The organism is Hymenobacter persicinus (genome assembly GCF_004167665.1).
GTDB classification, from domain to species: Bacteria; Bacteroidota; Bacteroidia; order Cytophagales; family Hymenobacteraceae; genus Hymenobacter; species Hymenobacter persicinus.
In genome coordinates, this window is the sequence record NZ_SEWE01000045.1 from 1 (window position 1) to 40,653 (window position 40,653).

At 61.5% G+C, this 40,653-nt stretch carries 31 protein-coding genes; 16 read left to right on the plus strand and 15 right to left on the minus strand.

The features are described from left to right. The 4 genes from EWM57_RS17035 to EWM57_RS17050 form a co-directional block, all read left to right on the plus strand. Positions 1–971, plus strand: a 971-nt coding sequence (locus tag EWM57_RS17035) for a T9SS type B sorting domain-containing protein (RefSeq protein WP_207218342.1), incomplete at its 5' end; no start/stop codon positions are given. 100 nt (positions 972–1,071) lie between these two features. Continuing rightward, the gene (gene rlmD / locus EWM57_RS17040) at positions 1,072–2,481 is read left to right on the plus strand and encodes a 23S rRNA (uracil(1939)-C(5))-methyltransferase RlmD (protein ID WP_394345427.1); all 1,410 of its coding nucleotides are present in this window, start codon (positions 1,072–1,074) and stop codon (positions 2,479–2,481) included. A gap of 9 nt (positions 2,482–2,490) precedes the next feature. Next, positions 2,491–3,003 carry a hypothetical protein gene (locus EWM57_RS17045; RefSeq protein WP_129922361.1) on the plus strand — a complete coding sequence of 171 codons (513 nt, stop codon included), beginning with the start codon at positions 2,491–2,493 and terminating at the stop codon, positions 3,001–3,003. Positions 3,004–3,014: 11 nt separating this feature from the next. Next, entirely contained in the window at positions 3,015–3,389 is a 375-nt protein-coding gene (locus EWM57_RS17050) for a hypothetical protein (RefSeq protein ID WP_129922362.1), read from the plus strand. Positions 3,390–3,514: 125 nt separating this feature from the next. Here EWM57_RS17050 and thiL read toward each other — a convergent pair whose 3' ends face one another. Both thiL and EWM57_RS17060 read right to left on the minus strand, forming a co-directional pair. Further along, positions 3,515–4,543 (minus strand): thiamine-phosphate kinase, encoded by a 1,029-nt coding sequence (thiL, locus tag EWM57_RS17055; protein WP_129922363.1) that lies wholly within the window; start codon positions 4,541–4,543, stop codon positions 3,515–3,517. Between the two features lie 131 nt (positions 4,544–4,674). After that, a complete protein-coding gene (locus tag EWM57_RS17060) occupies positions 4,675–5,757 on the minus strand; it encodes a T9SS type A sorting domain-containing protein (RefSeq protein ID WP_129922364.1) in 1,083 nt (360 codons plus the stop codon). Between the two features lie 290 nt (positions 5,758–6,047). Between EWM57_RS17060 and EWM57_RS17065 the strand changes: the two genes are divergently transcribed. Then, a complete protein-coding gene (locus EWM57_RS17065) occupies positions 6,048–6,635 on the plus strand; it encodes a hypothetical protein (protein ID WP_129922365.1) in 588 nt (195 codons plus the stop codon). Between the two features lie 166 nt (positions 6,636–6,801). On the opposite strand, the gene EWM57_RS17070 is transcribed toward EWM57_RS17065, so the two are convergent. Both EWM57_RS17070 and EWM57_RS17075 read right to left on the minus strand, forming a co-directional pair. Further along, positions 6,802–8,547 carry a M3 family oligoendopeptidase gene (locus EWM57_RS17070; RefSeq protein WP_242510120.1) on the minus strand — a complete coding sequence of 582 codons (1,746 nt, stop codon included), beginning with the start codon at positions 8,545–8,547 and terminating at the stop codon, positions 6,802–6,804. Between the two features lie 127 nt (positions 8,548–8,674). Further along, entirely contained in the window at positions 8,675–9,781 is a 1,107-nt protein-coding gene (locus tag EWM57_RS17075) for a ferredoxin--NADP reductase (protein ID WP_129922366.1), read from the minus strand. A gap of 307 nt (positions 9,782–10,088) precedes the next feature. Here EWM57_RS17075 and EWM57_RS17080 point away from each other — a divergent pair, with 307 nt between their 5' ends. Next, on the plus strand, positions 10,089–10,778 hold the full coding sequence (locus EWM57_RS17080) for a peptidoglycan DD-metalloendopeptidase family protein (protein ID WP_129922367.1): 690 nt from the start codon (positions 10,089–10,091) through the stop codon (positions 10,776–10,778). Between the two features lie 446 nt (positions 10,779–11,224). On the opposite strand, the gene EWM57_RS17085 is transcribed toward EWM57_RS17080, so the two are convergent. Next, positions 11,225–12,439, minus strand: a complete 1,215-nt coding sequence (locus EWM57_RS17085; protein WP_129922368.1) for an ABC transporter permease — start codon at positions 12,437–12,439, stop codon at positions 11,225–11,227. 51 nt (positions 12,440–12,490) lie between these two features. Between EWM57_RS17085 and EWM57_RS17090 the strand changes: the two genes are divergently transcribed. From EWM57_RS17090 to EWM57_RS17100, 3 genes are all read left to right on the plus strand, one after another. Further along, positions 12,491–13,744 carry an exo-beta-N-acetylmuramidase NamZ family protein gene (locus tag EWM57_RS17090; protein ID WP_129922369.1) on the plus strand — a complete coding sequence of 418 codons (1,254 nt, stop codon included), beginning with the start codon at positions 12,491–12,493 and terminating at the stop codon, positions 13,742–13,744. Between the two features lie 76 nt (positions 13,745–13,820). Continuing rightward, positions 13,821–14,765, plus strand: a complete 945-nt coding sequence (gene fmt, locus EWM57_RS17095; RefSeq protein ID WP_129922370.1) for a methionyl-tRNA formyltransferase — start codon at positions 13,821–13,823, stop codon at positions 14,763–14,765. Then, on the plus strand, positions 14,762–15,247 hold the full coding sequence (locus tag EWM57_RS17100) for a dihydrofolate reductase (protein ID WP_129922371.1): 486 nt from the start codon (positions 14,762–14,764) through the stop codon (positions 15,245–15,247). Before fmt ends, EWM57_RS17100 begins: the two co-directional genes overlap by 4 nt. On the opposite strand, the gene EWM57_RS17105 is transcribed toward EWM57_RS17100, so the two are convergent. The 4 genes from EWM57_RS17105 to EWM57_RS17120 form a co-directional block, all read right to left on the minus strand. Then, entirely contained in the window at positions 15,244–16,452 is a 1,209-nt protein-coding gene (locus tag EWM57_RS17105) for an acyltransferase family protein (protein WP_129922372.1), read from the minus strand. The genes EWM57_RS17100 and EWM57_RS17105 overlap by 4 nt on opposite strands. Then, a complete protein-coding gene (locus EWM57_RS17110) occupies positions 16,453–17,430 on the minus strand; it encodes a quinone oxidoreductase family protein (protein WP_207218343.1) in 978 nt (325 codons plus the stop codon). It lies immediately after the preceding gene. 112 nt (positions 17,431–17,542) lie between these two features. Next, positions 17,543–22,729: a putative type IX secretion system sortase PorU2 gene (porU2, locus tag EWM57_RS17115; protein ID WP_129922373.1), complete on the minus strand. Its 5,187-nt coding sequence runs from the start codon at positions 22,727–22,729 to the stop codon at positions 17,543–17,545. Between the two features lie 90 nt (positions 22,730–22,819). Further along, a complete protein-coding gene (locus EWM57_RS17120) occupies positions 22,820–23,923 on the minus strand; it encodes a putative type IX sorting system protein PorV2 (protein WP_129922374.1) in 1,104 nt (367 codons plus the stop codon). A 320-nt stretch (positions 23,924–24,243) separates the two neighbouring features. Between EWM57_RS17120 and EWM57_RS17125 the strand changes: the two genes are divergently transcribed. Genes EWM57_RS17125 through EWM57_RS21950 form a run of 3 tightly spaced genes read left to right on the plus strand, consistent with a single transcriptional unit; the run spans position 24,244 to position 27,326 of the window. Beyond that, complete coding sequence (locus tag EWM57_RS17125) at positions 24,244–24,606, plus strand: PadR family transcriptional regulator (protein WP_129922375.1); 363 nt, start codon at positions 24,244–24,246, stop codon at positions 24,604–24,606. A gap of 48 nt (positions 24,607–24,654) precedes the next feature. After that, positions 24,655–25,707: a PspC domain-containing protein gene (locus tag EWM57_RS17130; protein WP_129922376.1), complete on the plus strand. Its 1,053-nt coding sequence runs from the start codon at positions 24,655–24,657 to the stop codon at positions 25,705–25,707. Further along, positions 25,620–27,326, plus strand: a complete 1,707-nt coding sequence (locus EWM57_RS21950) for a head GIN domain-containing protein (RefSeq protein WP_394345428.1) — start codon at positions 25,620–25,622, stop codon at positions 27,324–27,326. Before EWM57_RS17130 ends, EWM57_RS21950 begins: the two co-directional genes overlap by 88 nt. Before the next feature lie 235 nt (positions 27,327–27,561). On the opposite strand, the gene EWM57_RS17140 is transcribed toward EWM57_RS21950, so the two are convergent. The 3 genes from EWM57_RS17140 to mce form a co-directional block, all read right to left on the minus strand. Then, positions 27,562–28,995, minus strand: coding sequence for a CCA tRNA nucleotidyltransferase (locus tag EWM57_RS17140; RefSeq protein ID WP_129922378.1), 1,434 nt, complete (start codon positions 28,993–28,995; stop codon positions 27,562–27,564). Between the two features lie 255 nt (positions 28,996–29,250). After that, positions 29,251–29,832 carry an L-threonylcarbamoyladenylate synthase gene (locus EWM57_RS17145; protein WP_129922379.1) on the minus strand — a complete coding sequence of 194 codons (582 nt, stop codon included), beginning with the start codon at positions 29,830–29,832 and terminating at the stop codon, positions 29,251–29,253. Beyond that, a complete protein-coding gene (mce, locus tag EWM57_RS17150; RefSeq protein ID WP_129922380.1) occupies positions 29,825–30,244 on the minus strand; it encodes a methylmalonyl-CoA epimerase in 420 nt (139 codons plus the stop codon). The genes EWM57_RS17145 and mce overlap by 8 nt, the downstream gene beginning before the upstream one ends. A gap of 164 nt (positions 30,245–30,408) precedes the next feature. Here mce and EWM57_RS17155 point away from each other — a divergent pair, with 164 nt between their 5' ends. From EWM57_RS17155 to EWM57_RS17170, 4 genes are all read left to right on the plus strand, one after another. After that, positions 30,409–31,623 carry an IscS subfamily cysteine desulfurase gene (locus tag EWM57_RS17155; RefSeq protein ID WP_129922381.1) on the plus strand — a complete coding sequence of 405 codons (1,215 nt, stop codon included), beginning with the start codon at positions 30,409–30,411 and terminating at the stop codon, positions 31,621–31,623. 95 nt (positions 31,624–31,718) lie between these two features. Continuing rightward, a complete protein-coding gene (gene iscU / locus EWM57_RS17160) occupies positions 31,719–32,135 on the plus strand; it encodes a Fe-S cluster assembly scaffold IscU (protein ID WP_129922382.1) in 417 nt (138 codons plus the stop codon). An 86-nt stretch (positions 32,136–32,221) separates the two neighbouring features. Continuing rightward, positions 32,222–32,620 carry a hypothetical protein gene (locus EWM57_RS17165; protein WP_129922383.1) on the plus strand — a complete coding sequence of 133 codons (399 nt, stop codon included), beginning with the start codon at positions 32,222–32,224 and terminating at the stop codon, positions 32,618–32,620. Positions 32,621–32,709: 89 nt separating this feature from the next. Further along, positions 32,710–33,036: a HesB/IscA family protein gene (locus tag EWM57_RS17170; protein WP_129922384.1), complete on the plus strand. Its 327-nt coding sequence runs from the start codon at positions 32,710–32,712 to the stop codon at positions 33,034–33,036. A gap of 74 nt (positions 33,037–33,110) precedes the next feature. Here the strand turns inward: EWM57_RS17170 and EWM57_RS21220 are convergent, their stop codons facing one another. The 3 genes from EWM57_RS21220 to EWM57_RS17185 all read right to left on the minus strand — a co-directional run. Further along, on the minus strand, positions 33,111–33,740 hold the full coding sequence (locus EWM57_RS21220) for a T9SS type A sorting domain-containing protein (RefSeq protein ID WP_165370555.1): 630 nt from the start codon (positions 33,738–33,740) through the stop codon (positions 33,111–33,113). Between the two features lie 968 nt (positions 33,741–34,708). Beyond that, positions 34,709–36,769: a T9SS type A sorting domain-containing protein gene (locus tag EWM57_RS17180; RefSeq protein WP_129922386.1), complete on the minus strand. Its 2,061-nt coding sequence runs from the start codon at positions 36,767–36,769 to the stop codon at positions 34,709–34,711. Between the two features lie 318 nt (positions 36,770–37,087). Then, positions 37,088–40,653: choice-of-anchor D domain-containing protein (locus EWM57_RS17185; protein ID WP_129922387.1), on the minus strand; the 3,566-nt coding region annotated here is incomplete at its 5' end.

Genomic DNA, 40,653 nt, shown 5'->3' on the forward strand with positions numbered 1-40,653 from the left:
CCAACTACCAGTGGACCGTCATCGGCGGCACCATCACCAGCGTTCAGGGCACCGGCACCATCACCGTCGACCTGCCCGCCGGTTCGACCAACGCCACGGTGCAGGTCAGTGACGTGAACAGCGCCGGTTGCGGGGCCACGTTCACCGTACGGCCCGACAACGCCAGCGTGGCCCTGCAAGCCGCCTCAGTGGTGGCCGGCGACCGGAGCATCACCCTGCAGCTGAACGTGCCCAACAACGCGGGCAACGCCAGCCAGGTCCGCATTCTGCGCCGCGTAGCGGGCAGCGGCACCTTCGCCCAGGTGGGCACCGTGGCCAACACCGCCACATCCTTCACCGACTCGAACGTGGATGCCGACGCCAACGCCTACGACTACCGCCTGGAGCTGCAAAACAGCTGCGGCACGGTGCTCCAGACCCAGGACCACACCACCATCCGGACCACGGCCACGGCCACGGAAGGTCAGGAAGGCCGCGACGAGGGCAAGGTGAAGGTGAGCTGGAATGCCTACCGCGGCTTCGACGTGAAGGAATACCGCATATTCCGCACCTCCGACAACGGCACGTCCACGCTGGTCGCCACCGTATCGGGCGGCACGCTGCAGACCGAGTTTGCCAGCAGCACCGCCGGCTTCGACCAGTGCCTGCGGGTGGTGGCCGTGAGCAGCGCCAACGCCAGCGTGACCTCGGCCTCCAACGACGCCTGCGTGAGCTTCGCCAACGACCTGGTGTTCTACAACGTCATCACCCCGAACAACGACGGGCTCAACGACAAGTTTGAAATCAAGAACGTGGGGCTCTACCCTGGCAACTCGCTCACGATTCTCAACCGCTGGGGCAAGGAAGTGTACCGCGCTTCCAACTACAACAACCAGTGGGACGGCGCCGAGCAGGCCGCGGGCGTGTACTACTACCTGCTCAAGCTGCCCGGCGGCAAATCCTACAAGGGCTGGTTTGAAGTGGTGAAATAACCCCGCTACTCACCCTCCTTCTCGAAAAGGCCACCCGGATTCGGGTGGCCTTTTTTCGTTTCGGTCAAAATCCGGGCAATCCGTGCTTACCTTTGCTTGCGTGAGGAAATCAGTTAAAAACATCCCGGCGGAGCTGCTCCGCGAAGTCGAAATTACCGACATGGTGGCCGAAGGCAAGTGCCTGGTGCGCCGCGAAAACCTGGTCATCTTTGTGACCGGCGTAGCCCCCGGCGACGTGGTGGACCTGCGCGTGGTGAAGGCCAAGAAAAGCTTCCTGGAAGCCGTACCCACTAAGTTTCACAAGTTCTCCGACCTGCGCGTGGAGCCCTTCTGCCAGCACTTCGGCACCTGCGGGGGCTGCAAGTGGCAGCACCTGGGTTACGACACCCAGCTTAAGTTCAAGCAGCAGCAGGTGCAGGACAACCTGCAGCGCATCGGCAAGGTGGCCCTGCCCGCCATCGAGCCCATCCAGCACTCCCCGGCCCTGACGTATTACCGCAACAAGCTCGAGTACACGTTCAGCCACAACGGCTGGCTGACGAACGAGCAGATTCAGGCCGGGGAAAATATCGAGCGGCGGGTGCTGGGCTTCCACACCCCCAACCGCTTCGACAAGATTATCGACGTGCAGCACTGCTGGTTGCAGCCCGAGCCCTCGAACGAAATCCGGCTGGCCGTGCGCAACTACGCCCTCGAGCACAACCTGCCGTTCAACAACCTCGTCACCCAGGAAGGCTTTTTGCGCAACCTGATTATCCGCACGGCCAATACGGGGGATTTGATGGTGATTCTGCAGTGCTACTACGCCCACGACGCGCTGATTCCGCTGCTGGATTTCCTGGCTGCCAAGTTCCCGCAGATAACCTCGCTCAACTACGTGCTCAACAACAAGGGCAACGAGACCTTCCACGACCTGGATGTGGTCTGCTACCAAGGGGAGCCCTACATCCATGAGGAAATGGAAGGACTGCGCTTCCGCGTCGGGCCCAAGTCGTTTTACCAGACCAACTCCGAGGGCGCCTTTAACCTGTACAAGCTGACCCGGGAATTCGCCGGCCTCACGGGCTCTGAGCTGGTCTACGACCTCTACACCGGCGCGGGCACCATTGCCAACTTCGTGGCCCGGCAGGCCCGGCACGTGGTGGGCGTGGAGTACGTGGAGTCGGCCGTGAAAGACGCCTACCTGAACTCCGAAATCAACGGCATCCAGAACACCGAGTTCTACGCCGGCGACATGAAAGACGTGCTCAATGCCGAGTTTATCGCCAAGCACGGCCGCCCCGACGTGGTCATCTCCGACCCGCCCCGGGCCGGCATGCACCCCGACGTAGTGGCCCGCCTGCTCGAAATGCGCGCCCCGCGCATCGTCTACGTCAGCTGCAACCCCGCCACCCAAGCCCGCGACCTGGAAATGCTTGACGAGGCCTACAAAGTAACCCGTGTGCGGCCGGTGGACATGTTCCCCCACACCCACCACGTGGAGAACGTAGTGCTGCTAGAGTTGAGGTAGGCTAGGCCAATGAGTGTAGTCCGTGAGCCTGCCGCTATTTTCTCCCAACTTCTGTTTGCAGCTATCTTTGGCTTAGCTATTGGAGTCGTTACGTTATGGCGTGGGCATAAGCGAAGGGAAGATTTCTACACTCTGACAGGTGCAGTTACCAATCTTACTAACTCATTGAATGTTGAAGGCCATCTAAACCTCAACAACGAGCCGTTGCGATACTTGCAGGTTCAAGGACAATCAAGGTTCTTTCGCCTATTCATTGGGGAAGACCTTGATGGCTCCAAACCTAACTACCAGCGCATAGATGATATTAAGGTTGGTGACATCGTTACGGTGTACTATGATGAAACACTTTGGAGCAGCAGTTCTGACCTAGTTTCAAATCTTGCCTATTTTGTAGACAAGGATCAGCAACCCTACTTTATTCGAGGAAGCCTGAATAACAGAACAGGCTATTACTTTATGGGTGCCTGTGCAATTGTTGCTCTTGCTTCCATTTACCTCAAAAGAACTGGCAAAATAGCCTGACCTACTCCCCCATGGACTACGCCAACGACCCCGAACTGAACGGCAAATACCTCGGCACCATCACCAAGGACTTCGCCGCCGTGTCCGACACCATCCTGGAAGCCTCGTCGCAGGTGCGCAAGATGGACATTTCGAAATACCCGATTTTCGTGTTTGCCCGCCAGGAAGTGCCCATCGGCCGCCTGCTCGTCAACGCCGACGACGCGGGGCTGGAGTGGCACGTGTTTGCCTCCTTTTTGGAGCTGTTCGTGCAGCAGGGCATCATCGGTGCCGAGGGCATCGAGGCTTTCCAGCAGACCTACAAGGACCCCAACGAGTACTGCTGCCTGTTCGTGCTCGACGAGGAGTTCACCAACTTCGTCTTCGTACCCTACCCGGAGGATTAACGGTTGGTTTTTGGTTGTTCGTTTCTGGTTTTTGGCCTCGTTCAACTACCAAAACCGACGCCCGTCCTCTTTCGAGTGACGGGCGTCGGTCCATAAACCAAAAACGAACAACCAAAAACCAATACCTAAAAGTGCTGCCAGCCCTGAGCTTGCAGCGGCACAGCCTGCCCAGCTTTGGTGACCAGGTTTACACCGTCAGCCTTTTCGGTGATGTGGCCGATGATGGTGATGTCGGGGTGGTTCTTGATTTTGTCGTGGTCGGTGAGCGGAACGGTGAACAGCAGCTCGTAGTCTTCGCCGCCGTTGAGCATGCACATGATCGGGTCGAGGTTGAACTCGTTGGCCACTTCCAGGGTGGGGTTGGCCGCGGGCAGGTTCTCGGTAAACACCCGCGCCCCCGTGCCCGACTGCTGGCAGATATGCAGCACCTCGGAAGCCAGTCCGTCGGAGATGTCGATCATGCTGGTGGGCACTACGCCCAGGTCGCGCAGCTCGTGCACCACGTCCATGCGGGCCTCGGGGCGCAGCTGGCGCTGCAATACGTAGGGGTACTTTTCCAGCTCGGGCTGCAACTCCGGGTCGGCGGTCCAGGCGGCTTTTTCGCGCTCCAGCACCTGCAAACCCAGGAAAGCCCCGCCTAGGTCCCCGGTCACGCAGAGCAGGTCGTTGGGCTTGGCTCCGCTGCGGCGCACGGCCTGGCCCTGGGGTACCTGGCCCAGCACCGTGATGCTGATGGTGAGGCCCCCGCGGCTGGCGGTGGTGTCGCCGCCTACCAGGTCGACGTGGTAATTCTCGCAGGCCACGCGCATGCCTTCGTACAGCTCTTCAATGGCTTCCACCGAAAAGCGCGCCCCCACGGCCAGGCCCACCACAATCTGGGTCGGTACGCCGTTCATGGCTGCCACGTCCGACACGTTGACGGCCACGGCCTTGTAGCCCACGTGCTTGAGGGGGCAGAAGGTGAGGTCGAAGTGTACGCCTTCAATCAGCAGGTCGGTGCTGACGACCATATCCTGGCCGGGCTGCGGGGCCAGGATGGCCGCGTCGTCGCCGATACCGAGAATGGTGCTGGGCTGCCGCAGGGTTACGGTTTGCTGAATCCGGCGAATCAGGCCAAACTCGCCGACTTTATCTAGGGGGGTGATGTCACTCATAAGGCAAAAGTACGATGAAGCGCCGATTGGCAGCTAGGCCCCTGAGCCCAGTCCCAACCTCCGGCGCCGGTACAACAAAAAAGCCCGGTCGTCGGACCGGGCATTTTGTAAGAACTCAGCAAAGGGGCCGCTTACTTTACAACCAGCTCTTTGTAGATCTTGATCTGACCGTCGGCGCTCAGGCACTGCACGAAGTACAGACCGGGCTTCAGGGCCGAAATGTCGAGGGTGATTTTTTCGTTCATGCCGCGGGGCTGGGCCGTAATCGACTGGCCGAGGCTGTTGAGCACGATGATGTTGCCCACTTTCACGTCCTTGATTTCAACCGTAGCCGAACCGCTGGCGGGGTTAGGATAGATGCTGATGCCGGAGTTGAATTTCTCCAGGGTCTTCAGCGGCAGGTACAGGCCGTTCGGACCCGAGTAGTCGTTGTGCTCACCCAGGCGGGCGTAGCTCTGGTTGCCTACTTCCGTGTTGCCGGTCGAGCCCGGAGGGAAAGCGTAGCTGTACACGGTCCACTCGGTGGCGGGGTTCCAGTTGGTGGGGTTGTTGGTGCGGATACCGCGCGAGATGTTGTCGCGGCGCATCAGCGACTGGTTGGCCGAGGCCACGTACACGGCGGGCGTACCGTCGGCGGGGTTGGTGCCGCTCCACTGGCCGGTGCCGGTGCCGCTGGCGGGCAGGGGCTGGAAGCCAATGCTGCCGAAAATGTCAATCAGAACGGGAGTACCGACGCCGGCCGTGCCGCTCGTCCAGCGAACCAGGGCAATGGCGTCGTCGCCGTTGAAGTAAGCCATGCCGCCACCGAAGATGACGTTAGGACCCGTTACGGGGGCGTGACCGGCGCTGAGCTGGTCGGCTTTGCTGGTGATGGCCGTGATAGTGGCCTCGCCGCTGGCGAATACGAAAGCGGCCGAAGGGTTCAGCACGTTGGTGCCGGTGCGGCGCTGCAGTTTCTCTTCTTCGGTTACGGCGGCGCTGCCGTTGGAGTAGCGACGTACCGAGTAGGCGTTCAGGTTGACGGAAGCAACGGTGGGGTTGAAAATCTCAATGGCCCGCTCGCTGCCGGTGGAGTTCGACACGCCGCCGTTGTAGCTCACGCCCGACTGATGAGCTCCCTCATCGTATTCCGACAGAAACAACTCTGTGCCCTGACCATAGGAAGCAGCGGCCGTCAGCAGCAGGGCTGAAACCAGGAAGTAGCTTTTTTTCATGTTAGTAAAGGAAGTGGAGAAAAGAGGGTACCGGGCTCAAAGATACGGGATTTGCCTTGTTCGTGATGTTACCAATTCATAAAAAAACCGGGCGCCCGGCGAAGTGAACCCATTGACTATCAACTTTGAGGCTGGCGGACAAGAATTCAAATCAGGGGATATTCCTATGTTGTCCGCCGAAAGTGCGGGCTCTATCTTTGCCCGATCCGGCCCTGGGGCGCCCCGCCCGGGGCCCTCTGTGCAATTTTAATTTGCCTGAATATTTTGCCGGTTTTCGGCGTTACGTCTCCATGAAGAAGCTTCTCCCCCTGGCCCTGCTCCTGCTGCTGGCCGGCCTCGATTCCTGCAACCGCACGCCCAAAACCATCGACCCGACCTCGCCGGCGGCCGCCAAGGTGCAGCTCGACATCCTGCGCGACTCCGTGGAAGCCCGCTGGGAGCAGATGATTGCCAGCGACGACGCCAAGGTAAAAGCCACCACCCGCATCCTGCACGAACTGGAGCAGCAGCCCGGTACCGACCGCACCCAGCTCCAGGCCCTGACCCGCGCCAACGAGAAGCTGCCCCGCCGCCGCTACACCCAGCAAAGCATGGCCAGCTCGGCCGCCATCGACGCCTACGACGCGGCCCAGGACTCGGTACTCCACCTCGTGTACGGCTTGGCCCAACCCGCCACGGGCACGCCGGCGCCCCCCGTGCAGCAGCTCACCAACGACATTCAGGCCGCCGACAGCGAAGTAGTGGCCTTCCGCCTGCGCTACGACCGGGCCGCCAAGCAGTTCAACAACTACCTCAAGCTCCACCAGATTGAGCTGACCGCCTTGGGCGGCAAGTACGCCAAGCTCCAGCCCCTGCCCCTGTTCGAGCTCCAGAACTAGCCGGCGCAAGGCTTCGGCCGAATCCGCGCCGTTTTTCATCCCCGATGCAACCCCGGCGAGCCCCATTGACTCCTTTGGGTACCGTCTTGTGGTTGAGTTGGTGGATAAAAAAGGCGCCCGGAATGTTCCGGGCGCCTTTTTGCTTGTTGAGCAATGGTCGGCAGCTTTAAAGCTTGGCCATTTCCTCGCGCACGAAGTCGGCCAGGGTGCGCAGATACTCCGTGCTGAAGTCGAAGCGGATGCCGGCCGCGGCGTAGATGTCGCCGATGGGCGCGGTGTAGCCCAGGGCCAGGGCACGCTTGTAGGCGGCCAGCCCTTCGGCCGGGTTCTGGCGGAAGTTGCGCCACACGGCAATGGCGCCGAGCTGGGCCATGGCGTACTCGATGTAGTAGAAGGGCACTTCGTAGAGGTGCAGCTGCTTCTGCCAGAGGTAGGGCTTGAACTGCTCCAGACCCTGCCAGCTGACGGTGCGCTGGTTGAACTCGTCGAATACCTCAGTCCAGCGGGCGTGGCGCTCGGCTTCAGTATGCTCGGGGTTTTCGTAGATCCAGTGCTGAAACTTATCGATGGTGGCCACCCAGGGGAAGGTTTCGAGCACGCTTTCGAGGTGGGTTTTCTTGGCCCGGCGCAGCTCGTCGGCGTCGGGGAAGAACAGGTCCCACTGATCCATCGAAATCAGCTCCATGCTCATCGAGGCCAGCTCGGCCACCTCGGACGGCGGATGCTTGTCGGCCGACAGCGGCAGGGTGCGGGTCAGAAAGGAATGCACGGCGTGGCCGCCCTCGTGCAGCATCGTGATGACGTCGCGCAAGGACGAGGTGGCATTCATGAAAATGAACGGCACCCCGGTTTCGTCGAGCGGGTAGTTGTAGCCCCCGGGGGCCTTGCCCTTGCGCGACTCCAGGTCGAGGTGGCCCATGGTGCGCATGGTGCGCAGGCAGTCGCCGAGGTAGGAATCGAGGCGGCTGAACACAGTAATGGTCTTTTCCAGCAGGTCCTCGCCGGTTTCGAAGGGGCGCAGCGGGGCTTTGCCGCTCACGTCCACGTCGAGGTCCCAGGGGCGCAGCTCGGGCAGATTCAGATCCTGGCGCCGCTCCAGGTCGAGGTCGTCGATGAGGGGCACCACCGTTTCCCGAATGGCGCGGTGGAAGGCGAAACAGTCCTGGGGGGTGTAGTCAAACCGGCCCAGGGCCGCAAACATATAGTCACGGAAGTTGGGAAAGTCCGCGTTCAGGGCCATCTGGTGGCGCAGCTTCACCAGCTCGGTAAAAAGCTGGTCGAGGGGCTGGCTGTCCTGGAGGCGGCGGGCCTGAATGGCGCGGTAGGCCTCCTCACGCACGGCCCGGTCGGGGCTCTTGAGGCGGTCGGCGGCCCGGGGCAGGGTCATTTCTTCCCCGTCGAGGGTTACGGTCATGGCGCCCACGGTGGCCGCGTACTGCTGCTGCTTGGTGCTGATTTCGGTTTTGAGCGGAATATTGTCGGCCCGGTAGATTTCCAGAGCCTGGCGCACCGAGCGGGTGAAGATGCGGTAGCGCTCCGGGTCGAGGTCAGGCAGGAACTCGGAGCCAATCATCTTTTCGTTCAGGGCGTGGTCGTAGGGCGCCACGTTGGGCTCAATCTCGCTCACGAAGTACTGAAACGCCTCGGCCCGGGCCGGGTCCTGGGTGTCGCAGGTCATGCGAATGTAGCGCCAGGCGAGGTCCTCGCTAAGCACGCTTTCGAGCTCCGAGCGGTCCAGCAGCCAGCGCTCCAGCTCGGCGGCGGAGCTGATATTCCGGTCACGCAGCTCCACAAAATACGGTTCCAGCGTGGCCCAGTCGGTAACCAGAAAGGACTCGGGCAAATACCGGCGCGCCGGGCGCCGGGTATCGGTAGCCGTAGCGGCCACTGGTTCGGGGGTAGAATGCATCATAGTGGTAAAGAATACGCAAAAGCCGGCGCAAGGTCGTGAAAAAGGCCCCGGGCCGGATGGGCAGCGCACCACCCACCGGCCCGGGACGTTCCGCGGCGGGCACCCCGACGCGCATTGTTAAGCTTGGCTAGTCGATTTCGATGACCACGTCTTCCGTGAGCGGGTGGCCCACGCACACCAGCACGTAGCCCTGCTTCATCTCCGAGTCGGACAGGCCTTCGCGCTCATCGAGGTGGACCTTGCCCGAGAGGCACTTGCCGCGGCAGGCCGTGCACAGGCCGGCCTGGCAGCTGTAGGGCAGGTCGATGTCCAGGTCGAGGGCGGCTTCGAGGATGGTCTGCTTGGGGCTCACGGGTACTTTATACTCGGAGCCTTCGTACTGAATCGTGACGATGTGGCCATCGATTTTGCCGTCGTTGGCGGTAGCCAGCACGTCGCCGTGGCCGTTGGGCTGGGCCGCGGCGGCTTCGATGGTTTCGGCGGCGGCCACGAAGCTTTCCCGGCGGATGCGGGCCGCGGGCACGCCCAGCAGGTCGAGGGCGGCACGGGCTTCGGTCATCATGCCCTCGGGGCCGCAGAGGTAGTACTCGGCCTGCTCGGCCGGAAACTGGTGGCGCTGCTCGAGGATGCGCAGCAGCATGGTGCGGTTGAGGCGGCCGGTGTGGACGCTGGCGGCGGGGTTGGCGGGCTGGCTGTACACGTGCTCCACCTGCAGGCGGCCGCCGGCCTGGCTTTGCAGCTGCTGGAGCTGCTGGCGGAAGATGACGCTGTCCTCGGTGCGGTTGCCGTACACGAGCAGCACGTGGCTCTGGGGCTCCTCGCGCAGCACGGCCTTGAGAATGGACATCAGCGGGGTGATGCCGCTGCCGGCGCCCACCAGCACGATGGAGCGGGCCGACTTAGGGCTGGGCTGCAGGGTGAAGTTGCCCAGCGGGGCCATTACCTCAATCTGCTGGCCGACGCGCACCGTGTCGAGCAGGTAGTTGCTGACTAGGCCCCCGATGACGCGCTTCACGGTCACGGACAGGCGCGGGGCTTCGTGGGGCGTGCTGCTGAGGGAGTAGGCCCGCCGCTCTTTTTTGCCGCCGGGGCCGCAGGGCAGAATCAGCGTCAGGAACTGACCGGGGGCGCAGGCAATGGGCTGGCGGTCGGCTGGTTCGAGGTGAATGGTGGCGGCATCCGCCGTTTCGTGGGTGATTTCCACCACGTTAAGCGTAAGGTAAGGGCTACTCATCGAAAAGGAAACGTCGGGGGTGGGGACTGGTAAGCAAACTCAGCCGTGACTTGTTCGGCAACGGCCCTGCAAAGTACGGTAAAAGGGGCGTTTTGGCGGAGAATGCGCGGTCAGATATTCAGAACGCAAAATGCCGATTACCTTCGCTATCCAAAAATTAAGCACAGGATGATGCAATGAGGTAGAGACGCATACTTGCGTCTTGTCGTTGAACGGCAACCTGCGCAACGCCCCTAACGAAGAGACGCAACTATGCGTCTCTACCTCGTTCTGGCACCTTCCGACCTTTTTTCTTTATTACCCTTCCATGTCCCTGACCACGCTCCTGCAAAAGCACCGCGCCGACTTCGGCCCCGTGCTGCCCGTTGATTTGAACTCCACTGACGTCTGCCGCCTCGACTTCTCGGCCCAGAACCCCACCCTGGCCGAGGCTGACCTGCGCGACACGGCCGGCTTCGAGGCCCTGGTAGAGCAGCTGCTGACCGAACAGAACGCCCTGATTGGGGTGGGCGGCTACCTCGAAAACCGCGTTATCTACCGCCGCAGCCCCGGCTTGTTCGGCGACCCCGCCGTGCCGGCCCGCTCCCTGCACCTGGGCGTCGACGTGTGGCTGCGGGCCGGCACGCCGGTGCTGAGCCCGCTGCCGGCCGTGGTGCACAGCGTGCAGGACAACGCCGGCTTCGGCGACTACGGCCCTACCGTCATCCTGGAGCACGAGCTCGACGGCACCACCTTTTACACCCTCTACGGCCACCTGAGCCGCCACGAAACGGCGCTGCTGCGCCCCGGCCTGTTTCTGAACACCGGCGACCAGGTGTCGGAAGTGGGGCCGGCCCCCGAAAATGGGGACTGGCCGCCCCACCTGCATTTTCAGATTATGGCCGACCTGGAAGGCCGCGTCGGGGACTTTCCCGGGGTGGCCCTGCCCGAGGAGCGCGAAAAGTGGGCCGCCCTCTGTCCCGACCCCAACCTGATTCTGCAAAGCAAGTGGCTATAAAAGGCGGGCCCAAGGGCCCGTCGGGGCAACCAACGCCTCCCCCGGTGTCCCCGAAGCCCCATCCGGTACGCCCGAAGACCTGACCGGGACGACTGAAGCTTCAGCCAGAACGACCGAAGAGGCAACCGGCCCGACCGAAGCCCTATCCGGCCCGACCGAAGGGCTAACCGGCCCGACCGAAGCTTTAACCGGGACGACCGAAGAGGCAACCGGCAGCTAATTTCTCTGCTTCGAGCGTTCCGGATGCGGCTTCGGGTGGCGCGGACGCTGCTTCGGGTTTTCCGGCCAGCGCCTCGGGCGGGCCGGACGGTGGTTTTAACAAGCAAAGCCCCTTATCGGCGGACCGGTAAGGGGCTTTGGTGTTGAAGGGGGCTGCTGCGGGAAGGAGGCAGGTCCTTCACTTCGCTCTGTTCAGGATGACCGGCGACCGGGACGGCCGCAACGGCTTAGTCGAACTTGATGGCCGTAACCGGGCGGATGCGCGAAATCAGGTAGGTCGGAATCAGCACGGCCAGCAAGGAGGTCAGGAAGGTGGCCACGTTGAGAATGACAATCATCTGCGGGTCCCAGAAAATCGGCACCCGGTCCATGTAGTAGTTTTCGGGGTCGAGCGGGATGGGGTGAAAATAGTACTGGATGGCGCACAGGCCGATGCCGGCCAGGTTGCCAAACAGCATCCCCCGCACCGTCAGACTCAGCCCCCGGAAGAAGAACATGCTCCGAATCTGATTGTCGGTGGCCCCGATGGCCTTGAGCACCCCAATCATGTTGGTGCGCTCCAGAATCATGATAAAGATGGTGGCGACCATGTTGAAGGTGGCCACGAAGATGATCAGGATCAGAAAGATAACCACGTTGCGGTTCAGCAGCTGCAGCCAGTCGAAGAGCTGGGCGTACTGGTCCGTGACCTTATCAAGCTTGAGGTCGTAGCGCAGGTTTTCGTAGATGTGGTCCGAGGTTGGGTCGAGGCGCTTGAAGTCCTTGAGCACGACTTCCACCCCGCCCACGAGCGAGTCGGGCCAGGCGTTGAGTTCCTGCACCTGGCGGATGTCGCCGATAACGTAGGCTTCGTCGAACTCGTCGAGGCCGGTCTGGTAGATGCCCTTGACGACGAACTTGCGCACCCGGGGCGGGTTCTGAATGAAGTAGAACAGCGCGTCGTCGCCGACTTTGAGGCGGAGCTTGTCGGCAATCTTGCGGCTGAGCAGGATGTCGGTGCTGGCGGCCGAGTCGGGGAAGGAGAGAAACTTGCCCGCCACCAGGTTCTGGCGCATGGTGGAAGGGCCATTTTTCTCGTCGATGCCCTTCAGGGCCACGCCCATCACTTCCTCCCGGGTTTTGATGATGGCCGTTTTGCGGGCGAAGGGCTGGATGTTTTTCACCTGCGAAAAGCGGTGCAGCTCCTTCACCAGCCGGGGCCCGCCGATGGGCTCGACCTCCAGGGAGTTGTTGGTGTCGTACTTGCTGATGGTCAGGTGGGAGCCAAACGAGAAGATCTTGCTCTGTATCTCGTTGCGAAAGCCTTCGAGAATGGCAAATGACACAATCATGACCGCCACGCCCAGTGCAATACTGATAATGGCTATTTTTGTCACCGACGAGGTAAAAGAACCGGAGTCGGCCCCGTCAATCTTGTTGGATATGTACCGCGAGATATTCACTGCCGTAAAGCTACACGTCTGCGGTCAGTTTTCTACTTTCCATTTCTGCCAATGCCATCTTCCCTGTTTTGTGGTCTGCTGAGCCTGACGCTGGCTTTAAGTGACTGTTCCCGCGCGGCCACCCCGGCCGGCGCATCGTCTGAGGCGTCAAACGGGGGCGCGGCCCGCGCGGTTGTCACCCCGGACCTGGCCCCGCCGCGCCAGCCCACCCTGCGCATGGGCGCCGACCAGGCCGACCGGTACCTGCCCCTGCTGCTGGGTAAGCGCGTGGGCGTGGTCGTGAACCAGACCTCCTTGGTAGGCCGCACCCACCTCGTGGACACGCTGCTGGCCCAGGGTGTGCAGGTGAAGATGATTTTTGCCCCCGAGCACGGCTTCCGCGGGGAAGCCGCCGACGGGGCCACCATCAAGGACGCCCGCGATACCCGCAGCGGCCTGCCGGTCCGCTCCCTGTACGGGGCCACCAAGAAGCCCACCCCCGAGATGCTCCAGGACCTGGACGTGCTCGTGTTCGATATTCAGGACGTGGGGGCGCGCTTCTACACCTTTATCAGCACCATGCACTACGTGATGGAAGCGGCGGCCGAGCAGAACAAGGCCGTGGTGGTGCTGGACCGCCCCAACCCCAACGGCTGGTACGTGGACGGCCCGGTGCGGGAGCCGGCGCACAAGTCGTTTGTGGGCATGGACCCGCTGCCCATCGTGCACGGCCTGACCGTGGGCGAACTGGCCTTGATGCTCAACGGCGAGAAGTGGCTGGCCGGCGGCCGGCAGTGTCAGCTGACCGTGGTGCCGGTGCTGGGCTACACCCACGCCACGCGCTACGAGCTGCCCGTGCGGCCTTCGCCCAACCTGCCCAACGCCCACTCGGTGGCGCTGTATCCTACCATCTGCCTGTTTGAGGGCACCGACGTGAGCGTGGGCCGCGGCACCGACTCGCCCTTTGAGGTAGTCGGCAGCCCAACCCAGCCCAAAACCCGGCCCTACAGCTTCACGCCCCGGCCCAACCCCGGCTCCCCCACCCCGCCCCAGAACGGCAAGCTCTGCTACGGCCTGGATCTGCACCAGGTGAACCTCGACGGCACCTCCGGCCTGACCCTGCGTTACCTCATCGACTTCTACCAGCAGAGCACCGACAAGGCCCACTTCTTCGGCAAGTACTTCGAGGAGCTCAGCGGCACGCCCACCCTGCGCCAGCAGATTATTGCCGGCAAGTCGGAAGCCGACATCCGCAAGTCCTGGGAGCCGGGGCTGAGCCAGTTCAAGCAGCTGCGCAAGAAGTACCTGCTGTACCCGGAAAAGTAGCCCGGCGGTTTTTCACCCGCTCCCGGCCCGTATCGTTCCATTTTCCCGCGAAGCCCGCTTCGTGCTACCCCCTTCTATGTCTTCACTCCGAATCATTTTTATGGGCACGCCCGAGTTTGCGGTGCCTACGCTGGAAGCTCTCCTAAGCTGGTCCGGCGGCCAGGTCGTGGCCGTCATCACGGCGCCCGACAAGCCCGCGGGCCGGGGGCAGCAGCTCGCGGAGTCGGCGGTGAAAAAGGCGGCCCTGGCCCACGGCGTGCCGGTGCTGCAGCCTACCAACCTGAAGTCGCCGGAGTTTCAGGCGGAGCTCAAGTCGTACGCGGCGGATTTGCAGGTGGTGGTGGCCTTCCGGATGCTGCCCGAGGCGGTCTGGAATATGCCCCGGCTGGGTTCCATCAACGTGCACGCCTCCCTGCTGCCCCAGTACCGCGGGGCGGCCCCCATCAACTGGGCCCTGATTGAGGGGGAAAAGCAAACCGGCGTCACCTCGTTCTTTCTGCAGCACGAAATTGACACGGGCAACCTGATTTTCCAGGACGTGGTCGACATTGCCGACGAGGACGACTTCGGCGCGCTCTACGAAAAGCTCAAGGCGGCCGGCGCGGCGCTGGCCCTGCGCAGCGTGCAGGCCATTGCTGCCGGCACCGCACCCAGCATTCCGCAGGTGATGAGCGCCGAGCTCAAAGCGGCCCCCAAGATTCAGAAGGAAACCGGCCGCCTCGACGTGCAGCAGTCGGCCCAAGCCCTGGCCAACCGGGTGCGCGGCCTCGCCCCTATTCCCACGGCCTTCACCCAACTGCCTGACGGCCGCACGCTAAAGGTGTTCCGGGCCCGGCCCCTGGCCGCAAACGCCGGTGCCCCTGGCTCCTGGCACACCGACGGCAAAACTTACCTGCGCCTGCAAACCGCCGACGGCCAGCTCGACCTGCTCGACGTGCAGCTCGAAGGCAAGAAGCGCATGCCCCTGGCCGATTTTCTGCGCGGCTTTAACGTGAGCTTGCTTAACGCCCCCACCGTATGATTGCCATTGTAGTAGCCGTGGCCCAGAACGGCGTCATCGGGCGCGACAACCAGCTCATCTGGCACCTGCCCGCCGACTTGAAGCACTTCAAGCAGCTGACCACCGGCCACCCCATCGTAATGGGCCGGCGCACGTTTGAGGCTATTGGCCGGCCCTTGCCGAACCGGACCAACATCGTGGTAACCCGGCAGGCCGACTGGACGGCGCCGGGCTGCGAGGTGGCTTATTCCGTACCGGCAGCCCTGGAGCTGGCCCGCAGCTTGGGCGAGGACGTGTTCGTCATCGGGGGCGGAGAAATCTATCGGCAGGCCCTGGCCGCCACCGACACGGTGTACCTGACCGAAGTGCACCACGACTTCGAGGGCGACGCGACTTTTCCTGAACTTTCCCCGCTGGAGTGGCGGGAGGAAAACCGGGAGCGGCACGAACCTGACGACAAGCACGCCTACGCCTTCAGCTTCGTGACGCTACGCCGCCGCTAACCGGCCGGGGTCGGGCGGAAAAACCGGTCGTACAGCCACTGCGCGAGGCGGATACCGGATTTGTCGACGAGTCGGTACATAGCGTAAGAAGTCAGCGCCAGCACGGGCAGCGTGGCCAGGGCAGTGAGGGCGGCGCTGGCGTGGTAGCTTAAGTGTGGGTACAGGCGCAGAAATACGGTGCTGGCAAAGGAGCCCAGCACGGGAAAGTGCAGCAAGTACAGCGAAAACGACATTGCCCCCAGTTTCCGCAGGCCGCGGCTGCTCAAGACCCGCTGGAGCCTGGGTAAGCGCAGCACGGCCAGCAGCAGCAGCACAGCACCTACCAGGTGCCAGAACTGCTGAGCCCGCTCCACGCCCACCCACGCCGGCCGCAGCCAGTCGTAGAAAGAGCTTTCAACGGGCAGCAGGTCGGGGCTGGGATACGAGCCGGCCACCACGGCCGCCAGCAGCAACACCGTAGCCGCCCCCGGAGCCATCGGGAACTGGACGCCCCGCTGGTGACGCCGGTCGTTGAGCCAGACGCCCAGAATAAACCCCACGTAGTAGAAGTTGAGTCCCGACCCGCTCAGCAGCAGAATGGCTACGGCGTAGATAACGGGCCGGTGGCGTAGGTGCCCGAACAAAGCCAGTAAGGCAAAAACGAGAAAAGAGCCAAACAGCTCCAGAGTCAGCGTCCAGAATACTGGATTGTAGCTCGACTCGCCGCTGAGCGGAATACCCACCGCCAGGTCGTGGACTATCTGCTTCAGACCCGGCAGCGGCCCCCAAAACTCGCCGAAGCGCGCGGCGCCGGTCACGGCGGCCAGCTCCGTATTGCGGTAAGCATCCGCGGCCCAAAGCAGCAAGGCCACAACGGCCGCCACCGTGACGGGCAGCATCAAGCGCACGTAGCGGCGGCAGGCCTGAGAGTACAGCACTTCCGCGCGACCCGCTTGCCAGAAATTTTCACTGAGCACCAGCCCGCTGAGCACAAAAAACAGGCACACGGCGAAGTTGCCCCCAATCAGCAGGTTGAGTGGGGAGCGGGCCAGGACTGACTCTACGCCCGCGCCCAGGTGGGCCGTACCCGGGTTGCCGGAAAGCAGCGTGGGGTAGAAAAAACCGGCGAAATGGTGGGCTACCACCACCAGCGCGGCCAACCCGCGCAGGCCGTCGAGGTAAGTCAGCGGCCGGCCGGGCGCCGCGGGCGTCAGGGGGGCCGCCACTTAAGGGTGAAGCAGAATTTTGCCGGTGCTGCGGCGGCTTTCGAGCAAGGCGTGCGCCGCCGCGCCCTCGCGCAGCGGGAAAGTCGCCGTAATAGTGGCCCGTAGCTGCCCGTGGCGCACCAAGTCGAACAGCGCAGTAGCCCGCTGGTTTCGCTCGGCCCGGGAAGTCAGGTAGTTCCACAGGTCGCCGCCGGTCAGGCTTAGGGAGTGGTCCATCAGCTGGCGTGGGTCGACGGGCGCCGGGTCGCCGCCGGCCATGCCGAAGAACACCACCGTGCCCCGCACGCGCGTCACGGCCAGGCTCTGGGCCAGGGTGCTGCCCACCGACTCGTACACCACGTCCACGCCTTCGGCGCGGTAGGCGCGCACGGCTTCCTCCCAGTCGTCCTGATACAGTAACACCGCGTCGGCACCGGCGGCCAGGGCCTGCTCCCGCTTGGCCGCACTCGAGGTCAGCCCGATAACCTGCCCGCCGCGGGCCTTGATAAACTGGATCAGCAGCTGCCCCACGCCCCCGGCCGCCGCGTGTACCAGCACCACGGTGCCGGCCTGCACCGGGTAGCTGTCGGTGGTCAGATACTGGGCGGTCAGCCCCTGGAGCAGCAGGGCCGCGGCTTGGTCGCAGGAAATATCGTCGGGCAGCGGAATAACGTGCTCGGCCGGCACGCGCATCACTTCGGCGGTGGTGTGGGGCACGTCGGCGCAGGCAATGCGCTGGCCCACGCGCAGGTCGGGCACGTCGGCGGCCACAGCCAGAATTTCGCCGGCCGCCTCGTAGCCCAGAATGTAGGGGGGCTGGCCCGCCAGGTGATAGTTGCCGTGGCGCCGGTAGATGTCGGCGTAGTTGAGCCCGATGCTTTTCACGCGCAGCAGCACCGTACCGGGCAGCAGCTCCGGGGCGGGCACGGGGCCGTAGCGCAGCACGTCCGGGCCGCCAAAGGATTCGAAGTACAGGGCATTCATCAACTCAGCGGGCATGGGTGCAGGTAGTCAGGACACGAAAAAAGCGCGGGGCGCGGCGGCAAGTTCCGCAAAGAAAAAGAGGCAGCCGGATTTGGCTGCCTCTTTCTGACAAAGCATCGGGAAAAGCTTAGCGCAGCAGCACCAGCTTCCCCCACTCGTTCTTGAACGACTTGTCGCCGGCGGTTTTGCGGCGGTCAAATTGCTTGTTCGGGTCGTCCATCACCACCCGGTAGAGGTAAGTGCCGTTGGCCAGCCGGTCACCAAACTCGTCGGTGCCGTCCCAGGCGTAGTCGGTGATGTTGTTGCCGATGCGTACGGACCCGAGCTCTGGCATCATGATTTCCTTCACCACCTTCCCGGTCAGGGTCATGATCTGGATTTTCATGTTGCGGGGCAACTCGGCTCCCGTGAGCGTGAATACAAATCGGGCCTTGCTGGTAATCGGGTTCGGGTACGGGTAGAGGTGGGTGATGGTCGAGGCGTTGATGACCTCAAACATGATGGAGTACTTGGTGCCCACCGTGGCCTGGGTGTTGTTGGCGTCGCGGCCCTGCACTTCCAGCTTGTAGACGCCATCGGGCAGGGCGCCGTTTTTGCCGGGCTGATACTCCAGGCGGGCCGTGCCCTTGGCCGAGTCGGCGGTGAAGACGATGTTGTTGTCGCGCAGCAGATCCACCCGGGTCTGGGTGCCGTCGGGCCGGATCAGCACCACGTCGAAGGCGTTGTCCTGCTTGATTGGCCGCAGGCGGTTGCTGGCGGTCATCAGGATGGTAATCGAGGGCTGGGGCTTCACAATGTCGCCGTTGAGGATGTGCTGGCCGTCGAAAGCCACGTCGAGCACGGGCGGCAGGTTGCTGCTTTCCACCCGGAACGAGGGCAGCGTCAGCACGTTGTTGAAGTAGAACAGCTCCGGCAGGCGCGCTCCGTCCTTGTTCATGTTCAGGTCGACCTGCAGGGTGAGGTCCCCGTTCAGGTCGCGCACGTCGGCCGTGGCGTCAAACTGGAGGGCTTTGTTGGCATCCAGGTTCGGCACAATCACTTCCGTCACCTTCTCAGCGTTGGTGGTGCCGCCGGTGCTGCGCACCGTGATGCGAGCCTTCAGCGGGGTACCGAATGCCAACGGCGACACGTTCTGAAACACGACCGGCACCTTCAGGTAGCCCGTGGCAGCCTGGGCCGTCAGCGTAGCCGGGTCGTAGGCCAGGGGCGTTTTGGCTAGCACCGAGTCGGCGCGCACCACGCCCTCAGGCAGGCCCTGGTAAGTTACCATGAGTTGCTTGAGCTGGGGCGCCGTGCGGTTGAGGGTGTCGCGCAGCACCAACCGCAGCTTCAGATACGGATACTGGGTGGCCGACACGCTGGTCAGCGGCAGGGTCCGGTTCGTGACGTTGGCCTGAATTACCTGCTCTTTGCGCTGAGCATCCACGCCAACGAGCTGGAGCACGTAGCTGTCGGACGGCTCGGTGCGCACGGTGTGGTAGAGCGTTTCCCACTTCTGGGCCGGACCTATCAGCGTCGAGGTAAGCACCCCGCTGGCACTGTTCGAGCGCAGGGTGCTGGTCAGGCTGGCCACCTGCTCGGTGCGGGCGCCGGGCTGGCCAGGGTCGTAGGTGGCTTCCTGGGTCTGGCCGGCCGCGCCCCTGCGGGCCAGCAGTACGTAGGCGTCGCCGTTTTGCAGCTGGCTTACTTTCTGCGCGCCCAGGGCTGCCAACGCCGCTTTCACGGCCGGCGACATGGCCGAGAAGTTCACCCGGTTCACCGTCACCAGCGCCACGTAGGCCCCGGTTGGTACGTTGGTCAGCAACGACAGCAGTTGCTGCTGGCGCGTGGCCGAGTTCAGGCTGTCGGTGGCGGAAGTGGCAAAATGGTAGAAGCGGTTGGGAGCAACGCCGCAGGAGTCGTAGGGCCCGCCGGCGATGTTGCGCATCGACTTAAGCGTGCTGCCGTCGATAACCGACACGAGGATGTTGGGCACGCCGATGCCGCAGGAAAGCACGGAAAGCTGGTCGGCCCCGAGCTGCACGCCGTAGGTGGCATCGAAGGTGACGGCACCTTTCGTGGCGCCCTGGGTCCGCAGTCGCACGGCCAGGGTCTGGTCGTCAAACGACCATTTGCCCGACGGCGCGGCCACGTTCAGGCGCTGTAGTTCGTCGCGCTGAAACTGCCCGTGGTGGCTCTGCGACCAGCCGCCGGGGCCGCTGTTGATAACCCGGAATGAGCTGACGCTCCACTCCGTGTTTTCGCTCGGGTCCAGCTTGGTCTGAAAGCGCATGCGCCAGTACCACACCACACTGTCACGGCTGGCAATGACGGGCACCTTGGGCCGCCACTCCGCCACCACCGGGGCCGTCACGATAGTGCGCCGGATTAGGCTGCTGTTGAATGTGGGCACCGTGTCCAGCTCCACTTCGAAGGGCCGGCTGGCCCGCACCACGTTGGTCTGGCCTACTAGGCGCAGGTTATTAGAATTGACGATGGCAAACTCCGGCGGGTTGAGCAGCGTGATGCCGGGCCGCACAAACACGAAGGAAGTCGTGGCCGTGTTGTTTTGCTCGTTGAGCTCCGCCACCCGATTCTGGTAGTCGAGCGTGGTGGTGAAGGTATTGGTACCGAAGGGCGAACCGGTGTTGTCCAGCGTCAGCACGTAGGTGGTGTCGCGCAGAGCCTGGCGCAGGCCGTTGAAGGTGTAGATTTCGTCGGCCCGGGTGGTGCCGTCGAAGCTGCGCTTCACCGAGATGTCCAGCTTGTCGTAGGTGACCTTGCCGGGGTTGCGCACCTTCACCAGCAGCTGAAACTGCGGGGTAGTGGACAGAATCGGACCGGCGCCGATGGGCTTGAGTTCGAGAGCTGGCGCGCCGTAGGTAAAGTCCGGCAGCGGCGGCGAGAACAAGCGCAGGGCCGGATCAGCGTGCCAGACGGTGCACATGATGGTGGAATGGCCCAGCTCCGTATTCAACGCCGTGTTTTGCAGGCGGCGTCCTACTTCGTTCTGGATTTCAGCCACCGGCTTGCCGTACCACTGCGGGTCGTTCAACAGCAGCTCAAAGGTCTTATCTTGCAGGGCATCGATTTCCGTGGTGAAGCCAAAGCTCGACTCCGCCATAAATCCAATCAATCCTTTATCGGCTACCAGTAACCAGTCTTCAGGATAGCGAGCATTGTTAAGCGAAAACGAATTGCCTGCTGCACAGCCATTCACAAACATGACCGGGTATTTGCCCTTATTGTTGCCTCGGCTAGGATCCTGACGGATATTGCCGATATCCAACTCCAGATCAGACTGGGAGCCGTGGCCGAAATAGTTGATAATGGATAAGCCAGCATTTAGCTCGTTCGAGATGTTGATGCTGGCCGGCAATCCAGGATCCGTTTTAGAATACGTCTTCACGACCGTACCCGCAAACAGCGGGCTTTCGATTCGACGCTTATACTTATTCAGGTAATAGCCGAACTCCGTTACTTCATTAGCCGTTTGGTTGCCCAACAGATGTAGTGCGTTCTTACGCCAGGCCATGTCCGGGCCGTCGGGCCGACTGATTACTTCTTCATGCTCCTTGAGCTTGTTTAGGTAGTTGAGGACCTCCAATGAGGTTTGCGCCGAAATCCGACCCGTAGCCATCCGGCCCGCGTAGTTGCTGTTCTGCCAGTCAGCCGTAAAGAAGATGTCCCCTCCTCCACGGGTGCTGGTGGGTACCAGGTCTCGTACGGTGGGGGAATAAATAGCCTCGTTCTTTCTGAAGTATCCACCAAGACCATACTCCCCGGTTATCAACCCTTTACCAAGCAGCAACAGCGACTTAGGACGAGTATTGGTAAGCATGTACTGCGCAAACTGGCGAATGGCTAAGGCTGATTTCTCGCCGTAGTGAAACTGGTCGTAGAGCTGCCCGACAGTTGTTACAAGTGTGTCGTAACGTCCGCCGGCCGTCGAGGCCCGATAAGCAGCATATTCGCGTACCGGGTTTTGGCTGCCGCCAGCAGGCTTCATCAGCGCCTGATGACTTACAATCAGAAAGTTGTAAGCTGCCGGGGAAATAGTCCGGAACTGGACCCGCTGAATTGACAGAGGTGACAGAGGCCGCGCCACGTCGGCCAATAACAGCTTGCGAGCCGGGCTGCCTGGAGTAGCACTGGGAAAAACGTAGCTACGCTTGGTGCCTGTGCCGGCCAAACCTTCAATACGCTGCAGATTGTAAGGATCGGTAATATCGAAGCCCCGCACCGTGGTCGGAATGCTGTCGAGCGTGTAGTAGGCAGGCGCAGAGCCCAGCGTAGAGTCGTTGCTGAAGCTGAAGCTACGGCGCCCGGCAAACCACCGGGCCGTCTGTGTAAAGGTAACTTTCAGGTAGGAGAAACTAACCCAGTCTAGGGGTACTGTAGGATTGGCACCAGTGTTCATCTCAATGCGTACCTGTACTTTTCCGTCGGGTCCCAGTTCAGAGCGTTGTAGCGGAGTTACAATCTTGAGCTGATCGAAGTTAGGAATTACAAAAGAGCGAATTAGGCGTTTGTTACCGGTACCCGGCTCCAGCACATAAATATTCCCAGTGTGGGCCACAATAGTATTAGGCAAACCACTAGCACCAGTCAGCAGCATTTCTAACTGGGGCTGAGGGCCGTTGGTGGTCTTGCTCCACACAGAGTCAATGGGCAAAGTGCCAGCACTAATAATATCCCGAAAATTGTCTTGCCCTTTTCCATAATGGCGCGACAAGAAACCCTCACCGGCTTCCATCCACTGCTGGTAGACGCCCGTCATTTCGTTGACGTTGCTGTAGCGGTCGGCCTGCACTGCCAGCCGCGGCTGAATCCAGTACGGGTGGTTGCCGCCGACGGGGTTCACGTTGGGCTGGGCCATGCGCCGGCCCTGGGCCGTGGCCGACCAAGTCAGGAAGTAGGCGGCCGTGTCGGTGTAGAGGCTGTAGTTGCGCTGGGCCTGGTCCGCCGGGTTTTTGTACATGCCCCGGTCGAGGGCGCCGTCGTTGCGCTGGCCGTAGAACTCGATGTAGGTGGAGTTGTCGAGTACCGTGGGGTTGTTGCCGCCCACGTAGATGGCTGTTTCCTTGCCCCGCCGCCAGAGCTGGAAGCGCTGGGGGTTTACGCCGCTGATGCCGGCCTGGGTCAGGTAGGCGTAATCGAGCCGGTAGATGCCGTTCTGGGCCAGCCGGATCTTATAGTACTGCTGGCCGGGCACAATCCACTCGTTGCCGTAAGGCCCCGACTGCGCCCGGGCCGTCAGGCCGCTGCCCAGCAGCAAGCCCAGCACGAGCAGGCCCCAACTCCACAGATAGGATGAGGTGTAACGTTGTTTCATAGCGAGTAATAAGGTCCGGCGCAACTTCCGGCAGCAGCTGAAAAGTATTCGTTCAACCGCTCCGGAAGGCCCGCGGGCCGTTTCTGTTCCTTATTTAAACCCGTACCCCAGCGAGACGATGATGGAATTGGTCTGGGTGGCGTCGCCGAGCTTTTCCACGGCCAGGCGCGAGAGGGCCAGATCCAGGCGCAGGCCGCTCAGGGCCACGCCCACGCCCAGGCTAGGCTGGCTTTTCCACTCGTCCTTGCCGGTGAAGGCCTGGATTTTCTGGAAGTTGCCCACGCCGCCCCGCAGGAATACGAGGTCCTTGAAGCCCAGTTCCACCCCCGCCCGCGGGTCGATGCTGACGGCCTTGCTCGAGACGAGCGTGTTGCGCTGTCCGTCGGTGGTCATTTCCAGGTCCGTGGCCACGAGAGCCGTCAACTCACCGGGCAGCTTGAAGCTGCGGCCGATACCCAGCACAAAGCGTGGCAGGGTGATTTCGGTGCTGTTGGTCGGAATCGGGTCGTTGGCCGAAGCGGAGCCTTTGAACTCGTCGGCGTTGATGGACCAGGCGTTGAAGGTGGTGGTAATGTCGCGGGCCATCAACCCCAGGCGCCAGCCGCCGTGGTCGTACTGCAAGCCAGCATCAATACCGAAGCCCCAGGCGTTGGCAAAGGAGCCCACATTGCGGTAGATGATCTTGCCGTTGGCGCCCAGCTTAAGGCCTTCGATGTTGCCCAACTTGCGCGCGTACGAGAGCAGCAGGGCGTAGTCGGCCACCGAGAAGTAGCGGATTTTGTCGTACTGGATGTAGCCGTACTCGTTGATCAGGTTGCGGGTGTCGGCAATGTTGTCGACGCCGGAGCGGATCAGGCTGGCCCCGATGGCGCTTTTATCGTCGAGGGGCATGGAAAAGGCGGCGTAGTCGTTCTTGACGATGCCCGAAAACAACTCCGAGTGCATCAGCACCGCGTCATACTTGTGCTTCTGGTCGAGCAGGCCGGCGGGGTTCCAGTAGCCGGCCGTGGCGTCGCCGGCCAGGCTGACCTGCACCTTGCCCATACCCAGGGCCCGGCCCCCTACCCCGATGTTGAGGAATTCGTTGCTGTACTTGGGCGTCAGGTCGCGGGTCTGGGCCGCGGCGCCGGTGGCCAGGCCCAGGCTCAGGCCAGCACCCGCAAGTAGAAAGATAGGTCGGGAGAAGTGCGGCATAGAATAAAAAAGGAAGCTGTGCGGTTGGTCCGCACCACGAACGCAAGATACTTATTTATAGTGCAGCAGCCGGCAAGCTTTCCGGCTTGCTCCCGGCGGTGAGCGGACAAAACCAGCCTCAACGCGCTCCTAAGCCCGTTCTGCTATTCCCTGACGACGCGCCCCGCTTGTTACTTTTTCCTCATCCACTTGCAGTACCCCGGTACTAGGGTTGCGCGGCGGCAGGATGAACAACCAAAAATATATTTTACAAGTACCTTGCGTTGCATAGTACCTTCTATTATCTTTGTTTCATTCTTCACCGATTTCTGCCCAAGCCCATGACAGTAGAGAACACCCAAGTGCAGATGCGGAAGGGCATCCTGGAGTTCTGCATCCTGGAAATCATTGCCCGTGGCGAGGTCTACGCTTCCGACATGCTGGACGAGCTCACCGCCGCCCGCATGATTGTCGTGGAAGGCACGCTCTATCCGCTGCTCACGCGCCTCAAAAACGCCGGCCTGCTCGATTACACCTGGAAGGAGTCGACCTCCGGGCCGCCCCGCAAATACTACACGCTCACGGAGGTCGGCCAGGAATTCCTGCACCAGCTGCGCCTAACCTGGGAAGAAGTATCGGACTCGATCCGCATCATTCGCCAGAAGCCTCACCTCAATGGTACCGCCACCCCGCCCCACCAGTAGCCGGCCCGGTCCATTCTTATTGAGTCACTCTTGATTTGCAGTACTGAGATGAAAAAGAACATCAGCATCAACCTCCAAGGCCTTATCTTCCACATCGAAGAAGATGGCTACGAAGTGCTCAGCCGCTACCTGGCGGAGGTGAAGGCCCACTTTTCCGGCTACCGGGGGCACGAAGAAATTGTGGCCGACATCGAGAGCCGCATTGCCGAGCTGTTCAGCGCCCGCACGTCGGCCACCAAGCAGATTATCACGCTCGAAGACGTGCAGGCGATGGTCGCCAAGATGGGCCGCGTGAGCGACTTCCAGAGCGCTGATGAGGCCGAGGAAGAGGAAGAAGCCCTGGCCGGCGGCCCCGCCGCCTATACCAGCTACGCCGACGGGGCCAGCGCGGCCGGCGACGGCGCTTCGGCCACTGCCGCCACCGACGAGCCCCGCCGCCTGTACCGCGACATGGCCAACCGCAAGATTGCGGGCGTCGCCGCCGGTATTGCCCGCTACTTCGCCGTGAATCCACTCTGGGTGCGGCTGGGCTTCCTGCTGGTGCTCTTTACCCGGCCCCTGCTGCACAGCATGTTCAACTTCGACGGCGACAACTTCCACTTCGAAGGCTTCGACCTGGGGGGCGTGGCGTTCCTGACGTACGTGGTGCTCTGGATTGCGCTGCCCAAGCGTTACGACGCGGTGCCGGCCAACGAAGACCCCACCTTCCGCAAGCTCTTCCGCGACACGGATGCCGGCAAAATCGGCGGCGTCTCGGCCGGTCTGGCGGCGTACTTCAAGGTCGATGTGGTAGCTATCCGCATTGCCTTTCTGGTGTTGCTCTTTGCCGGCGGCTCGGCCATTCCACTCTACATCATCCTCTGGATTCTGTTGCCCGAAGCCAAACCGTGTCGGACAAGATGCGCATGCGCGGCGACGCCGTCACGCTCTCGGGTATCGACAACAACCTGCGCAACACGGCTTTTACTGCTGAGTCCGGTGAGGCTGCCGGAAACGCCAACCGCCCCCTGGGCTTGTTTCTGGAGGATCTGTTCCGCAACCTGCGCCCCCTGCTCAACTTTATCGGCTCGGCCATCCGCATCTTCGCCGGCGCCATGCTGATTCTGATTGGCCTCTCGCTGCTGGTGGGCTTCACCATTGCCCTGGCCGCGGGCCTGGGCTGGATTCCGGAGTCGCAGAACATCGTGATGGGCGACGTGCCGGTGCACATTCTCATCCGGGACCTGCCCGGCTGGTCGATTCTGGCCTTCTACATGGCGGCCATCATTCCGGCTATTTCCATGCTGCTCTCGGGCCTCGGCCTGCTGCTGCGCCGCACCGTGCTAACCCGGACCGTGGGCCTGTCCTTGTTTGGCCTGTGGCTGCTGAGCGTTATCGGCTGCATCTTCTCCGTTGCCCGCATCAGCCACAACTTCCAGAACGAAGGGCAGCAGGTGCAGCAGCAGAGCTTCCCCGGCCTGAGCGCCACGCCAACCCTGTTTCTGGATACCCGCCACGTAGACCGCAGCAACGACCAGGACGTGGAAATCGAGTTTGTACCCGCCGACAGCGGCGCGGTGGTGAGCGTCGATAAAACCTTCTCGGCCAAGGGCGCTACCGAAGCCGAAGGCGCCCGCACGGCGGCCACCTCCATGGGCTACACCGTGCGCCAGGCCAACGACACGACCCTCGTGTTTGACGACCATTTCTCCTTCCTGCCCGAGGCCTCCTACCGCGACCAGAACCTGCGCCTGACCGTGCACCTGCCCCGCAACAAGACCTTCCGCCTCAGCGAGGACTTCTCCTACTGGATGAACAGCGCCAACTTCGTGAACGACCAGCGCCCCGAAAAGCCGGAAAACCACCTGTTCCGGCTGCGCAACAACCAGCTCGAGTGCGTGGACTGCTCGGCCGAGGACCTGCGCGGGGATGACTTTGGCGACGAATACGACGAGGACACCGACACCACCGACGAGGTGGTGAACATCCACACCGACGAGGGCAACATGCGGGTCCGCGTCAACACCGACAACGACAACGTGGGCGTCAGCTTCGACATACCCAAGTCGAACTTCTCGGCCAATCCCGCCGAATACGGCTCCGGCCGCCGCACCTTCAATCTGAGCGGTTTCCGCCAGATTGAAGCCAGCGGGGCCTACCGGGTGTATGTACGCCAGGGCAGCGCGTTCAAGGTGGAAGCTGCCGGCACCGACAGCGACCTGCGGAACCTGCGCGTGGACACCAACGGCGACCAGCTCACGATTCACTCCCTTCGCTCTTCCTTCTTCGGTAACTTCACCAGCAACCGCAAGCCCATCCTGGTGCGCGTGGAACTGCCCGAGCTGCGCTACCTGGAGCTCAACGGCGCCTGCCGGGCCAACGTGGCCGGCTTCCGCGGTCAGCCCCTGAAAGTGGAGCAGAGCGGCGCCTGCAACGCGGCCCTCGCCGTGGACGTGCCCCAGTTGACGCTGGATCTGAGCGGAGCCTGCCAGACCGACCTGCGCGGCTCGGCCACCGAGCTGAAGGTGGAAGGCACCGGCGTCTGCCAGATCAACGCCCTGGAACTGAAAAGCCAGCGCGCCGAGGTGGAGCTTTCCGGCATGAGCAAGGCCAAGGTCAACGTGACGGACCGCCTGCGCGCCGACCTGAGTGGAGCCAGCCGCCTGGGCTACGCCGGCAAACCAACCAGCGTCCGCAAAGAAGTATCGGGCTCGTCCCGCGTGACGTCTTTAGTTGACTAGTTTTTTTCGCCCCGGATAAGTTGTGCGAGCCGGTCGGAACTATTTATACCGCCGCTGCCCTATATAATGCACAACCAATTGGTCAGGTACTTACGTAACGAAATACAGCGTGCGGGCAACCGGCCTTCACGCGCCGCTCACAATCCGAGCGTACCTTTCTGACAAATAAAAATGGAGGCCGGGCAACCCTCGGGCCCCGGCCTCCATCTTTCGAGCATACAACGAGAAATTGGGTTTACTTACTGGTGAGTGAAAGGTGACCCGGAGGAAGGCCCTTTGCCTGTCCCTGCTGCAACAGGTAGGCAAAGGCTTCCTCAAACTCGTTTCTGATCTTGCCGTCCAGAATGGCTTCGAGCACCGCATTTTTCAGCTCGCCCACTTCCTTGGACGGTTTCAACCCGAAGGTTTCCATGATAACTTCCCCCGTAATGACGGGCTTGAAGTTGCGCAGGTGGTCCTTCTCCTCTACTTCCTTTAGCTTTTCTTCCACCACGCTGAAGTTGCGCAGATAACGCTCCTTGCGCTGGTGGTCTTTGCTCGTAATGTCGGCCCGGCAGAGCAGCATGAGCCGGTCAATATCGTCGCCGGTTTCGAACAGCAGCCGCCGCAGCGCCGAGTCGGTCACAGTTTCCTTGACTAGGGCAATGGGCCGCAGATGCAGGCGCACGAGCTTTTGCACCTGCCGCATTTCCTCCCCGAGGGGCAATTTCAGATCCGTAAAAATCTGCGGCACCCAGCGGGCGCCCTTGTCCTCGTGGCCGTGGAAAGTCCAGCCTACGTTGGGGAAATAGCGCTTGGTGGCGGGCTTGGCAATGTCGTGCAGGATGGCGGCCCAGCGCAGCCACAGGTCGCCGTCGGCGTCCACCACGTTGTCGAGCACCTGCAAAGTGTGGTAGAAGTTGTCCTTGTGGGCGTGCTTGCCCACCTTTTCCACTCCGTAGAGCAGGGCCATCTTCGGAAAAATCAGGTGGAGCAGCCCCGTCTGAAACAGCAGCTTGAAGCCGTAGCTGGGCTTGGCAGCCAGGATAATCTTGTTGAGCTCATCCGTAATCCGCTCCTGGGACACAATCTTAATGCGGTCCTTGTTGCGGGCAATGGCGTCGTAGGTGTCGGGCTCGATGTCGAAATTGAGCTGGGTGGCAAAGCGCACGGCCCGCATCATGCGCAGCGGGTCATCCGAAAAGGTGATGTCCGGGTCGAGCGGGGTGCGGATAATCTTGCGCTGCAAGTCCCCCATGCCGTCGTAGCGGTCCACGAGGGTGCCAAAGTCCTGGGGGTTCAAACTCAGCCCCAGGGCGTTGATAGTGAAGTCGCGGCGGGCCAGGTCTTCTTCCAGCGTGCCGGCCTCCACCTCGGGCTTGCGGCTCTCGGCCCGGTAGCTTTCCTTGCGCGCCCCCACAAACTCCAGCTCCACGGTGTCGGTAGGCAGCATGGCCGTGCCGAAGTTCTTGAATACCGTCACCCGCGGCTTGCCCGGCAGCTTGCGCCCCACGGCCTGGGCCAGCTTGATGCCGTCACCTACGCAGACCACGTCCACGTCCTTACTGGGACGCTGGAGCACCAAATCCCGCACGAAGCCCCCAATGACATAGGCCGGGTAGCCCAGCTCGCCGGCGGCCTCGGCAATGGTGCGAAACAAGGGATTCTCGGGAAGCTGCGGAGGGTTCATAAGTGCAATGCGGAAAGCCAGACGGCCACAAAGGTAAGCCCCAGCCCGCATTGCGCCTTTCCCTATTGTCATTGCCAGGACGAAGGCCGAAGCAATTCGTCCCGGACAACGCACCAAGCATTCTTAAAATCAAAAGCCCCGACGGATGCTAACGTCAGGGCTTTCTACTAAAAAAGAGGTTTCTCCAGTTCAAAGGCTGGTCTGCTTCGTTGGGTTTCCCCAGAATGAATAGAGGCGCGTAGAGAATATAGGCTACTATTCCCGCACCACTTCCAGGCCGCCGTCGGGCAGTACGCGCACCACCCGGGAAGGCGTGCTGCGCGTCTGGTCGTCCTGCCGCCAGTTCACCACGTAGTCGGCCCCGCGCACGATGGCCGGCGCCACTTCCGCGTAGACGGCCGCCGTGGGCTCCCCGCTCAGATTCGCCGACGTCGACACCAGCCCGTGCCCGAGGCGGCGCACCACTTTGTGGCAAAACTCGTCGGCAGTAACCACCCGCAGCCCGATGGTGCCGTCGGGAGCCAATAGATTGGGGGCCAAATGGCGGCTGCCGGGCACGATGTAGGTGGTAGGCCGCTGTTGCCCGGCCAGCAGCTCGGCCAAGTTCGGGGGCACCACGGCGGCATACTTGGCAAACATGGCCTCGTCGGCCACCAGCACGATGCAGGCTTTTTCGGCCGGGCGGTTTTTCAGCTTGTAGAGCCGGTCCACGGCCGCGGGCACTTCCGCGTCGCAGCCCAGGCCCCATACCGTATCGGTCGGGTAAAGAATCACCTGCTGGAGCAGCAGGGCATCGACGGCGGCATCCACCTCCTGGCGGAAAAAGTTACTACTCATGGTCGGGGGCGGAAATAGACTGGCAGAGCTCCACTAATACGCCGGCCGCGCTTTTGGGGTGCACAAAGCACACGAGCTTGTTGTCGGCGCCGTACTTGGGTTCTTCGTTGAGCAACACGAAACCCTCGGCCCGCAGCCGCGCCATTTCCGCCCGGATGTCGGCCACCTCGAAAGCCACGTGGTGAATGCCCTGCGGCTTTTTGCTCAGAAACTTGGTGATGGCGCTGTCGGGGGTGGTGCCGGCCAGCAGCTCAATTTTGGAGCCGCCAACCCGGAAAAACACCGTATCAACGCCTTCGCTTTCGACGTGCTCGGTCTTGTAGGGCGGCTGCCCGAGCAGCGTGGTGTAGAGAGCCGTGGCGGCCGGCAGGTCGTGGACGGCCAGGCCCAGGTGTTCGAGGTTGGTAAACATGAAAGTTGGGTGGGGAAGCTGGTGGGTCTTATTTGGAATATATCTACTTTTGTGGGGGCAAAGTAAAACCTGTTTCCCGGTTTTCATGTTCTACCCGCGAATCATTCTCCGGTACGATTCACGGGTTTTCCTCTGGTTTTTCGCTGATTTACATCCTTCGAGCCATGCTCAAGCTACCTATCTACCTCGACAACAACGCCACCACGCCGCTGGATCCGCGCGTGCTGGAGGCCATGATGCCGTATTTGACCGAGGTATTCGGCAATGCCGCTTCCCGCAACCACCCCTTCGGCTGGGCCGCGGAAGAAGCCGTTGATTACGCCCGTGAGCAGATTGCGGCATTGATTAACTGCGACCCCAAAGAAATCATCTTCACCTCGGGCGCCACCGAATCCGACAACCTCGGCATCAAGGGCGTATTCGAGATGTACAGCCAGAAAGGCAACCACATCATTACGGCCACTACCGAGCACAAGGCCGTGCTGGACACCTGCAAGCACATCGAGAAGCTCGGGGGCCGCGTGACCTACCTGCCCGTGGATGCCGAAGGCCTTATCAGCCTCGCCGACCTCGAAGCCGCCATGACGCCCGAGACGATTCTGGTAACCATCATGTACGGCAACAACGAAACCGGCACCATTCAGCCGATTCGCGAAATTGCCGCTATTGCCCACAAGCACGGCGCCCTGTTCATGACCGACGGCACCCAGGCCGTGGGTAAGATTCCGGTGGACGTCATTGCCGACGGCATCGACCTGATGGCCTTCACGGCCCACAAAATGTACGGTCCGAAGGGCGTGGGTGCCCTGTACGTACGTCGCAAAAACCCGCGGGTGAAGGTAACGGCCCAGATGGACGGTGGCGGGCACGAGCGCGGCATGCGCTCCGGCACGCTCAACGTGCCTGGCATCGTGGGTCTGGGCAAAGCCTGCGAGCTGGCCCGCCTCGAAATGGCCGCCGACACCGAGCGTCTGAGCAAAATGCGCGACCGGCTCGAGAAAGAGCTCCTGACGCTGGAAGAAAGCTACGTGAATGGTTCGCGCGAACACCGCTTGCCCCACGTGGCCAACATCTCCTTTAAGTATGTGGAAGGTGAAGGCCTGATGATGGGCGTGAAAGACCTCGCCGTATCGTCGGGTTCGGCCTGCACCTCGGCTTCGCTCGAGCCCTCCTACGTGCTCAAGGCCCTGGGCCTCAGCGACGACCTCGCCCATAGCTCCCTGCGCTTCGGCCTGAGCCGCTTTACCACCGACGAGCAGATCGATTACGCCATCAACCACGTAAAAGAGGCTGTTACCAAGCTCCGCGAGATGTCGCCGCTGTGGGAGATGTTCAAAGAGGGCATCGACCTAAGCAAAATCGAGTGGGCTGAGCATTAATTTTTAGCGCTTAGAACTGAGAGTCAAGAACCTGGTTTTGGCGTTAGCTCTAAGTTCCAAGTTCTAAAATCTGACATCTAAATTTCCAAAAAGCCATGGCTTACTCCGATAAAGTAATCGACCACTACAGCAACCCCCGCAACGTGGGCACGCTGGACAAAAGCAAAAAGAACGTCGGCACCGGCCTGGTGGGCGCTCCTGAGTGCGGCGACGTAATGCGCCTGCAAATTGAAGTGGACGAAACCACCAACACCATCACCGACGCCAAGTTCAAGACGTTCGGCTGCGGCTCGGCCATTGCTTCTTCGTCGCTGGCGACGGAGTGGCTGAAAGGTAAAACCGTGGACGAGGCCCTGGCCATCGACAACATGGAGATTGTGGAAGAGCTGGCTCTGCCGCCGGTGAAAATCCACTGCTCGGTGCTGGCCGAAGACGCCATCAAGTCGGCTATCAACGACTATCGGGTGAAAAACGGCCTGGCCGTCCTCGAAGAAGCCAAGAGCCACCACTAATCTGTTTCCAGTTGCGGGTTGCCAGTTGCCAGCATTCGTTCAACGAACTGACGGCTGGCAACTCATAACTGGCACCTGGCACCTGAATGGAAGACCTACACGTCGAAAGCAGCCGGATTCAGAAGCAGATTGAGGATCATCTGGGCATGGGCCCGGGCAACCTGCTGTTTGACTTCCGCCAGCTGGATGGCCGCGTCCGCCTCGACCTGATTACGGTCAACCCCCGCCACCACCAGAGCTTCCTGTTGCGCTACGAGGAAGGTCACGACCGGCTCGATGCCCTGCGCAAGATGCTGGCCTACGTGAAGGATTTTCGGGATACGGAAAGCTCCTACACCATCCAGTGGCGGGCCCGCGGCGACCGGGAGTTGCAAACCTCCTACTTCCGCGCCCACAATGCCTACGAAGCCCTCGACAAGCTTTATTACGGCCGCGACCTGAATACCATCACCGTGTTCAGCGTGGTGCTGAACCCAAGCAGTTAATTTCCGGAAACCAGAACCCGCCGCGGCGTGTTTTGTCCACGCCCGGTCAGCCATCGGGTTTACTTCGTTTCCCTAGTTCGTTTCAAGCCATGATTACCGTTTCTGATAAAGCCAAGGAGAAAGTTGAAAAGCTCATGCACGACGCGGAGCTGGACGCTACCTACCGTCTGCGCGCCTCCGTGGCCGGCGGCGGTTGCTCGGGCCTTTCCTACAAGCTCGACTTCGACAACGAGGTAAAGCCCATGGATCAGGAATTTGAGGATAAAGGCGTGCGCGTGGTCGTGGACATGAAAAGCTTCCTGTACTTGGCCGGCACTGAGCTCAACTTCTCGGATGGCCTCAACGGCAAGGGCTTTTACTTCGACAACCCCAACGCCTCCCGCACCTGCGGCTGCGGCGACAGTTTCTCGGTTTAGTCGTTCTTCGATTATGCCAACAAAAAAGGCCGGTTCCTGACAGGAACCGGCCTTTTTGGGTTTGTTAAGCAAGGTTAGTCCTTACGCAGGAAACGCTGAGTTACCTGGTCTTTGCCCTCCCCGATCTGCAGGAAGTAGCTTCCCGTCGGCAGCTTACTGACTTCAACCACTCCGCTGGCGGGCACCACGCCGCGTAGTACGGTCTGGCCTACGCTGTTGACTACTCGGTAAGCGCTGCTGGCCAGCGCCACGGGTACGTTGAGGCGGTTGGTAGCCGGGCTCGGATAAGCAAAGGCGGCCGCTCCGACCTGCACCACCCGGACTGGCGAGTAGGAAAACTGGCCTTCGGTGTCAATCTGACGCAGGCGGTAATAATTCAGGCCCGTAAGCGGCTCCTTATCGGTAACCGAATACGAGGTAGTTTTGGTGGTCGAGCCACTGCCGCGCACGGTAGCAATAGCTTTAAAGTCCTTGCCATCGGCGCTGCGCTCCACGCTGAACCGGTCGTTGTTTTTCTCGCTGGCCGTGGCCCACTTCAGCAGCACGGCGTTGTTTTGGCGCAGGGCCTCGAAAGCGGTGAGCTCTACTGGCAGTGGGGCGCTGCTGCCGACTGTAACATCGTCGATTGTCCAGAGCTCATCGGCAGCAGTAGTATTAGCAACTATGTAGAACTGGACAGTCTGGACCCCGGCAGGAAGCGTCAAACGGAAGAAGTCGAAGCTACCATTGTTAAAGTTTTGGGTGCCTGTGGTAGAAGATCCATACGAAGTAGGATTAGCACTACTAGCGTAAGCAAGAGTGTTTGGGGTTGTGGAAGAACCAAAATACCAGAATGCATTTCCCTGACCATTGGTCTTTCCAGTTACGCGTAGCTTGTTGGTGTAAGTTACCCCACCGTCTATGCTTACGAACAAATCAACCACATCGTCACCGTCTAATCCAGCGCCAGCAGCTAATCCCCAAGCGGCCACCCGAAACTGAATGTAGTTACCTGTTGATCCAGTGGCAAAGGTTCGCTGTCGGAAATCCAGCCGCTGAGTGCTGTTAGTGATTCCCCAGGAAGAGGTTCCGGAATAGGAGTAGTTGGAGCCAGCATTAGTAGCGGGGCTTACTGCCGCACCACTCCTGATAGTTGGAGTTCCTCGATAGCCCAATGAAGTATCGTTATTAGTGTTGGCTCCATCGAAATTCTGCACTGCAGTTTGCGCATCCGCCGTATAGCTAAGTGCAACGGGAAACAGGAGAACCACAGGAAGCAAACGAGTGGCAGTAGGCTTTTTCATAGTGCAGTTTGTTTTTTCGATGTAAGAGCAGTTTGAGTATTGAGACAGGTAAAAACCTGTTTATGAACGAATCACAACCACTTTTTGCGCAGCTTAAAGCGCAGCTCTAAAGCCTGATTAATACATTAAGCTCGCAATATAGAGAAAATTTTATTCAAAAAGTACCAAACGCAGACTTACGGCCCTTGGTTCCGCCCCTAATTAGCACAGAATATTGGTTACACGGCTTACTTTCCCATCCATCCCTTTACTGAGGCTGGTAGCAGCCTGACTTTGCTGACGCACCAAGGCTAGGTCGTAAACGCAATGAACCGTAATGGCTAATTGCGTTTCTGACCTGGCCTTAGCCTGAGCTATCAGCTCAGGAAATCAGCGGACAGCCGCCACTGCTATTTGCTGATTTTGTGCAAGGTTCGGCCGGCGTCGGAACAGAGCTCGAGCTGGTAAATGCCCGTTGGCAACTCGGCAACCGGCAGCGTGAGTAAGCCCTCCTGCGCCTGCCCCTGCTGCATCACCTGGCCCAGCGCGTTGAGAATTCGGTACTGCGCCGCTCCGGGCAGCTGCACGTAGAGTTGGCTCTGCACTGGGTTTGGGTACACCTGCACCGTGCCTGCCGCGGCCACGGCCACCGTGGGCGAGAGGGAGGCATTACCGTCCGTATCAACCTGGCGCAGGCGGTAATAAGCCAGCGTGCTCAGCGGCTGCCGGTCGAGGTAGGTGTAGGCGTGTGCCTGTTGGCTCTGCCCCTGCCCGGCTACCCGGCTCAGCACCGTGAATGGCTGCCCGTCGGTGGAGCGCTCCAGCTGGAAGTAGGCGTTGTTCTTCTCCGAAGCCGTGGCCCACTGTAGCTGTACGCCCGCGCCCTGTCGTACCGCCGAGAAGCGCGTCAGCTCCACGGGCAGCGGGTTGTTGCCGAGGCTATTCTCACTATTACTGCTGCTGCCGAGCACAAACTCGCCGAGCTGAGTGAACGGGACACTGGAGGTGATGTCGCCGGCGAAGGACGTGGTACCGTTGGAGGACATGCTGCCGCTGCCGCCCTGACTAACCCAGGCCGCGCCGTTGCTGCGGGCTACGCGCAGCTTGTCGGCGGCATCCACCTGGTCGTTGAGGCCATAGCTGAGCTTGATGCTGCCGTTGGTGAACGGCGAGCCGGCGCTACTCAGGGTGTAGTAGCGTATGGCAGACACCCGCTGGACCTCGCCGGAGGTAGCGCGGGCCGTGGGCCGGCCCTCCACCTGCTGGGCCGTGTACGTGGTGGCAGCGTTGGTGCTTTGGGTGAGCGTGAGCGTCAGGGGGCGGTAGTTTGAGCCTGCGCCGACGGGGAAAAACAGGGCAGTGTTGGCCGCCGTGGAAGTCAGGGTGCGGGTGAGCGGACCGTTTACGAAGCTGTTGGCGCTGCCACCCGTCAGGCCGGCACCGGCGCCGAGAGTGAGCGGATTAACCGAGGTGGTAGCCAGCTTACCGTTGGTCAGGGCCAGGCTCCCGGCAATAGTCAGGGGCCGGGCCAGTACCACCCCGGCCGCGTTGTTGATGACGACGCCCGTTACCGGACCCAGCGTCAGCGTGCCGGCGCCTTCAATACTCTGGGCCACCGTCCCGTTGAGGTTGAGCGTGGTCGGGCTTAAATTCACCGTGCCACTGGTAATGACCAGATTGTTCTTGACGTTCAGTGTGCCGCTGGTGACGCTGGCACTGGCCCGAAACTCGAGCCCGCCGTAGCTGCGCCCCGTGGTGGCAAAGGTACCGGCAGTGTAGATGTAGGCGCTGCCGTCGGCGAAGGCCGTGACGTCGCCGTTGTTGCCCATGGGCGAGTTGCCGCTGTTTTGCACGTAGGTGGACCCGGCATGGAAGACGGCCGAGTTGGCGTTGCCCCCGAACGGAAAGCCCAGCGTGCCGGGGTCGGCCCGAAAGGTGCTCCCCGCCAGAAAATTCAGCGTGCCCGACAGCAGGTGGGTCGACTGCTTCTGCCCGGGTGCCGAATTGCTGTTGGTGAAAATCAGGGTGCCGGAAATGTTGGCGGTGGCGCCCCCGTTTAGAGTCATGATCAGGTCGGCATTCTTGTCGGTACCCCGGAAGGTGACGGTTGCGCCGGAGTTGATCAGCAGGTCCGGGATGCTTGTGCCGTCCCCGTTGAGCGTGATAGATTCGGGCGCCCCGCTCACCGATAGAATTGCATTCACGCTGTTGGTGAAGCGTAGCTGGGCAGCCGTAAAGTCGGCGTCAATGGTGATAGTTGGGGCAGCCGTCACGTTCCCGTTGATTTCCAAGACGTCCGTGTTGCGGGCCACCGTGCGCGTGGGCGTCCAGTTGGCAGCGGTACTGACGTTGCCGACGGCTACGTTCCAGGTATAGACGGTAGCTTGGGCTCTTCCCACCAGGGGCAGCAGCAGTATTCCCGTCAGCAAAAGCAGAGACCGAACAAGGCGCGAGAGGAGAAGTGGAGCCATACGAGTTTGCTACATAGAGTGAATGGAACGGAACCTGGAAATTATTTCCGTTTGAAATATATCATAATCCACCTGTATTAAGCTAAGATTTTATTAAAATAATTTTAAAATCAATTTGATAAATGCAATTACACTACACTTCATTATACTTCAACCTAACTACTTGCTGCGGCCCGGGCGCTAAAGGCGCTACCGTTGCATTCGGGTGCCAACAGCCTACTCGTCTGATTCCAGCCCGATGCTGCGCATAGCGCAAACAAAAAGGCCTCCCGCAGTGCGGGAGGCCTTTTTGTTTGGCTCGATTCGGAAGCGTAGCGGTTAGTTCTCCTTGATGAACTTGCGCACCACCCGCCCAGCGGCGGACGTCACCTCCAGCTGGTACATGCCGGCAGGCAGGCTTGCCACGTTGAGCGTTGCACCGCCATTGGCCGAGTTCCCTTCGAGTACCACGCTGCCTACCGTGCTCAGCACGCGGTAGTGAGCCGTGGCGGGCAGCAGCACGTGCAGCTCGGTGCGGGCCGGGTTCGGGAATACGCTTACCGTAGTAGCGGCCTCCACGGTCACCTTTGGCGACAGTGAGGCTTTGCCATCGAAGTCAACCTGGCGCAGGCGGTAGTAAGCCACCGTCGTCAGGGGCTGACGGTCGAGGAAGGCGTAGGCGTGGGCGCGGGTGCTCTGCCCTTGCCCTTGCACGGTAGCAATGGTGCTGAACTCTTTGCCATCGGCGGAGCGCTGCACCTCAAAACGGGCGTTGTTCTTTTCCGAGGCCGTGGCCCACTTCACCTGCACGCCGTCGGCCTGCCAAGCCGCCGAGAAGCGGGTCAGCTCCACGGGCAGCGGGTTGTCGACGGAAGCAGGGTCGGTGCTGGCCAGGGCGAAGTCGCTGAACGAGGTGAAGGCGCCCGAAGTGAGCGTACCGGCCACGAAAGCGCCGCTGTTGGCCGTGCCAGTGCTGGCCGAACGGTCAATGTTGATCCAGGGGTCGGTGCTGAGGCTGCGCTTGGCCACTACCAGCGAGGCCAGGCTCGGGTCGGTAACGGCGTCATCGGTATCGAAGCTCAAGGTCACGGTGCCGCGGAAGCCATCGGGCTGGCCGCCCTGGGGCGTGATGTTCACGTAGCGAATGGCCGATACGCGGGTCAGCGGAGCCTGTACGGCCGTGGTACGGGCCGAGGAGTTGAATAGCTCCGCAACGTAGGTCGTCGGGTTGGTCTGAGTTTCGATAGTCAGCGTCGCGGGGCGGAACTTGCCGCCTTTGCCCACAGGGAAAGTGAGTGCCGAAGCGCCGGCGGCTGAAGCCCGGGCGAGCGGACCCGCCACGTAGCTCGTGTTGCTACCACCGGTAAGGGTAGCCGGGGCGTTCAGCGTGAGCAGGTTGGTGGCCGTGGTAGTCAGCACCCCGGAGGTCAGCGTCAGCCGGTTCAGCGCGACGGGCATCGCCAGCACCACGCCAGCGGCGTTATTGACCTGCAGCGTAGCATTCGGACCGAAGGTCAGAGCCGTGGCGGCAGCGGTGCCCCCGATGGTCTGAGTTGTGGTGCCGTTCAGGCTCAGCGTCTGCACGGCCGAAGGGCTAAAGGTGAGCGTGCTCGTACCGTTTACGCTGATGTTGCCGGCCACCGAAATCGTGTTGGCCAGGTTCAGTCCCACGTTGCCGCTGGTCACGGTCAGGTTGCCGGCAATGGTCAGTGCTCCGCCCGAAGTGGAGCTAGTGTTGATGCCGTTGCCCACGTTGAACTCCAGGTTACCGAAAGTGCGGTTAGACAGCGGGGGCGTTGAGCCGGTAACGGCGTTGCTGTAGACGTACAGGCTGGTAGGCTCCAGCACGATGGTCGTTGCTGGGGCCGTGAGGCCGAAAATCTGGGTGCCGTTGGCCTGCTCGGCCCGGGAGCCGTTGCGGAAGGTTACGCTGTTGGCGTTGGCCGCAATAGAGCCAAAGGGGCTGCCCGACTCGTCAGCACCCGACAGGTAGGAGCTGCCGCTAACAAACTCGATGCTGGCGGGGCTGGTAGCTTGCAGGCGGTTCGGGCCCTGGTTGAAGATCAGGCTGCCGGCCACGAGGGCCGTAGCGCCGGTACCCAGCTGGAAGGTGAAGCCGGTGCTGGCGCTGCTGCCCGTGACGGTAAGCGTGGAGCCGGCGCCGATAACGAAGTCCGCGTCGGTGCTGTTGCCGTTGGTGATGTTCAGCACGCGGGTACCGGTGTTATTGAAATTAGCCGTTACGCCGTTGCGGAAAATCAGCTGGGCCACGGTCTGCGGGGAGCTGAAGTTCGGCGTTACCGTCGCCGTCGGCGTCACGGTACCGTCGAATACGAGCACGTCGGCAGCATCCACGATGGTGCGGGCGGGCGTCCAGCTGCTGGCCGTGTTCCAGTTGGTGCCGGTGCCGTTCCAGACGTAGGGCTGGGCTACCAGGCCGTTGAGCACAATGCGGTACGGGTTTTCGTCGCTGTCATTGTTGGCAATGGTCAGCGTAGCCGTCTGCGCCGTCAGGGCCGACGGGGTGTAGGTCACGGTGAAGGTGGTGCTGCCTGCCCCGGCAATGGTCGTGGTGGCGGGCTGGGCCGTAACGGTGAACTCCGTGGAGCCGCCGGCTTCAACCTGTACGGCCGGAGTGCCGGTCAGCAGCAAGTTGGCCGTGCCTAGGTTCTGAATGGTGAAGGTAGCCGTGGCCGTGGTGCCGGGCTGTACCGTGCCAAAGTCGTAAGTGCCGCCCGTGGCCACGTCGGTACCAGCGGGGTTCTTCACGTTGATTTCAGCCACAACCGGCGCCAGCTCCACCGTCCCGAACACGTTCACGTTGTCAATGCGGTACACGCCGGAAGAAGTACCGGCAGCGTAGCCGTAGACGCGGAAGTACACGGGCACTTTCAGGCCCTGAAAGGCCGTACCAGTCAGCGAAATAGTCCGCTCGGTGCTGGTGGTGCTGGTGGTATAAGTGGCCAGGTTAACCACGGTGCCGCTGAAATCGGACGTCGTGCTGGCCCGTACTTCAATCGTGCTCGGCCCGTTGACGGTGCCAATGATGTCGGTGTAGGTCAGGCTCGTCAGGTTCAGCTGGTAGGTGCTGGCTGGCTCGATGCTAAAGCCCACGTAGTCGTTGGCCGTAAAGTTGGTGCCGTAGCCGCTGGAAGCAAACGTGCCCGCGCTGGCGGCGGCGGTGTTCACCGTGAGGCCACCGCCGCGCTGGAAGGACGAGGCCATCACGTTGGTGGCGGTGAAGGCTGCTGCCACGCCGCTGGTGAAGTTGTAGTAGGCCAGCGGGGTCGTGGTGGTGGTGAAGTTTACCGACTTTGGCGTGGGCTTGTAGTTTTCGAACGTCACGCCGTCCACGGGGGTATCAGCGTTGTAATCGTACACGTCGGCAGTGTAGGCCGTGCTGGCGCTGAGGCCGGTGACGGTTACCGACACGTCGATATCGGACAGCACCACGTAGTTGCCGGGACCGGTGATGGAGGCCGCGCCGTTGTTGCCGTACACGGTGTTGGCAGTGTAGGCCGTCTGATCGGTGGGGGCTACGGCCGGAGTACCGGCGGCGCGCACCACTATCAGGGCATAGATACCGGTACCGGGTACGAAGTCACTCAGTGAGATGGTGGCCGAGTTGAAGCCCACGGTGGTGGCCGCAATGTTGGAGCTCACCGTTGGTTCTACAACGATGTTCCCATTCACCGTCAGGTTTTTCGGCGTGGCCGGGCTGCTGGTGTGGGTGATGGTGGCGCCATTGAGAATAATCACGCCGCTGCTGTTGGCAGTGCCGGCGGAAGCGCCGCTCAGGCGCACATAAATAGTCTGGTTGACGCTGCCGCTGCTCGGGGTGATGGTGAGCGAGTTGGCGTCGGTGGTGATGCCGGTGAAGGCCGCAGTAGTCGACACCTGGAAGC

What these genes read in the sequence shown, in the direction of transcription:
- EWM57_RS17080 (WP_129922367.1), top strand. Translation starts at nt 10,089, where the DNA reads ATGTCCCTGACCACGCTCCTGCAAAAGCACCGCGCCGACTTCGGCCCC.
- EWM57_RS17110 (WP_207218343.1), bottom strand. Translation starts at nt 17,430, where the DNA reads ATGCCCGCTGAGTTGATGAATGCCCTGTACTTCGAATCCTTTGGCGGC.
- porU2 (WP_129922373.1), bottom strand. Translation starts at nt 22,729, where the DNA reads ATGAAACAACGTTACACCTCATCCTATCTGTGGAGTTGGGGCCTGCTC.
- EWM57_RS17045 (WP_129922361.1), top strand. Translation starts at nt 2,491, where the DNA reads ATGAGTGTAGTCCGTGAGCCTGCCGCTATTTTCTCCCAACTTCTGTTT.
- iscU (WP_129922382.1), top strand. Translation starts at nt 31,719, where the DNA reads ATGGCTTACTCCGATAAAGTAATCGACCACTACAGCAACCCCCGCAAC.
- EWM57_RS17140 (WP_129922378.1), bottom strand. Translation starts at nt 28,995, where the DNA reads ATGAACCCTCCGCAGCTTCCCGAGAATCCCTTGTTTCGCACCATTGCC.
- EWM57_RS17100 (WP_129922371.1), top strand. Translation starts at nt 14,762, where the DNA reads ATGATTGCCATTGTAGTAGCCGTGGCCCAGAACGGCGTCATCGGGCGC.
- EWM57_RS17180 (WP_129922386.1), bottom strand. Translation starts at nt 36,769, where the DNA reads ATGGCTCCACTTCTCCTCTCGCGCCTTGTTCGGTCTCTGCTTTTGCTG.
- EWM57_RS17090 (WP_129922369.1), top strand. Translation starts at nt 12,491, where the DNA reads ATGCCATCTTCCCTGTTTTGTGGTCTGCTGAGCCTGACGCTGGCTTTA.
- EWM57_RS17155 (WP_129922381.1), top strand. Translation starts at nt 30,409, where the DNA reads ATGCTCAAGCTACCTATCTACCTCGACAACAACGCCACCACGCCGCTG.
- EWM57_RS17065 (WP_129922365.1), top strand. Translation starts at nt 6,048, where the DNA reads ATGAAGAAGCTTCTCCCCCTGGCCCTGCTCCTGCTGCTGGCCGGCCTC.
- EWM57_RS17170 (WP_129922384.1), top strand. Translation starts at nt 32,710, where the DNA reads ATGATTACCGTTTCTGATAAAGCCAAGGAGAAAGTTGAAAAGCTCATG.
- EWM57_RS17060 (WP_129922364.1), bottom strand. Translation starts at nt 5,757, where the DNA reads ATGAAAAAAAGCTACTTCCTGGTTTCAGCCCTGCTGCTGACGGCCGCT.
- EWM57_RS17125 (WP_129922375.1), top strand. Translation starts at nt 24,244, where the DNA reads ATGACAGTAGAGAACACCCAAGTGCAGATGCGGAAGGGCATCCTGGAG.
- EWM57_RS17070 (WP_242510120.1), bottom strand. Translation starts at nt 8,547, where the DNA reads ATGATGCATTCTACCCCCGAACCAGTGGCCGCTACGGCTACCGATACC.
- EWM57_RS17050 (WP_129922362.1), top strand. Translation starts at nt 3,015, where the DNA reads ATGGACTACGCCAACGACCCCGAACTGAACGGCAAATACCTCGGCACC.
- EWM57_RS17165 (WP_129922383.1), top strand. Translation starts at nt 32,222, where the DNA reads ATGGAAGACCTACACGTCGAAAGCAGCCGGATTCAGAAGCAGATTGAG.
- EWM57_RS17145 (WP_129922379.1), bottom strand. Translation starts at nt 29,832, where the DNA reads ATGAGTAGTAACTTTTTCCGCCAGGAGGTGGATGCCGCCGTCGATGCC.
- thiL (WP_129922363.1), bottom strand. Translation starts at nt 4,543, where the DNA reads ATGAGTGACATCACCCCCCTAGATAAAGTCGGCGAGTTTGGCCTGATT.
- EWM57_RS17075 (WP_129922366.1), bottom strand. Translation starts at nt 9,781, where the DNA reads ATGAGTAGCCCTTACCTTACGCTTAACGTGGTGGAAATCACCCACGAA.
- fmt (WP_129922370.1), top strand. Translation starts at nt 13,821, where the DNA reads ATGTCTTCACTCCGAATCATTTTTATGGGCACGCCCGAGTTTGCGGTG.
- EWM57_RS17120 (WP_129922374.1), bottom strand. Translation starts at nt 23,923, where the DNA reads ATGCCGCACTTCTCCCGACCTATCTTTCTACTTGCGGGTGCTGGCCTG.
- EWM57_RS17130 (WP_129922376.1), top strand. Translation starts at nt 24,655, where the DNA reads ATGAAAAAGAACATCAGCATCAACCTCCAAGGCCTTATCTTCCACATC.
- mce (WP_129922380.1), bottom strand. Translation starts at nt 30,244, where the DNA reads ATGTTTACCAACCTCGAACACCTGGGCCTGGCCGTCCACGACCTGCCG.